Origin of the sequence: Streptomyces sp. NPDC001604, from assembly GCF_042893475.1 — a bacterium.
Lineage (GTDB): Bacteria > Actinomycetota > Actinomycetes > Streptomycetales > Streptomycetaceae > Streptomyces.
In genome coordinates this window covers 211,506-266,284 of the sequence record NZ_JBIAUY010000001.1, presented here as the reverse complement: position 1 = coordinate 266,284, position 54,779 = coordinate 211,506, and the positions used below count along the sequence as shown (strand labels likewise).

General features: G+C 69.9%; 52 protein-coding genes, 1 other RNA gene, 6 pseudogenes and 2 riboswitches (2 of these 61 cut by a window edge). Of the genes and pseudogenes, 29 read left to right on the top strand and 30 right to left on the bottom strand.

All coding sequences use genetic code 11. The features are described from left to right. From ACFY1E_RS01265 to ACFY1E_RS01235, 7 genes are all read right to left on the bottom strand, one after another. On the bottom strand, positions 1-271 hold the 5' end (the start) of the coding sequence (locus tag ACFY1E_RS01265; RefSeq protein ID WP_389069962.1) for an ECF transporter S component. The gene continues 542 nt to the left of window position 1, outside the view; 271 of the gene's 813 nt are visible here — the first part of the coding sequence; its start codon is at positions 269-271; its stop codon lies beyond the left edge, outside the window. Next, positions 268-2,004: an ABC transporter ATP-binding protein gene (locus ACFY1E_RS01260; RefSeq protein WP_389069959.1), complete on the bottom strand. Its 1,737-nt coding sequence runs from the start codon at positions 2,002-2,004 to the stop codon at positions 268-270. Before ACFY1E_RS01260 ends, ACFY1E_RS01265 begins: the two co-directional genes overlap by 4 nt. Continuing rightward, on the bottom strand, positions 2,001-3,146 hold the full coding sequence (locus tag ACFY1E_RS01255) for an energy-coupling factor transporter transmembrane component T (RefSeq protein ID WP_389069957.1): 1,146 nt from the start codon (positions 3,144-3,146) through the stop codon (positions 2,001-2,003). The genes ACFY1E_RS01260 and ACFY1E_RS01255 overlap by 4 nt, the downstream gene beginning before the upstream one ends. Next, positions 3,136-3,774 carry an SCO2322 family protein gene (locus ACFY1E_RS01250; RefSeq protein WP_389069954.1) on the bottom strand — a complete coding sequence of 213 codons (639 nt, stop codon included), beginning with the start codon at positions 3,772-3,774 and terminating at the stop codon, positions 3,136-3,138. Before ACFY1E_RS01250 ends, ACFY1E_RS01255 begins: the two co-directional genes overlap by 11 nt. Then, positions 3,771-4,964, bottom strand: a complete 1,194-nt coding sequence (locus ACFY1E_RS01245; protein ID WP_389069952.1) for a prenyltransferase/squalene oxidase repeat-containing protein — start codon at positions 4,962-4,964, stop codon at positions 3,771-3,773. The genes ACFY1E_RS01250 and ACFY1E_RS01245 overlap by 4 nt, the downstream gene beginning before the upstream one ends. 127 nt (positions 4,965-5,091) lie before the next feature. Further along, a riboswitch (cobalamin riboswitch) is annotated at positions 5,092-5,165 on the bottom strand. 125 nt (positions 5,166-5,290) lie between these two features. Further along, a complete protein-coding gene (locus ACFY1E_RS01240; RefSeq protein WP_389069950.1) occupies positions 5,291-5,782 on the bottom strand; it encodes a nuclear transport factor 2 family protein in 492 nt (163 codons plus the stop codon). 42 nt (positions 5,783-5,824) lie between these two features. Further along, complete coding sequence (locus tag ACFY1E_RS01235; protein WP_389069948.1) at positions 5,825-6,853, bottom strand: MBL fold metallo-hydrolase; 1,029 nt, start codon at positions 6,851-6,853, stop codon at positions 5,825-5,827. Between the two features lie 189 nt (positions 6,854-7,042). Here ACFY1E_RS01235 and ACFY1E_RS01230 point away from each other — a divergent pair, with 189 nt between their 5' ends. The 3 genes from ACFY1E_RS01230 (at position 7,043) to ACFY1E_RS01220 (ending at position 9,952) form a co-directional block, all read left to right on the top strand. Continuing rightward, positions 7,043-8,500: an aldehyde dehydrogenase gene (locus ACFY1E_RS01230; RefSeq protein WP_389069947.1), complete on the top strand. Its 1,458-nt coding sequence runs from the start codon at positions 7,043-7,045 to the stop codon at positions 8,498-8,500. A gap of 4 nt (positions 8,501-8,504) precedes the next feature. Beyond that, complete coding sequence (locus tag ACFY1E_RS01225) at positions 8,505-8,777, top strand: ferredoxin (protein WP_389069946.1); 273 nt, start codon at positions 8,505-8,507, stop codon at positions 8,775-8,777. A gap of 67 nt (positions 8,778-8,844) precedes the next feature. Beyond that, positions 8,845-9,032: riboswitch (TPP riboswitch) on the top strand. A 56-nt stretch (positions 9,033-9,088) separates the two neighbouring features. Continuing rightward, positions 9,089-9,952, top strand: coding sequence for a tetratricopeptide repeat protein (locus tag ACFY1E_RS01220; protein WP_389069944.1), 864 nt, complete (start codon positions 9,089-9,091; stop codon positions 9,950-9,952). A 19-nt stretch (positions 9,953-9,971) separates the two neighbouring features. Here ACFY1E_RS01220 and ACFY1E_RS01215 read toward each other — a convergent pair whose 3' ends face one another. Beyond that, positions 9,972-10,622 carry a TetR family transcriptional regulator gene (locus ACFY1E_RS01215; RefSeq protein WP_389069942.1) on the bottom strand — a complete coding sequence of 217 codons (651 nt, stop codon included), beginning with the start codon at positions 10,620-10,622 and terminating at the stop codon, positions 9,972-9,974. A 210-nt stretch (positions 10,623-10,832) separates the two neighbouring features. On the opposite strand from ACFY1E_RS01215, the gene ACFY1E_RS01210 reads away from it, so the two are divergent. Genes ACFY1E_RS01210 through ACFY1E_RS01200 form a run of 3 tightly spaced genes read left to right on the top strand, consistent with a single transcriptional unit; the run spans position 10,833 to position 14,034 of the window. Then, on the top strand, positions 10,833-12,239 hold the full coding sequence (locus ACFY1E_RS01210) for a glycosyltransferase family 4 protein (RefSeq protein WP_389069940.1): 1,407 nt from the start codon (positions 10,833-10,835) through the stop codon (positions 12,237-12,239). After that, positions 12,233-12,967 carry a class I SAM-dependent methyltransferase gene (locus ACFY1E_RS01205; RefSeq protein ID WP_115908450.1) on the top strand — a complete coding sequence of 245 codons (735 nt, stop codon included), beginning with the start codon at positions 12,233-12,235 and terminating at the stop codon, positions 12,965-12,967. The genes ACFY1E_RS01210 and ACFY1E_RS01205 overlap by 7 nt, the downstream gene beginning before the upstream one ends. Beyond that, positions 12,964-14,034 (top strand): prenyltransferase/squalene oxidase repeat-containing protein, encoded by a 1,071-nt coding sequence (locus tag ACFY1E_RS01200; RefSeq protein WP_389069937.1) that lies wholly within the window; start codon positions 12,964-12,966, stop codon positions 14,032-14,034. Before ACFY1E_RS01205 ends, ACFY1E_RS01200 begins: the two co-directional genes overlap by 4 nt. Positions 14,035-14,059: 25 nt before the next feature. Here the strand turns inward: ACFY1E_RS01200 and ACFY1E_RS01195 are convergent, their stop codons facing one another. The 6 genes from ACFY1E_RS01195 to ACFY1E_RS01170 form a co-directional block, all read right to left on the bottom strand. Further along, complete coding sequence (locus tag ACFY1E_RS01195; RefSeq protein WP_389069934.1) at positions 14,060-14,347, bottom strand: hypothetical protein; 288 nt, start codon at positions 14,345-14,347, stop codon at positions 14,060-14,062. 55 nt (positions 14,348-14,402) lie between these two features. After that, positions 14,403-15,413: an LLM class F420-dependent oxidoreductase gene (locus tag ACFY1E_RS01190; RefSeq protein WP_389069932.1), complete on the bottom strand. Its 1,011-nt coding sequence runs from the start codon at positions 15,411-15,413 to the stop codon at positions 14,403-14,405. Between the two features lie 117 nt (positions 15,414-15,530). Beyond that, positions 15,531-16,349, bottom strand: coding sequence for a hypothetical protein (locus ACFY1E_RS01185; protein ID WP_389069930.1), 819 nt, complete (start codon positions 16,347-16,349; stop codon positions 15,531-15,533). A gap of 86 nt (positions 16,350-16,435) precedes the next feature. Beyond that, entirely contained in the window at positions 16,436-17,407 is a 972-nt protein-coding gene (locus ACFY1E_RS01180; protein ID WP_389069928.1) for an N-acetylmuramoyl-L-alanine amidase, read from the bottom strand. A 22-nt stretch (positions 17,408-17,429) separates the two neighbouring features. Further along, positions 17,430-18,080, bottom strand: coding sequence for a class I SAM-dependent methyltransferase (locus ACFY1E_RS01175; protein WP_389069926.1), 651 nt, complete (start codon positions 18,078-18,080; stop codon positions 17,430-17,432). A gap of 187 nt (positions 18,081-18,267) precedes the next feature. After that, a complete protein-coding gene (locus ACFY1E_RS01170) occupies positions 18,268-20,001 on the bottom strand; it encodes an MFS transporter (RefSeq protein ID WP_389069923.1) in 1,734 nt (577 codons plus the stop codon). A gap of 215 nt (positions 20,002-20,216) precedes the next feature. Between ACFY1E_RS01170 and ACFY1E_RS01165 the strand changes: the two genes are divergently transcribed. The 4 genes from ACFY1E_RS01165 to ACFY1E_RS01150 all read left to right on the top strand — a co-directional run bounded on the left by ACFY1E_RS01165 (position 20,217) and on the right by ACFY1E_RS01150 (position 24,338). Further along, entirely contained in the window at positions 20,217-21,407 is a 1,191-nt protein-coding gene (locus tag ACFY1E_RS01165; protein ID WP_389069920.1) for a lipid-transfer protein, read from the top strand. Positions 21,408-21,480: 73 nt separating this feature from the next. After that, positions 21,481-22,914: an MFS transporter gene (locus tag ACFY1E_RS01160; protein ID WP_389069918.1), complete on the top strand. Its 1,434-nt coding sequence runs from the start codon at positions 21,481-21,483 to the stop codon at positions 22,912-22,914. Between the two features lie 63 nt (positions 22,915-22,977). Beyond that, on the top strand, positions 22,978-23,520 hold the full coding sequence (locus ACFY1E_RS01155) for a SigE family RNA polymerase sigma factor (RefSeq protein WP_389069916.1): 543 nt from the start codon (positions 22,978-22,980) through the stop codon (positions 23,518-23,520). Next, the gene (locus ACFY1E_RS01150) at positions 23,520-24,338 is read left to right on the top strand and encodes a hypothetical protein (protein ID WP_389069914.1); all 819 of its coding nucleotides are present in this window, start codon (positions 23,520-23,522) and stop codon (positions 24,336-24,338) included. Before ACFY1E_RS01155 ends, ACFY1E_RS01150 begins: the two co-directional genes overlap by 1 nt. 4 nt (positions 24,339-24,342) lie before the next feature. On the opposite strand, the gene ACFY1E_RS01145 is transcribed toward ACFY1E_RS01150, so the two are convergent. After that, positions 24,343-24,975, bottom strand: coding sequence for a response regulator (locus ACFY1E_RS01145; RefSeq protein ID WP_389071567.1), 633 nt, complete (start codon positions 24,973-24,975; stop codon positions 24,343-24,345). Between ACFY1E_RS01145 and ACFY1E_RS01140 the strand changes: the two are divergent. Then, positions 24,961-25,326 (top strand): annotated as a pseudogene (locus ACFY1E_RS01140) (AbfB domain-containing protein); the annotation flags it as partial. The gene ACFY1E_RS01145 and the pseudogene ACFY1E_RS01140 sit on opposite strands and share 15 nt — an antisense overlap. An 80-nt stretch (positions 25,327-25,406) precedes the next feature. On the opposite strand, the gene ACFY1E_RS01135 reads toward ACFY1E_RS01140, so the two are convergent. From ACFY1E_RS01135 to ACFY1E_RS01125, 3 genes are read right to left on the bottom strand one after another with little or no spacing between them, the layout of a single operon-like run. Further along, positions 25,407-26,687, bottom strand: coding sequence for a sensor histidine kinase (locus ACFY1E_RS01135; RefSeq protein ID WP_389069912.1), 1,281 nt, complete (start codon positions 26,685-26,687; stop codon positions 25,407-25,409). Between the two features lie 17 nt (positions 26,688-26,704). Then, entirely contained in the window at positions 26,705-27,421 is a 717-nt protein-coding gene (locus tag ACFY1E_RS01130; protein WP_389071565.1) for an ABC transporter permease, read from the bottom strand. Next, positions 27,421-28,302 (bottom strand): ATP-binding cassette domain-containing protein, encoded by an 882-nt coding sequence (locus ACFY1E_RS01125; RefSeq protein ID WP_389071562.1) that lies wholly within the window; start codon positions 28,300-28,302, stop codon positions 27,421-27,423. The genes ACFY1E_RS01130 and ACFY1E_RS01125 overlap by 1 nt, the downstream gene beginning before the upstream one ends. 321 nt (positions 28,303-28,623) lie before the next feature. On the opposite strand from ACFY1E_RS01125, the gene ACFY1E_RS01120 reads away from it, so the two are divergent. The 3 genes from ACFY1E_RS01120 (at position 28,624) to ACFY1E_RS01110 (ending at position 31,585) form a co-directional block, all read left to right on the top strand. Beyond that, complete coding sequence (locus tag ACFY1E_RS01120; RefSeq protein WP_389069909.1) at positions 28,624-29,481, top strand: MaoC/PaaZ C-terminal domain-containing protein; 858 nt, start codon at positions 28,624-28,626, stop codon at positions 29,479-29,481. A gap of 29 nt (positions 29,482-29,510) precedes the next feature. After that, positions 29,511-30,587, top strand: coding sequence for a Zn-dependent alcohol dehydrogenase (locus tag ACFY1E_RS01115; protein ID WP_389069906.1), 1,077 nt, complete (start codon positions 29,511-29,513; stop codon positions 30,585-30,587). A 92-nt stretch (positions 30,588-30,679) separates the two neighbouring features. Continuing rightward, a complete protein-coding gene (locus ACFY1E_RS01110) occupies positions 30,680-31,585 on the top strand; it encodes a 3-oxoacyl-ACP reductase (protein ID WP_389069904.1) in 906 nt (301 codons plus the stop codon). A gap of 88 nt (positions 31,586-31,673) precedes the next feature. Here ACFY1E_RS01110 and ACFY1E_RS01105 read toward each other — a convergent pair whose 3' ends face one another. Together ACFY1E_RS01105 and ACFY1E_RS01100 are read right to left on the bottom strand one after the other, a co-directional pair. Next, complete coding sequence (locus tag ACFY1E_RS01105; RefSeq protein WP_389069901.1) at positions 31,674-31,829, bottom strand: hypothetical protein; 156 nt, start codon at positions 31,827-31,829, stop codon at positions 31,674-31,676. Between the two features lie 96 nt (positions 31,830-31,925). After that, positions 31,926-33,104, bottom strand: a complete 1,179-nt coding sequence (locus ACFY1E_RS01100; RefSeq protein ID WP_389069899.1) for a hypothetical protein — start codon at positions 33,102-33,104, stop codon at positions 31,926-31,928. Between the two features lie 220 nt (positions 33,105-33,324). Between ACFY1E_RS01100 and ACFY1E_RS01095 the strand changes: the two genes are divergently transcribed. The 3 genes from ACFY1E_RS01095 to ACFY1E_RS01085 are packed head-to-tail and all read left to right on the top strand — an operon-like array spanning position 33,325 to position 36,118. Next, positions 33,325-34,176, top strand: a complete 852-nt coding sequence (locus ACFY1E_RS01095) for a Nif3-like dinuclear metal center hexameric protein (RefSeq protein WP_389069896.1) — start codon at positions 33,325-33,327, stop codon at positions 34,174-34,176. Beyond that, entirely contained in the window at positions 34,173-34,916 is a 744-nt protein-coding gene (locus ACFY1E_RS01090) for a zinc ribbon domain-containing protein (protein ID WP_389071560.1), read from the top strand. Before ACFY1E_RS01095 ends, ACFY1E_RS01090 begins: the two co-directional genes overlap by 4 nt. 11 nt (positions 34,917-34,927) lie before the next feature. Next, positions 34,928-36,118: a bifunctional RNase H/acid phosphatase gene (locus tag ACFY1E_RS01085; protein ID WP_389069893.1), complete on the top strand. Its 1,191-nt coding sequence runs from the start codon at positions 34,928-34,930 to the stop codon at positions 36,116-36,118. Here the strand turns inward: ACFY1E_RS01085 and eda are convergent. Both eda and yaaA read right to left on the bottom strand, forming a co-directional pair. Beyond that, positions 36,093-36,731, bottom strand: coding sequence for a bifunctional 4-hydroxy-2-oxoglutarate aldolase/2-dehydro-3-deoxy-phosphogluconate aldolase (gene eda, locus ACFY1E_RS01080; protein WP_389069891.1), 639 nt, complete (start codon positions 36,729-36,731; stop codon positions 36,093-36,095). The genes ACFY1E_RS01085 and eda overlap by 26 nt on opposite strands. 130 nt (positions 36,732-36,861) lie before the next feature. Continuing rightward, the gene (yaaA, locus tag ACFY1E_RS01075; RefSeq protein WP_389069888.1) at positions 36,862-37,644 is read right to left on the bottom strand and encodes a peroxide stress protein YaaA; all 783 of its coding nucleotides are present in this window, start codon (positions 37,642-37,644) and stop codon (positions 36,862-36,864) included. Positions 37,645-37,710: 66 nt separating this feature from the next. Between yaaA and ACFY1E_RS01070 the strand changes: the two genes are divergently transcribed. From ACFY1E_RS01070 to ACFY1E_RS01050, 5 genes and pseudogenes are all read left to right on the top strand, one after another. After that, positions 37,711-39,144: an RNB domain-containing ribonuclease gene (locus tag ACFY1E_RS01070; protein ID WP_389069886.1), complete on the top strand. Its 1,434-nt coding sequence runs from the start codon at positions 37,711-37,713 to the stop codon at positions 39,142-39,144. Positions 39,145-39,408: 264 nt separating this feature from the next. Further along, on the top strand, positions 39,409-39,987 hold the full coding sequence (locus ACFY1E_RS01065; protein WP_389069884.1) for a Uma2 family endonuclease: 579 nt from the start codon (positions 39,409-39,411) through the stop codon (positions 39,985-39,987). Between the two features lie 19 nt (positions 39,988-40,006). Beyond that, positions 40,007-40,123: pseudogene (locus tag ACFY1E_RS01060) on the top strand (AraC family ligand binding domain-containing protein); the annotation flags it as partial. Positions 40,124-40,320: 197 nt separating this feature from the next. Then, entirely contained in the window at positions 40,321-40,734 is a 414-nt protein-coding gene (locus ACFY1E_RS01055; protein ID WP_389069881.1) for a DUF4260 family protein, read from the top strand. Beyond that, positions 40,727-41,251, top strand: a complete 525-nt coding sequence (locus ACFY1E_RS01050; RefSeq protein ID WP_389069879.1) for a TetR/AcrR family transcriptional regulator — start codon at positions 40,727-40,729, stop codon at positions 41,249-41,251. Before ACFY1E_RS01055 ends, ACFY1E_RS01050 begins: the two co-directional genes overlap by 8 nt. Before the next feature lie 97 nt (positions 41,252-41,348). Here ACFY1E_RS01050 and ACFY1E_RS01045 read toward each other — a convergent pair whose 3' ends face one another. Further along, positions 41,349-42,923, bottom strand: a complete 1,575-nt coding sequence (locus tag ACFY1E_RS01045; RefSeq protein WP_389069876.1) for an FAD-dependent monooxygenase — start codon at positions 42,921-42,923, stop codon at positions 41,349-41,351. Between the two features lie 47 nt (positions 42,924-42,970). Here ACFY1E_RS01045 and ACFY1E_RS01040 point away from each other — a divergent pair, with 47 nt between their 5' ends. The 5 genes and pseudogenes from ACFY1E_RS01040 (at position 42,971) to ACFY1E_RS01020 (ending at position 47,020) form a co-directional block, all read left to right on the top strand. Next, entirely contained in the window at positions 42,971-43,600 is a 630-nt protein-coding gene (locus ACFY1E_RS01040) for a TetR/AcrR family transcriptional regulator (protein ID WP_389069874.1), read from the top strand. Between the two features lie 99 nt (positions 43,601-43,699). After that, on the top strand, positions 43,700-44,521 hold the full coding sequence (locus ACFY1E_RS01035; protein WP_389069871.1) for a helix-turn-helix domain-containing protein: 822 nt from the start codon (positions 43,700-43,702) through the stop codon (positions 44,519-44,521). Positions 44,522-44,543: 22 nt separating this feature from the next. After that, positions 44,544-45,326 (top strand): annotated as a pseudogene (locus tag ACFY1E_RS01030) (DMT family transporter); the annotation flags it as partial. 118 nt (positions 45,327-45,444) lie between these two features. Continuing rightward, positions 45,445-45,847: RNase P RNA component class A (gene rnpB, locus ACFY1E_RS01025), an RNA gene on the top strand. A 240-nt stretch (positions 45,848-46,087) separates the two neighbouring features. Then, positions 46,088-47,020, top strand: a complete 933-nt coding sequence (locus ACFY1E_RS01020; protein ID WP_389069869.1) for a MamI family restriction endonuclease — start codon at positions 46,088-46,090, stop codon at positions 47,018-47,020. Positions 47,021-47,126: 106 nt separating this feature from the next. Here ACFY1E_RS01020 and ACFY1E_RS01015 read toward each other — a convergent pair. Continuing rightward, a pseudogene (locus ACFY1E_RS01015) lies at positions 47,127-47,892 on the bottom strand (transposase); the annotation flags it as partial. Positions 47,893-48,037: 145 nt separating this feature from the next. On the opposite strand from ACFY1E_RS01015, the pseudogene ACFY1E_RS01010 reads away from it, so the two are divergent. Beyond that, a pseudogene (locus tag ACFY1E_RS01010) lies at positions 48,038-48,292 on the top strand (hypothetical protein); the annotation flags it as partial. 78 nt (positions 48,293-48,370) lie between these two features. Here ACFY1E_RS01010 and ACFY1E_RS01005 read toward each other — a convergent pair. From ACFY1E_RS01005 to ACFY1E_RS00985, 5 genes and pseudogenes are all read right to left on the bottom strand, one after another. After that, positions 48,371-50,380, bottom strand: coding sequence for a class I SAM-dependent DNA methyltransferase (locus tag ACFY1E_RS01005; RefSeq protein ID WP_389069866.1), 2,010 nt, complete (start codon positions 50,378-50,380; stop codon positions 48,371-48,373). Between the two features lie 257 nt (positions 50,381-50,637). After that, positions 50,638-50,948 (bottom strand): annotated as a pseudogene (locus tag ACFY1E_RS01000) (transposase); the annotation flags it as partial. 74 nt (positions 50,949-51,022) lie between these two features. Beyond that, positions 51,023-51,481 (bottom strand): hypothetical protein, encoded by a 459-nt coding sequence (locus ACFY1E_RS00995; RefSeq protein ID WP_389069864.1) that lies wholly within the window; start codon positions 51,479-51,481, stop codon positions 51,023-51,025. 62 nt (positions 51,482-51,543) lie between these two features. Next, positions 51,544-52,203, bottom strand: coding sequence for a type ISP restriction/modification enzyme (locus ACFY1E_RS00990; RefSeq protein ID WP_389069861.1), 660 nt, complete (start codon positions 52,201-52,203; stop codon positions 51,544-51,546). A gap of 15 nt (positions 52,204-52,218) precedes the next feature. Beyond that, on the bottom strand, positions 52,219-52,896 hold the full coding sequence (locus ACFY1E_RS00985; protein WP_389069859.1) for a hypothetical protein: 678 nt from the start codon (positions 52,894-52,896) through the stop codon (positions 52,219-52,221). A 185-nt stretch (positions 52,897-53,081) separates the two neighbouring features. Here ACFY1E_RS00985 and ACFY1E_RS00980 point away from each other — a divergent pair, with 185 nt between their 5' ends. Next, positions 53,082-54,131 (top strand): sulfotransferase, encoded by a 1,050-nt coding sequence (locus tag ACFY1E_RS00980; RefSeq protein WP_389069857.1) that lies wholly within the window; start codon positions 53,082-53,084, stop codon positions 54,129-54,131. Positions 54,132-54,161: 30 nt separating this feature from the next. On the opposite strand, the gene ACFY1E_RS00975 is transcribed toward ACFY1E_RS00980, so the two are convergent. Continuing rightward, positions 54,162-54,779 carry the 3' end of a LamG-like jellyroll fold domain-containing protein gene (locus ACFY1E_RS00975; RefSeq protein ID WP_389069855.1) on the bottom strand. Its footprint extends 2,001 nt past the window's final position, so 618 of the gene's 2,619 nt are visible here — the last part of the coding sequence; the start codon falls outside the window, past its right edge — the gene reads right to left on this strand; it ends in the stop codon at positions 54,162-54,164.

Genomic DNA, 54,779 nt, shown 5'->3' with positions numbered 1-54,779 from the left:
GCAGGGCCGCGCCGGTCGCCGCGAGCACCCCGAGCATGGCGACCGCCTTCGGGCCGAGCCCGGACTCCGCGATGGTCGCGGCCACTACGGCGACCAGCAGCACCAGCAGACCCGCGAAGAGCCAGGGGGCATCCTGGGCGTGGGCGCTCAGCTGTGAGCCGGGCGGGGCGAGGAAGGGCCAGCCGAAGGCCGCCACACCCACGGCGCTGACCAGGGCGAGGGCCGTGAGGGAGCCGGGGCCCAGGCGGATGGGGCGGGCCTGCGGTGTCATCCCAGGGCCTCCCGTACCTGCGCGACCGTGAGCCACTGCTGCGGGGCGAGGATCTTGGTGACCTGCGGGGCGAAGGACGGGGACGAGACGACGATCTCGGCCGTCGGACCGTCGGCGATCACCTCGCCGTCGGCGAGCAGGACCACTCGGTCGGCGAGTTCGGCGGCCAGTTCGACGTCGTGCGTGGCCAGGACGATCGCGTGTCCTTCGGCTGCGAGGTTTCGGAGCAGGGTGGCGAGGCGGGCCTTCGCCGCGTAGTCCAGGCCACGGGTGGGTTCGTCCAGGAGGAGCAGGGGTGGGCGGGCGGTGAGCACGACCGCCAGGGCGAGGGTGAGGCGTTGGCCCTCGGAGAGGTCGCGGGGGTGGGTGACGTCGGTGACGTCGGTGATCTCGGGGAGGAGGGTCGAGAGGAGGGTGCGGCAGGTGCCGGGGGTGGCGTCGGCGTCGCGGTCGGCTGCGGTGCACTCGGCTGCGACCGTGTCGGCGTAGAGGAGGTCTCGGGGTTCCTGGGGGACCAGGCCCACGTGGCGGATGAGGGTGGGGGGTGGTGTGCGGTGGGGAGTGAGGCCGCTGACGTTCACTGAGCCGGTGGTGGGGTGTGTCAGGCCTACGAGGGTGTTGAGGAGCGTGGATTTGCCGGCGCCGTTGCGGCCCATCAGGGCGAGGGTTTCGCCGGGGGTGAGGGTGAGGTCTATGTGGCGGAGGGCTTGGATGTTTGCGCGGCGGACGGAGAGGGCGTGGATTTCCGCGGTGGGTTGGACTGTGGCCGGGGGTGTGGGCTTGTGGTTGCGGAAGGTGGGCAGCCAGCGGTGGGTGGGGGCTGAGGTAGGGGCGGGTGCGCTTGCCCGCGCTTGCGGGGTGCCGCCTCTCTTTGGGTCGGGAGCCGCCCTAGCGGCACGACTGCCCGCAGGCTGCGGCTGTGACAGCTGCTCGCGGAGCGACCCCGCCCGACGGCGGGCGTCCCGTACCGTCAGGGGGAGTGGGGACCAACCCGCCAGGCGGCCCAGGGCCACGACTGGTGGGTATACCGGCGATACGGCCATCATGTCGGCCGGGGAGCCGAGTTGCAGGCGGGCTCCCGGGGCCGGCAGCACGGCGACCTGGTCCGCGTACTGGATGACCCGTTCCAGGCGGTGTTCTGCCATGAGGACCGTGGTGCCCAGGTCGTGGACCAGGCGTTGGAGGACCGCCAGGACCTCTTCCGCCGCCGCCGGGTCGAGGGCCGACGTCGGTTCGTCCAGGACCAGGACCCGGGGGTGCGGGGTGAGGACCGAGCCGATGGCGACGCGTTGCTGTTGACCGCCGGAGAGGGTGGCGATGGGGCGGTTGCGGAGGTCGGCCAGGCCGAGGAGGTCGAGGGTCTCCTCGACACGGCGGCGCATCACGTCGGGTGCGAGGCCCAACGACTCCATTCCGTAGGCGAGTTCGTCCTCGACGGTGTCCGTCACGAAGTGGGAGAGCGGGTCCTGACCCACCGTGCCCACCACGTCCGCGAGTTCGCGTGGCTTGTGCGTACGGGTGTCGCGGCCCGCCACCGTGACGCGTCCCCGCAGGGTGCCGCCCGTGAAGTGCGGGACGAGACCGCTGACCGCGCCGAGGATGGTCGACTTCCCCACTCCTGACGGGCCGACCAGGAGTACCAGTTCGCCTTCCGGGACCTCGAAGTCCACGCCGCGGACGGTGGGTTCGGCCGCCCCCTCGTACGTCACGGAGACATCCTCGAAGCGGATCACGACGGCTCCTTCGGGGCGATGAAGGCGGGCAGGAGAGCCAGGAGTACGGCCGCTGCGGGCCACAGGGGCAGGGTGGGGGCGACGAGCGGGACGACACCTGGGTGCAGGGCCGCCGGGTCGGCGTCCGCGGCGAGGGTGAGCAGCGCGGCGACCGCGGCGCCGGAGGCCGTGACCAGCCAGGCGCGGAGGTCCCACCGGTCGGGCCGGTACCGGGTCCGCAGGCTGCGCCGGCCGCCCAGCCGTAGACCGGCCAGTGCCGCGGCGACCCCGGCGAGCAGCAGGGGCAGGCCGTACGTGCCGCCTTCGGCGGTGAGCAGCCCGTACGTTCCCGCGCAGACGCCGAGCAGACCGCCGAGGGTGAGGGCGGCGGTGGTGCGGCGAACTGCGGGCGGCACCTCGGCGGTGCGGCCGTAGCCGCGGGCGTCCATCGCGGCGGCGAGCGCGACCGAACGCTCCAACGCACCCTCCAGGACCGGGAGTCCGACCTGCAGCAGACCGCGGATGCCGCTGTCCGGGCGGCCGCGCAGACGGCGGGCGGCACGCAGCCGCTGGACGTCGGCGATGAGGTTCGGCGCGAAGGTGAGGGCGACCACCACCGCCACGCCGGTCTCGTACAACGCGCCCGGCAGGGACTTGAGGAGGCGGGTCGGGTTGGCGAGGGCGTTCGCGGCGCCCACGCAGATGAGGAGGGTGGCCAGCTTCAGACCGTCGTAGAAGGCGAAGAGCAGTGACTCGGCGGTGACCCTGCCGCCCAGGCGGATGCCCTGCGCCCATCGGGGGAGCGGGAGTTCGGGGAGGGTGGCGATCACGTGGGTGCCGGGGACGGGGGAGCCGAGCGCCACCGCGAAGACGAGACGGATGAGGAGGACGGCGAAGGCGAGTTTGAGGAAGGCGGAGTAGGAGTGGGACCAGGGGGTTCGGGGTCGGCAGGTGGCTACGACGTAGGCGGACGCCGCGATGAGGAGGGCGAGGAGGAGGGGGTTGGTGGTGCGGGTGGCTGCGGTGCCCAGGGCCAGCGACCAGAGCCACCAGGCTCCGGGGTGGAGTTGGGCGGGACGGTGGGGGTGCGTGAGGGTGGGGTGCGCGACCCGGCGGGACGGGGTGCCGCTCTCTTGGCGCGGTTGCCCGGGCCTAGGACGCATTCCCTCTCCGCCTTGCCTGCCACACCGCTGCCGCGCCCAGCAGTGCAACCGCCCCCGCTCCCGCGAACAACCCGACCGACGGTCCCCCGTCCCCCTGCCCCTTCTTCGCCGCAGCCGTCGGCTTCCTCCCCGCCGAGACCTGCTCCCCGCACCCCTTCTCCGGATACCCGTCGATCGCACACAACAGCGCGTTCGTGTCGTACCGCAGCGGCTTCGCCACCGCCGCCAGCGCGTCCGCCGTCGTGCCGTCGGCGGACACCCGCGCGCAGACCGTGCGACGGGCCGGTGGTGTCTCGCCGGCCGGTGCGTCGGCCGCCGTACCGAAGTCGAGGACGAGCGCCACACGCTTCCTGCCGTCCTGCGCGGGCGTCCGCGCGCAGATCACCGGGAACGACACCGCCCCGCGCGGCTTCGCCGCATCGCCCGAGTCCTCGCTCACCGAGAACCGGAAGCCCTGGACGGCGCCGTCGGAGGGGCGGGCGGTGGCGGGGCCCTGGGTGGCGTACGTCCAGTGACCGGCGTCGTAGTCCCAGAAGGACCAGTAGCGGTAACCGGCGGCCTGCGCCTGGCCGCTGCCGGTCAGGGTCAGCAACAGGGCGGCGAGGAGCAGGACGAGGCGGCGTATCACGGCTGCGCCTTCTTCTTGCGGCCGCTGATCAGGAAGCCGACGCCGATGCCGCCGACGAGGCCGACGCCGACCATCCACCAGACGCTGACGCCGGAGTCGTCCCTGTGTGCTGCCTTGTGCGAGCGGCGGGCGGGCGCCGGACCCGTCGCGTTGAGGAGCTTGACCAGGTCCTGGCCGCCGAAGTCGTGGACGTCGAAGGTCTCCGCGTGCGCCGCCAGGATCAACTCGGCGTACGCGGCCGGTCCGGCCTGCCGGGCCCACGCCGCGGAGTTGGTCTCCAGCCAGCGCATGGCGTCGGCAGCCTTGTCGCCGTGGCCCGCGGTGGCGAGGGCGAGGACCGCGTCGGCCGTGTTGCCGTAGTCGGGCTGGGGCTTGGCGCCGGGCAGTGTCGACGTCAGGTGCTTGTCCTTGGCCAGGGCCTCGACGAGGTACGCGGCACCGTTCTGCGCGGCCTGCTCGCGGCCGGTGGCCTTCTTGCACGTCGGAGTGGTGCCGGTGGGTTTGGGGGAGTCCCCGGTCAGTCCCTTGCCGAGGGCGCCCACGACGGCGGCCGCGCTCGCGTCCGCGTTGGCGGACAGCTTGCCCTCCTTGTCCGGCTGGAAGGCGAAGGCGCCCGAGCCGTCCCCGCCGCAGGGGAGGGCGAGCTCCAGCAGGGCGTCGTAAGGGGACTTGCCGTCCTTCACGACCTGGTCCGGCTTCTCACCCACGGCGGTCAGCGCGCCGATGACGACGGACGTCGAGTTCGCGTCACTCGCTCCGCCCGGGGCGTAGCCCCAGCCGCCGTCCTTGTTCTGCACGGACTTCAGCCAGGAGACCGCCTTACGGGTGGCGCTCTCGTGTCCGCCGAGTGCGGCGAGGGCCTGGACGGCGGCGCCCGTACTGTTCGTGTCGACCATGAGCTTCGCGTCACAGGCCTTCGCCGTGTCCGCGCGGAACGGCGCGAACGCCCCGTTCGCACACTGCTGCCGCACCAGCCAGTCCACCGCCTTCGCCGCCGGCTTCACCCCCACGGTGTCCTGCGCGAGCAGCGCCAGCGACTGGCGCCAGACGCCGTCGTACTTCGGGTCGGACGTGCCGTACAGCCCGTCGGGCAGGGACGGGGAGGGGGACGCGGCGAAGGCGGGGACGGCTGCACCCAGTACGACGGTGGTGGCGGCCAGTACCGCGACGCTGCGGCGGACGACGTTCATGATCGGCGGGTGCCTCTCCCTGCGGGAGCGGGCAGCACGGGACGACCCCGGCGGCTCGGCTCCGTATGCCTCGACGGTGCCGCGCGCCGACGGGTGCCGACGCACGTGAGCCGGTCACAACCGCGCGGGGCAGTCCGGCTGGCCGCCCGGTGCGGGCGGTTCACGGTTGCGGGTCAGCGCCGGAATTGCACCGGCTTCCCCCCGTACGGCGTGATGACGACCCGGCCACTGTACCGGCCCGTAGGAACACGCTGAGAGCCGCCTGTGAGGCGCGCGGCGCCAGGTCCGGCCCATGGTGACGGGGAGGCCGCTCGGCGCGGGTCGGGTCAACGACGTGTATGTGCTGGAGGCGGGGTGGGGTGATGCTCTCGTCCGACGTGCGGGGTCGGGCCGCCGAAGGGGAGGTGCAGGGTGCGGGAGGCGAGCAGCCAGCGGCCGTCGACGCGGCGGAAGGTGTCCTCGTAGTTGCCCACTTGGACGGGCGGTCCGGCCGGGACCATGCCGCCCGTCCAGCCCTCGATGCGGTACGTCGTGAAGTACGAGGTGGCCTCGGCCGTGTCCGGCGAGGTCACCGTGGTGCGGATGTTGGACATGACCCGCCGCGAGAGCTTGTCGGCGGGCCGTGCGCCGAAGTACTTCCGCAGCGCCTCCCGCCCCTCCGACCGCCGGCCGTCCCCCGGAGGCGGCCACTCCCACCAGCCGTCCTCCGTGAACAGCTCGGCCACGGAGGCCGGTTCGCCGAGGTCCAGGCGGTGGACGAAGTCGAGGATCAGACGCTCGCAGGCGCGTTCGGCGAGGAGTTGCTGCAACGGGTCCATGGGACCGTTCGTACCAGCGGCGGATCACCGGACGCGACCGCTTTACACCGCCACGTACGTCATCGGATCGCTCCCCGCCACCGCCTCCGCCCGCCCCAGCTTCACCAGCCGCCGCAGATGCGCCTCGGCCTCCGAGACCGCGATGTTCCGCGAGCCGTACGGGATCTGGGCCCAGGGCCGGTTCCACTCCATCCGCTCGGCGAGCTGCCACGGGGTGAGCGGCTCCACCAGGAGGGACCGGAGGCCGGTGAGCCGCTCCTCGTGATGGTCCAGCAACTCCCGTACGCGGGCGGGCGCGTCGGCGAACACGTGCTGGTGGGCGGGGAGCACCTCGGCGGGGGCGAGACGGCCGACGCGTTCGAGGGAGTCGAGGTAGTCGCCGAGGGGGTCGGTGACCGTGGTGTCGTCGGGGTCCTCGTACAGACCGATGTGCGGGGTGATCTCGGGGAGCAGGTGATCGCCGGAGAACAGCCGCCCGTGGCCCGGGAGCCGGTCCGGGTGCTGCTCCTCCAGGTGCAGGCAGACGTGGCCGGGGGTGTGCCCCGGCGTCCAGATCGCGCGCAGCCGGCGGCCCGGGAGGTCGAGCAGCTCGCCGGGGACGATCTCCCGGTCGGGCAGGGCGGGGGAGAAGCCCGGCAGGGTGGTGCGGGGTGCTGCGTCGCGCAACGGCGCCACGTGCTCCTCGGGGGCGCCGGCGGCGACCAGCTTGGCGGTCATGTACGCGAACCAGCGGCCCGGCCGGGTGTCGCGGGTGCGCCGCACGATCGCCGTGTCCGCGGCATGCATGGCGATCCAGGCGCCGGACGCCTCACGCACCCTGCCGGAGAGGCCGTGGTGGTCGGGGTGGTGGTGGGTGATGACCACGCCGTGCACCTCGCCCACCGCCGTACCGCAGGCGGTCAGCCCCTCGACGAGCGTGTCCCAGGAGGCGGGGTCGTCCCAGCCCGTGTCGACCAGTACCGGCCCGCGGTCGGTGTCGACGACGTAGACCAGCGTATGGCCGAGCGGATTGTCCGGGATGGGGACCTGGATCGACCGGATGCCTCCGCCGTGGTCGTACACCTGCGTCATGGGCTCCCCAATCACCGCGAACCGGCCACGCTCCGGTCACTATAACTAGAACGCGTTTCGATGGGAGCCCAAGTCACCTGTCTGCGCGGTCAACTCGTGTGCGGCCCGTGGACTCCTCCGAGGGGAACTGGTATCAGTGCCGTATCTGATGAACCGTCAGAGACAGGCGCTCCGGGGAGGCAGTCGGCCATGACCGAGCTCGTGGAACACGGACAGCTGTTCATCGGCGGGGAGTTGACCGACCCCCTCGGCAAGGACGTCATCGAGGTGATCTCGCCGCACACCGAGGAGGTCATCGGGCGGGTGCCGCACGCCTCCCGGGAGGACGTCGACCGGGCCGTCGCCGTCGCGCGCCGTGCCTTCGACGAGGGGCCCTGGCCGCGGATGACCCTCGACGAACGGATCGAGGTCGTCACCCGCATCAAGGACGCGATCGCCGTACGGCACGAGGAGATCGCCCGCGTGATCTCCTCCGAGAACGGGTCCCCTTACTCCTGGAGCGTCCTCGCGCAGGCGCTCGGCGCGATGATGGTGTGGGACGCGGCCATCACCGTCGCCCGCGACTTCACCTACGAGGAGCGGCGCGACGGCGTGCTCGGGAAGATCCTGGTGCGGCGGGAGCCGGTCGGGGTCGTCGCTGCCGTGGTTCCCTGGAACGTCCCGCAGTTCGTCGCTGCCGCCAAGCTCGCGCCCGCGCTGCTCACCGGCTGCACGGTCGTGCTCAAGCCGTCGCCCGAGTCGCCGCTGGACGCCTACATCCTGGCCGACATCACCCGCGAGGCCGGCCTGCCCGAGGGCGTGCTGTCGATCCTGCCCGCCGACCGCGAGGTCAGCGAGTACCTGGTCGGCCACCCCGGGATCGACAAGGTCGCCTTCACCGGTTCGGTGGCGGCGGGCAGGCGCGTGATGGAGGTGGCGTCCCGCAACCTCACCCGCGTGACACTGGAGTTGGGCGGCAAGTCGGCGGCGGTCGTGCTGCCGGACGCGGACGTGGCCACCACCGTCGCGGGCGTGGTCCCGGCGGCCTGGATGAACAACGGCCAGGCCTGCGTGGCCCAGACCCGCATCCTGCTGCCGCGCTCGCGCTACGACGAGTTCGCGGAGGCCTTCGCGGCGGCGGCGAGCGCCCTGGTCGTCGGCGACCCGCTCGATGCGGCGACCCAGGTCGGCCCACTCGTCGCCAGGCGCCAGCAGCAGCGCAACCTCGACTACATCCGCATCGGCCAGGAGGAGGGCGCCAAGATCCTCACCGGCGGCGGCCGCCCGCCGGGCCTGGACCGCGGCTGGTACGTCGAGCCGACCCTCTTCGGCGACGTCGACAACTCGATGCGGATCGCCCGGGAGGAGATCTTCGGCCCGGTGATCTGTCTGCTCCCGTACGGCGACGAGTCCGAGGCCCTGAAGATCGCGAACGACTCCGACTACGGGCTCAGCGGCAGCGTGTGGACGGCGGACGTGGCACACGGCATCGAGGTCGCACGCCAGGTCCGCACCGGCACGTACTCGGTGAACACCTTCAGCCTCGACATGCTCGGCCCCTTCGGCGGCTACAAGAACTCGGGCCTGGGGCGGGAGTTCGGCCCCGAGGGCTATGGCGAGTACCTCGAACACAAGATGATCCACCTCCCGGCCGGCTGGGAGGGCTGAGCGGATGGGGACACCTCCCGCGAAAGCGGCTTCGAGCGTGCGGGCGGGCGACCGCTGGCACGTCGAGGTCGACCGCTCCCTCTGCATCGGCTCCGCCCAGTGCGTCCACCGCGCGACCGGGGCCTTCCGCCTCGACTCCGCCATGCAGTCGCACCCCGTCGAGCCGGAGACCGACGCCAACGAACGCGTCCTGGAGGCGGCGGAGAACTGCCCGGTGGAGGCGATCGTGATCACGTTGCTGGGGAGCGGTGAGCCGGTGTTTCCGCCGGAGGACTAGCGCCCGAAAAAGTACCATTTCAGGGGTTTCATTCCCGGTCTGATGTTCTATTCTGGGAATTGGCCTACGGGACGAGTGAGGGAGCCCGAACCGGAGTAGCCGATTCTGGCGTGAAGCAGTCAGTCCGCCGGGACCGACGTCGACGGTCCGGGCTGAGAGGCCGGAAGGCCGTGGATCGCGAGGTCCACGACTGAAAGGCGACCTCCACCACCTGAACCGGGTAACGCCGGCGAAGGGAACCCGTCTCGTAGGTCCTTTGTGTGCCCGCTACGCTCCTGCGGTCACCACAGGAGCGAGCAGGGCGGGGAAACGTGCGCAAGTCCGAGGCCGGACAGCTGATCAAGCAGGCCCGTGAGGCCTGGGGGGCCGAGGAGTGGCTGCGGGCCGCCGGCCTCTACGAGCAGGTGCTCGCCCATTTCCCGGACGAGAAACCGAGCGCCGACTGGTGGTACGACGCCGCGCTCGCCCACAAGTTCCTGCGGAACTGGGCGAAGGCGTACGAGCTCGGACGCGAGGCCGCCGCCCGGGCGCCGCGCGGCGAGGGCGACCCCGCGTACTGGAACCTGGGCATCGCCGCGACCAGCCAGCGCGACTGGGCGACGGCCCGCGACGCCTGGGCCGGCTTCGGCATCGACCTGCCCGACGGCGAGGGCGAGATCGTCGGCAGCTTCGGCAACGCCTGCGTGCGGCTCGACACCGGCGGCCGGCGCGAGGTCGTGTGGATCGAACGGCTGTGCCCGACGCGCGGGCGCGTGGTCAACGTACCCGTGACCGGAGGGCGGCGGTACGGCGAGATCGTCGTGCACGACGGCGAGCCGAAGGGAGAGCGGATCCTCGACGGCGTCACCTTCCCCGTCTTCGACGAACTGCTCCTCTTCGAGGCCTCCGAACTGCCCACCCTGGAAGTGACCGTGGCGGCCGGCGAGGCGGACGACCTGCGGGCCCTGCTCGACCTGTTCGGCGAGCACGACTACGGCGCCGAACCGGCCAGCAGCGTCCGCGTGCTCTGCGCCTGCTGCAGCGAGGGCACCCACCAGCAGGACCGCAGCCTGCCGGCGGGCGCCCAGACCGTGTCCCTCGCGGCCCCCGAGGAGGACGCCCGACGGCTGCTGACACAGTGGGCGGACGGCGCGGCGATAGGGCGGAGCTGGAGCGGGCTGGCGGCGGTCGGCTGAGACGGGCCGTTCGGTGCGGCTACGACGGCCTTTCGGACGCCGCCGGATCCGTCAGGTCGATCAGCCGGCACACCGTCTCGATGTCGATCTTGACCTGGGCGATGGAGGCGCGGCCCGAGAGCCAGGTGATCAGGGCCGAGTGCCAGGTGTGCTCGATGACCCGGACCGCGGAGAGCTGCTCGGGAGTCGGGTTCTCCAGGCCCATCGCGTCCAGGATGATCAGGGTGGTCTGGCGGGAGACCTGGTCCACCTCGGGCGACACGCTGCGGTCGGCGAAGGTCAGCGCACGCACCATCGCGTCGGCCAGATGCGGCTCGCGCTGCAGCGCACGGAACGCCCGCATCAGCGTCTCCGCGACCCGCTCGGCCGCCGTCTCGCCCTGCGGCGGCTTCTTCCGCAGCGTGCCGTGCATGTGCTCCAGCTGGTCCTGCATCGTGGCGACCAGCAGATGGATCTTGGACGGGAAGTAGCGGTAGAGAGTGCCCAGCGCCACCTGCGAGGACTCGGCCACCTCACGCATCTGCACCGCGTCGAAACCACCCCGGCTGGCCAGCTGCGCGCTCGCGTGCAGGATGCGCCGACGACGCGCCTCCTGCCGCTCCGTGAGGGGCGGGGAGGCCGGCTGCGAGGTACGTGCTTCCACCTTGGCCACCTTCGCTTGCGCAGGCATGGATCCCGTTCCGTGACAGTCGGTGAGGGCTGGTGATCGCACCGAGTTTGGCAGGGCCACCGCCGTGGCGCGAATCACCTGATCCACTGCTCACCGCGCCCCTACCTGCCGGTAGATTCAGAGCCTCCTGGACGATCAAGTCTGAAACTTGTTCTAGATTAGCGTCCCGGCGTAATCTCGCGGGACAGTGCAGGCAGAAGGGGGCCCAGAGTGACCGCTGAGGCCAGTCAGGCGGGTCCCCAGGAGGACCTCGCCGCCGACGGCGAGCGACCGCTCCACATCGCGCTCCTCACCTATAAAGGGAACCCGTTCTGCGGCGGCCAGGGCGTCTACGTCCGCCACCTCTCCCGCGAGCTGGCCCGCCTCGGCCACCACGTCGAGGTCATCGGCTCCCAGCCCTACCCCGTGCTCGACGAGGGCGAGGACTACGCCGGCCGCCTGAGCCTGACCGAGCTGCCGAGCCTCGACCTCTACCGCTCCCCGGACCCCTTCCGCACCCCGAAGCGCGACGAGTACCGCGACTGGATCGACGCGCTGGAGGTCGCGACCATGTGGACCGGCGGCTTCCCGGAGCCGCTGACCTTCTCCCTGCGCGCCCGCCGCCACCTCCGCGCCCGCCGCGGCCGTTTCGACGTCGTGCACGACAACCAGACGCTCGGATACGGACTGCTGGGCGATGTCGGCGCCCCCCTGGTGACCACCATCCACCACCCCATCACCGTCGACCGGCAGCTGGAGCTGGACGCCGCCGAGAACTGGCAGCAGCGCTGGGGCAAACGCCGCTGGTACGCCTTCACCCGCATGCAGAAGCGCGTCGCCCGCCGCCTGCCCTCGGTCCTCACTGTCTCCGGCACCTCGCGCGCCGAGATCATCGACCACCTCGGCGTACGGGACGACCGTATCCACGTCGTGCACATCGGCGCCGACACCGACCTCTTCTCGCCGGACCCGTCCGTCCCCGTGGTGCCCGGCCGGATCGTGACCACGTCCAGCGCCGACGTCCCGCTCAAGGGCCTGGTCTTCCTCGTCGAGGCACTCGCGAAGGTCCGCACCGAGCACCCGGACGCCCACCTCGTCGTCGTCGGCAAGCGCCCCACCGAGGGACCCGTCGCCCAGGCCATGGAGCGCTACGGCCTCGAAGGCGCCGTCGAGTTCGTCAAGGGCATCTCGGACGCCGAACTGGTCGACCTCGTCCGCTCGGCCGAGGTCGCCTGCGTACCGTCCCTGTACGAGGGCTTCTCCCTCCCGGCGGCCGAGGCGATGGCCACGGGGACGCCGCTCGTCGCGACGACCGGCGGCGCGATCCCGGAGGTCGCGGGCCGCGACGGCGAGACGTGTCTCGCGGTGCCGCCGGGTGACCCCGGCGCCCTGGCCGCGGGCCTCAGCCGCCTGCTCGGCGATCCGGAGCTGCGGCTACGGCTCGGCCGCGCCGGACGCGAGCGCGTCCTGCGGCACTTCACCTGGGCCCGCGCCGCCGAGGGAACGGTCGCCAGATACCGCGAGGCCATCACCGGCTCCCCGGCCCCGGCGCCCAGCGCGGCCCCACAGCCGAAAGCCGTCGTAGAAGCCGTAGAAGAACTAGCCGCCCCCCACCCCGAAAGCAGGGCCACGTGCTGACCGTCGACTTCTCCCGGTTCCCGCTCGCCCCGGGCGACCGCGTCCTGGACCTCGGCTGCGGGGCCGGCCGGCACGCGTTCGAGTGCTACCGGCGCGGCGCCCAGGTCGTGGCGCTCGACCAGAACGGCGAGGAGATCCGCGAGGTCGCGAAGTGGTTCGCCGCGATGAAGGAGGCGGGCGAGGCCCCGGCCGGCGCCACCGCCACGGCGATGGAGGGCGACGCCCTGGCGCTGCCCTTCCCCGACGAGTCCTTCGACGTCGTCATCATCTCCGAGGTCATGGAGCACATCCCGGACGACAAGGGCGTGCTCGCCGAGATGGTCCGGGTGCTCAAGCCCGGCGGCCGTATCGCCATCACTGTCCCGCGCTACGGCCCCGAGAAGGTCTGCTGGGCGCTGTCCGACGCCTACCACGAGGTCGAGGGCGGCCACATCCGCATCTACAAGGCGGACGAGCTGCTGGCCAAGATCCGCGAGGCGGGCCTCAAGCCCTACGGCACCCACCACGCGCACGCACTCCACTCCCCGTACTGGTGGCTGAAGTGCGCGTTCGGCGTCGACAACGACAAGGCGCTGCCGGTGAAGGCGTACCACAAGCTCCTGGTCTGGGACATCATGAAGAAGCCCCTGGCCACCAGAGTCGCCGAACAGGCCCTCAACCCCCTGATCGGCAAGAGCTTCGTGGCCTACGCGACCAAGCCCCACCTGCCCTCGGTGGACGCCCGGTGACCACTCCCCGGACAGAACACCTCGTCCTGCCCGGGGTCCTCACCGCCGAGCAGGCTGCCGCGACCGTCCGCGGCATCCTCGCCGTACAGCGGGAGGACGGCGCGATCCCGTGGTTTAGGGGACACCACCTGGACCCCTGGGATCACACCGAGGCCGCGATGGCCCTGGACACGGCGGGCGAGCACGAGGCCGCCGAGCGGGCCTACGAGTGGCTGGCACGGCACCAGAACACAGACGGTTCCTGGTACGCGGCCTACGCTGACGGCGACTTCGCGGACGTCACCGACCACGGCCGCGAGACCAACTTCGTCGCGTACATCGCGGTGGGCGTCTGGCACCACTACCTCTCCACGGGCGACGACACCTTCCTGGACCGCATGTGGCCGGCCGTCTACGCGGCCGTCGAATACGTGCTGCGGCTCCAGCAGCCCGGCGGACAGATCGGCTGGAAGGGCGAGGACGACGGGACCTTCACCACCGACGCCCTGCTGACCGGCTCCTCCTCCATCCACCACGCCCTGCGCTGCGCGCTCGCCGTCGCCGAACAGCGCGAAGAACCGCAGCCGGACTGGGAGCTGGCCGTCGGCGCCCTCCGCCATGCGATCCGCCGCCACCCGGAGCGGTTCCTCGACAAGGACCGCTACTCCATGGACTGGTACTACCCGGTGCTGGGCGGCGCGCTGACGGGTGCCGAGGCCAAGACCCGTGTGGAGGAGGGCTGGGACCGCTTCGTCGTCCCCGGCCTCGGGGTGCGCTGCGTCGTCCCCAACCCATGGGTGACCGGCGGCGAGTCGGCCGAACTCGCCCTCACCCTCTGGGCGATGGGCGAGTCCGACCGCGCGCTGGACATCCTCCAGTCGATCCAGCACCTGCGGGACCCCGAGACCGGCCTGTACTGGACGGGCTACGTCTTCGAGGACAAGGCGATCTGGCCCCGCGAGCTGACCACCTGGACGGCAGGCTCCCTGCTGCTCGCGGTCGCCGCCCTCGGCGGCCACGAGGCGACCTGCACGGTGTTCGGCGGGGAGCAGCTGCCGAGAGGGCTGGATCCGGACTGCTGCGCCTGATCCTCGGGCGCAGCCGGGTCGGTGGTCAGTGCCGCGTCATCCGTCCGGCGATCGCGTGGCCGATGAACAGGTAGACCACCGCTGCCAGGCCGTAACCCGCGACCACGCGGGCCCATGCCTTGTCGAAGGTGAACAGGTCACGCGACCAGCCGGCCAGCCAGTTGGCCACGTTGTGGACGAACTGCACCAGCTCGTTGGCACGGTTGGCGTCCAACAGGTACATCAAAATCCACAGGCCCAGGATGAGGGCCATGACGTCGGCGACGATCGCTATGACCGCCCCGGCTCGATTGCCGCTGCTGTATCGAGACATACTTTCCGGATTGCCGCCGATTCCTGTATGAAACCCGAACGGGTTTGTCCGACGGCTACGAGTTGAGCTCCGCCAGCACCCGCAGCGACTCCCAGTCGGGGGAGAGGGCCAGCAGGTCCGTCACGGGCCCCTTGCGCCACAACTCCAGGCGCTCGGCGATCCGTTCACGCGGTCCTACCAGGGAGATCTCGTCGGCGAAGGCGTCCGGTACGGCGAGTACGGCCTCCTCGCGGCGCCCCGAGAGGAACAGTTCCTGGATGCGCCGGGCCTCCTCCTCGTACCCCATCCTCGCCATAAGATCGGCGTGGAAATTGCGCGCCGCGTGCCCCATGCCGCCGATGTAGAAGCCGAGCATGGTCTTCACGGGCAGCAGGCCTTCGCGTACGTCGTCGCAGACCCGGACCTGTGCCATGGGTGCGACGAGGAAGCCCTCGGGGGCATCGGTGAGCGAGGCCTCGTAGACCTCGGGGCGGGTCGGCGACCAGTACAGGGGGAGCCAGCCGTCGGCGATACGGGTCGTCTGCGCGACGTTCTTCGGCCCTTCGGCACCGAGGAGGACGGGGAGGTCGGGACGCAAGGGGTGCGTGATGGATTTGAGGGCCTTGCCGAGGCCGGTGCCGTCCGCGCCGCTGTACGGATGCGAGTGGAACCGCCCGTCGAGCACGACCGGCCCCTCCCGCCGGAGCACCTGCCGTACGACGTCCACGTACTCCCTGGTCGCGGTCAGCGGCGACTTCGGGAACGGCCGTCCGTACCACCCCTCCACCACCTGCGGCCCCGACAGCCCGAGCCCGAGCAGCATGCGCCCGCCGGAGAGGTGGTCGAGGGTCAGCGCGTGCATGGCGGTGGTGGTCGGCGACCGGGCGGCCATCTGCGCAACGGCCGTACCGAGCTTGATCGTTGATGTCTGCGCCGCGATCCAGGTCAGCGGGGTGAAGACGTCGGACCCCCACGACTCGGCGGTCCACACGGAGTCGTATCCGAGCCGCTCGGCCTCCTGCGCGAGGGGCACGTGGTCGGGGGAGGGGCCGCGGCCCCAGTAGCCGAGGGCGAGACCGAGTCGCATGAGGCCTCCATCAGTTACCTGACGGTCAGTCAGTTACGGGGCTGGAAGCTGCGACTGTACGGCACCGGCCCCCCGCCCGGAAGGGCGAGGGGCCGGTGGTTGCTCGTTCGGCCGGCGTCAGCCGCGCTGGATGCCGGAGGTGTCCTGCAGTACACCGCGGCGGCCGTCCTGCGTCTGGGCGACCAGGGCCGGGCCGCGCTGCTCGACGGCCAGGTACCAGGTGCCCGGCGCGAGTTCGGCGATCGGCGTGGGCGAACCGTCCTCCGCGAACAGCGGCCGCGGCACCGGAACGGCGAACCAGAACGGCGAGAAGTCCCCGGCCGGCGGCTGCCCCTGCTGCGCCTGCGGCTGCTGGGCCCCGTAGGGCTGCCCGGGCTGCGGCTGACCGCCGTAGGGCTGCTGCTGGGCGGCACCGGGGTAGCCGTAACCGCCGGGGGGCTGGGCGCCGTAGGGCTGGGGAGCGGCGGGCTTGGGCGCGGGGATGAGGGCGGCCTGGAGGGCGGGGACCAGGGGGGTGGCGATGGCGGCGCCGGCCATGATCAGGGTGGCGATCAGGGCGAGGATCAGGCCGGTTCCGGCGCCGATGCGGTCGAACACGCTGGAGCTGCCGTTGTCCGTGCCGCCGAGCGGGTCGAAGACGTTCCCGAGCGCGGACCAGGCGGCGAATACGGTGAACGCCGTGCCGAACTGTCCGAGGTCGAGGCCGGCCACCTTGGGAACCTGCGGCAGGCCGTGGGAGACAACGACGAGTGCGGCGCCGATGATGCCCGCGAGGACAACGCTCATCAGGACCGGACCACTCCCCCAGGAGTTGGGGATACCGGAGCTGTCAGAGGCCCCATCGACAGAGTAGAGGTCGAGGAACGACGCGATGAACAGCAACACCGCTGCTCCGATCACCACGCCGTCGCCTCGTGTGAGGGAGCGGATATTCACTTCAGTCGGTCCTTCGTAAGTCGTCTCGTCGTCGGTAGACACTATCGTCCGTCCGAGCAAGGCGTCCGCCGGGATCAGCCCGCTGATCACGAACCGTGCAGGAAACTCACGATTCCATCAGAAATTCCTTGCGCGGCCTTCTGTCGCCACGCACCGCTGGTGAGCAGTGCCGCGTCCTTGCTATCGCGCATGTTCCCGCATTCGATGAACACCTTGGGAACCGTTGACAGATTGAGACCGCCCAGGTCCTTACGCGTGACGAGGCCGGTGCCGTCGCCGATGTAGTTGGAGGGCGGTTCACCCGTGACGCGGACGAAGTTGCCCGCGATGCGCTCGCCGAGGTCGGCGGAGGAGGCGACGATGGGGCGGGTGTCGGCGGCGCCCGCGTGGACGGAGCCGGGAAGGATGACGTGGAAGCCGCGGTTGCCGGCGGCGGAGCCGTCCGCGTGGATGGAGATGGCGGCGTCGGCGTGGGCCCGGTTGCCGATCCGCGCCCGCTGGTCGACGCAGGGGCCCCAGGCAGGGGAGTTGCCGTCGTGGGTCAGCTTCACCGTGGCGCCGAGCTTCTGCAGCAAGGCCTTCAGGCGATGGGACACGTCCAGGGTGAACTGGGCTTCCGTGTAGCCCGAGTTGGTGGACGTCCCCGTGGTGTCGCACTCCTTCTTGTTCGTGCCGATGTCCACCTTGCGGGCGATCTCGGTGGTGTGCCGGAAGTTGCCGGGGTTGTGGCCCGGGTCGATGACGACGACCTTGCCCTTGAGGGGGCCGGAGGCGGCGGGCGCCGACGAGGTGGCCGAGGCGAGGGTGGGCGCCGGGCTGTTCGGGTTCTTGTCGTCGCCGGCTGGGGAGGAGGCGGGCGCGCCGGAGGTCGCCGCTGCGGACGTCCGTACGGTCGCCTGAGCCGTCCCGCCACCGTCACCGCCGCTCCCGCCCACGGCTTCGTAGACAAGCCACCCGAGCAGGGCACCCGGCACGAGCGCGGCGACCGCCACGGCCAGGGGGCTGCGCCGGGGGCGGCGGGGCTGGGGAGGATCGAAGTCCGGGCCTACGTACGACACGTCAGCGACTCTAACCGGGCCCTCAGATCCCCGCTCCCGTTCGCCGCAGGACGCGCAGCGAGTCGGTCACCGAGACCTCCGTGAAGGCGCCGGACTCCAGCGCCCGCAGGTAGACCCGGTACGGCGCCTGACCCGTGAACTCGTCCTTCGGGTCCGGGAAGACGTCGTGGATCAGGAGCAGGCCGTCTTCGGCCACATGGGGGGCCCAGCCCTCGTAGTCGGCGGTGGCGTGCTCGTCGGTGTGGCCGCCGTCGATGAAGACCAGGCCGAGGGGGGTCCGCCAGAACTTCGCGATCTGCGGCGAGCGGCCGACCAGCGCCACCACGTGCTCCTCAAGACCGGCGCGGTGCAGGGTGCGGCGGAAGGTCGGCAGCGTGTCCATCAGGCCGATCTCCGGGTCGACCGTCTCCGGGTCGTGGTAGTCCCAGCCCGGCTGCTGCTCCTCGCTGCCGCGGTGGTGGTCGAGGGTCAACGCGGTGACCCCGGTCTCGCGGGCCGCGTCAGCGAGCAGGATCGCGGAGCGTCCGCAGTACGTACCGACCTCCAGCAGAGGCAGCCCGAGGCCGCCCGCCTCGACGGCGGCCGCGTAGAGCGCCAGTCCCTCATCGACGGGCATGAACCCCTTCGCCGCTTCGAACGCGGCCAGGATCTCGGGCTTGGGTGCCGCGGCCATGGGGTTCCTCCCGGTCGTACGTGGGTTCGGCCGCCAATGTTGCCGCACCCCCGGCCACTTATGTGACTGGGGGTGCGTACAAAAGGGGCGCGGGGCTGTGTCGATTTGCGGCTCCGCCGCGTGGGCGCGACAAGCCACGATGAAGCCGCACCACGCCAGACGACCTGTCGAGGCACCTCACTAGGCGCTATGCGCTGACAGCCTCACCGGGCAACGCCAGATCCAAGTCCACCGCAGCCTCACCCGGGTGCGTAGCCGAAGACGCAAGCGGCCCATGCCCCGCCGCCCGTGCGGCCAGCACATACGCCCCCTCGGCCGGCACGGCCAGTGCATAGCTGCCGTCCTCGTCGGAGACCGTCGCCCCGGCCTGCCGGCCCCGCCGGTCGATCAGCGTGACCTTCGCCCGGGCCACCGGAGAGCCGTCCGCACCGAGCACCCGGCCACGGAACCCGCGCAGCACTTCCTCCGCACGCTCCACGACGGCGTCGTCCTCCTCGCTGCTCGCAAGCAGTTGCGGCGCCCGGTTCGGCTTGGGCAGGAACAGGGCCATCAGCAGACCGACGGCGACGGCGGCGGTCGCGATCAGGAAGGAGACGCGGAAGCCGTGCATGGTCGGGATCTCGACGCCGCCGACGTTGTTCGCGGTGTTGGCCAGCACCATGCCGATGACGGCGCTGGACACGGACGTACCGATGGAGCGCATCAGGGTGTTCAGACCGTTCGCCGCGCCCGTCTCGGAGGCCGGGACCGCACCTACGATCAGCGCGGGGAGCGAGGAGTACGCGAGGCCGATGCCCGCGCCGAGCACCACCGCGATGACCAGGCTCTGCCACGGCGCGCTCATCAGGCCGAGCCCGGCGCCGTAGCCGATCGCGATGATCAGCAGGCCGAGGATCAGGGTGACCTTCGGGCCGTACTTCGCGGACAGGCGGGCGTAGACCGGCGCCGTGAACATCATCGTCAGGCCCAGCGGGGCCACCAGCAGGCCCGCGACGACCATCGACTGGCCGAGGCCGTAGCCGGTCGCCTTGGGGAGCTGGAGCAGCTGGGGAAGGACGAGGGAGACGACGTAGAAGGAGACACCGACCATGATCGATGCGAGGTTGGTGAAGAGGACGGCCGGGCGGGCCGTCGTCCGCAGGTCCACCAGCGGGGCCTTCATACGGAGTTCGAGAACGCCCCAGAGCACGAGTACGACGGCCGACGCACCGAACAGGCCGAGCGTCGTACCGGAGGTCCAGCCCCAGTCGCTGCCCTTGGTGATCGGCAGGAGGAAGAGGACCAGGCCCGCGGAGAGGCCGAGTGCGCCGAGCAGGTCGAAGGAGCCCTCTGCGCGCATCGGGGACTCCGGTACGACCAGGAGGGTGAGGAGGATGGAGAGGGCGCCGAGGCCCGCGGCGCCGTAGAAGAGGGCGTGCCAGTCGGCGTGCTGGGCGACCAGGGCCGCGAGCGGCAGGGCGAGGCCGCCGCCGACGCCTATGGAGGAGCTCATCAGGGCCATCGCCGAGCCGAGCTTCTCGCGGGGCAGCATGTCGCGCATCAGGCCGATGCCGAGCGGGATGGCGCCCATGGCGAAGCCCTGGAGCGTGCGGCCGGCGATCATGGTGAGCAGTTCGCTGGTGAGGGCGCTGATCAGGGCGCCGACCACCATCAGGGCGAGGCTGAGGATCAGCATGCGGCGCTTGCCGTAGAGGTCGCCGAGGCGGCCCATGATCGGGGTGGCGACGGCTCCCGAGAGGAGTGTCGAGGTCAGGACCCAGGTGGCGTTGCTGGGTGCGGTGTCCAGCAGTTGCGGCAGGTCCTTGATGACCGGGACGAGCAGGGTCTGCATCACCGCGACAACGATGCCCGCGAAGGCGAGTACCGGGACCACGGCCCCGCTCGCCCGCCGGGCGGGCGGTTCGGTCGTCGTGTGCGTCATGGGGTGAGGCCTCCAGGCCGAACGAGAGGAAGAGCTGTGCGAGATAAGTGCTGGGTAAACCTCGTATGCACAGGCAACTATTCCGTTGCTTCGGGTCTCTAATGAATTCTTGACCCGGCCATGGGAATCTGATCATTCGTCAGGCCTGGCGGGTTGGTGGAACGTGTTCTAGTCTCGCGCGCCATGAAGGCATACTGTGCAAGGCGTACCGCGCCATGAAGGCCTATGTCGTCGGGGTCGGGATGACCCGGTTCGAGAAGCCCGAGACCCGTGACTGGCAGTACTGGGACATGGTGCGGGAGGCCGGTGGTGCCGCCCTGGCCGATGCAGGGATCCCGTACGGCGATGTGGAACAGGTTCCCGTCGGCTACTGCTTCCAGCCCTCGACCGCCGGGCAGCGTGCCGCGTATGAGCTGGGCCTCACCGGCGTGCCCGTCTACAACGTCAACAACAACTGCGCGACCGGCTCGACCGCCCTGATGCTGGCCCGGCAGCTCGTGGAGGGCGGGGCCGCCGACTGCGTTCTGGCACTGGGCTTCGAGAAGATGAAGAAGGGCGCGCTGGGCGGGGGTGCCGACGGAGGGGACTTCTCCACGTCTCCGGTCGCGCGGCACTACGGCGTGATGGCCGCCCGCCACGGCTTCGAGATGACCCCGCCCACCGCCCAGATCTTCGGCGACGCGGCCCGTGAGCACATGGAGCGGTACGGCACGACCGAGGCGCAGCTCGCCGCCGTGGCCGCCAAGAACCACCGGCACTCGGCGCACAATCCGTATGCGCAGTTCCGGGACGTGTACGAGGTGGACGACATCCTCGCCGCGCGCACGGTCCACCGGCCGCTGACCAAGCTGCAGTGCTCGCCGACCTCGGACGGCGCGGCGGCCGCACTCGTCGTCTCCGAGCGGTTCGTGGAGCGGCGGGAGCTGGGCGGGAAGGCCGTCGAGATCGTCGCGCAGGCGATGACGACCGACACCGAGGAGTCCTTCGCGTCCGGGTCGTGCATCGACGTCGTGGGGCAGCCGATGTCGAGGGAGGCGGCCCGGCAGGTGTACGAGCGGGCCGGGCTCGGGATCGGCGACGTGGACGTCGTGGAGCTGCACGACTGCTTCTCCGTCAACGAGCTGCTGACGTACGAGGCGCTCGGGATGTGCGAGGAGGGGGAGTCCGGGAAGCTCGTCGAGTCCGGGGCGACGACGTACGGCGGGCGGTGGGTGGTGAATCCGTCCGGCGGGCTGATCTCCAAGGGGCATCCGCTGGGGGCGACCGGGATCGCCCAGGTGGCCGAGCTGGTGTGGCAGCTGAGGGGCGAGGCGGGGGCGCGGCAGGTGCCGGGGGCGCAGGTCGGGCTCGCGCACAACATCGGGCTGGGCGGGGCGGCGGTGGTGACGCTCCTGCGGGCGGTGTAGGTCCTGCGGAGGAGGACCGGGTGGGGCGAAATCCCGATGCAAGGGGCGTAACCCGGTTGAGAGCATGACAGGCATGTTGGAAGCCGCTGACGTCACCCGAAGCTCGTCCCGCCGTACCGTTCCTCCTCCCACCTGGCTGGTCGTGGCGCTCGCCTGCGCCGGGCAGTTCCTGGTGGTGCTCGATGTGTCGGTCGTCAATGTGGCGCTGCCGTCGATGCGGGCCGACCTGGGGCTGAGCCCGCAGGGGCTGCAGTGGGTGGTGAACGCGTACGCGATCGCCTTCGCCGGGTTCATGCTGCTCGGCGGGCGGGCCGGGGACCTGTACGGGCGCAAGCGGATGTTCCTGATCGGGCTCGCCCTGTTCACCGCCGCCTCGCTGGGCGGCGGGCTCGCGCAGGAGGGCGGTCAGCTGCTGGTCGCGCGGGCCGTGCAGGGGCTGGGGGCGGCGGTGCTCGCGCCCTCGACGCTGACCATTCTCACCTCGGCCGTTCCGGAGGGGGCCGCGCGGGCCCGGGCGATAGCGACCTGGACCGCGGTCGGCGCCGGCGGTGGAGCGGCGGGCGGGCTGGTCGGCGGGGCGCTGGTGGACGGGCTGTCATGGCGGTGGGTGCTGCTGATCAACGTGCCGGTCGGGGCGCTGGTGCTGGTCGGCTCGCTGCGGTGGCTGGCGGAGAGCCGCAACGGGGACGGGCGGCGGCTCGATCTGCCGGGCGCGCTCCTGGTGACGGCGGGGCTCGGGACGCTGGCGTACGGGATCTCGCAGACCGAGGCCGAGGGGTGGACGGCGGCGGCCACCCTCGTGCCGCTGGCCGCCGGGCTCGCGCTGATCGCGCTGTTCCTGGTCGTGGAGGCGCGTACGGCGGCGCCGTTGATGCCGCTCGGGCTGTTCCGGGTACGGGCCGTGTCCTCGGCGAACGCGGCGATGTTCGTGAACGGTTCCGCGATGTTCTGCATGTGGTTCTTCATGACGCTGTACGCGCAGAACGTGCTCGGCTACACGCCCCTCGAAGCCGGGCTGGCGCTGGTGCCCAGTTCCCTGGCGGTGCTGCTCGGCTCCAAGTCGGCGCCCCGGTTCATGCCGGTGCTCGGCGCGCGGAACGTGGCCGTGCTCGGGACTGTCCTGGCGGCGGTGGGCTTCGCCTGGCAGTCGATGATGACGCCGGAGGGCAACTATCTGACGGAGATCATGTTCCCGGGGATCCTGATGATGCTGGGGGCGGGTCTCACGGCGACCCCGCTGGCTGCGCTGGCGACCTCCGGGGCGGCTCCGGGGGAGGCCGGGCTGGTGTCGGGGCTGGTCAACACCTCGCGCACGATGGGCGGTTCGCTGGGGCTCGCGGTGATGTCGACGATCGCGGCGACACGCACGGCGGGCAGCGGTGCTCCCGGCGCGCTCACGGAGGGGTACGCGCTGGTGTTCCGGACGGGCACCGGGGTGCTGCTCGCGGGGGCGGTGCTGATGCTGGTGTGGCTGCCGCGCAGAATTTCCGCGAAGCCGGCGAAGTAGTCGGGGGAGCGAGGCAACGGTTCGGGCTGCCCATGGACTCCTTTACACATCTAGGAGGTGCCCATGGGGGATCGCAAGGAAGCTCGGGACAAGGAGTTCCAGAGCTTTGTCACCGGCCGCTGGCCGCGGCTGCTGCGCACGGCATTTCTCCTCACGGGGGAGCAGCACGCCGCGGAGGACCTGGTCCAGTCGACGCTCGAGCAGGTCTACGTGGCCTGGCGCCGGGTCGGCTCGGCGGACGACCCGGAGGCGTATGTACGGCGCGTGATGATCAACGCGCATGCGCGCAAACACCGCAGAAAACTGCGGGAGTTCCTGGCGCCGAAGGACGACTCGGGGCTGGTGCGCGAGATCGCCGACACGGGTGACCGCATTGCCCAGGCCGTCGACCGGGGCGTCCTGCTGAAGGCGCTCGCCCAACTGCCGGTGCGGCAGCGGGAGGCGGTGGTCCTGCGGTACTGGGAGGACCTCACCGAGACCCAGACGGCGGAGGCGATGGGCTGCAGCGTCGGCGCGGTGAAGAGCAACGCGGCCAAGGGGATCGCGAAGCTGCGCGCCATACCGGGACTGGCGGACATGGTGACAAGTGGGGGAGGGCGTAAGTGATGAACGCGGACCGGGAGACGAACCACGACATGACGAACAGCGACATCGCTCTCCTGCTGGCCGAAGCCGCGGACGGGGTCGAGATCGGTATAGCCCCCACCCAGGCGGTGATCCGCGGTGGCCGGCGACGCAGGGCGCGGCGCTGGGCGGTGGCCACGGTGGCGGCACTGGCGATCGTCGGCTCGACGGGGACGCTGGCGCTCGCGGGGCTGTCGGGTCACGGGGACGGGCACCGGGGGGCGCAGGTGGCCACGCACCCGCCGACGAGCGTGACGCCGCGGCTCAGCGAGCCGCTGTCTACGCTGCTGGCGAGCGGGACCGAGAACGGCAAGCACTGGGAGGTCTCCGTCGACGTGTGGGCCGCGCCGCGCAACGCGGCGGAGGCGCAGACCCAGTTGACCGCCATGACCGCTGTCGGCGAGTTCCCCGGAGACCTCCGCCAGGCATCCGACCTGATCGGCAAAAGCGCCTACTTCGTGCACATGCTCTACGGGGACAGGAACTCGTTGGTGATCCACCAGATGCTCCCCAAGGGGGAGAAGCAGACAGGCACGGACCTGGTTTCCGGGGCGAGCGGGTTGAAGTCCAGCTCCGAGCCCGCGCGTCTCGTGATCGGCCGGATCGCCAAGACGGCCCAGCAGGTCACCTGCACCTGGAAGGATGGTACGAGCACGGTCCTGCACAGGGTTTCGGCGGACGCCTACGTCAACAACGTCCTCCCACAGGGCATCCGCTCCGTTGAAGGTTCCTCCGACAACTGGTTCGTGTGCCTGGCGCCGAAGGGCACGAGCTACGACAAGGCGGAGGTGACCGGGTAAGGGGTCACAGCCACCCCTGCTGCCGGGCCTCCCGCATCGCCTCCATCCGGTTGCGGGTGCCCGTCTTGCCGATGGCGGACGAGAGGTAGTTGCGGACCGTCGACTCCGACAGATGCAGCTTGCCGGCGATGTCGGCGACCGTCGCACCGTCCACGGACGCCTTGAGGACATCGCACTCGCGGGCGGTCAGGGGGCTCGGCCCGGCGCTGAGCGCGGCGGCCGCGAGCGCGGGGTCGATCACGGTCTCGCCGGTCAGCACCCGGCGGATCGCTGCGGCCAACTCCTCTACAGGGCCGTCCTTCACGAGGAAGCCGGCCGCTCCGGCCTCCATCGCGCGGCGCAGATAGCCGGGCCGCCCGAAGGTGGTGAGGATCAGCACCCGGCAGTCGGGGACCTGCTCGCGCAGCTCGGCCGCCGCGTCCAGGCCGCTCATGCCCGGCAGTTCGATGTCCAGCAGGGCCACGTCGGGCCGGTGGGTCAGCGCGGCGTCCACGATCGCGTCGCCCGCCGCGACCTGGGCGACGACCTCCAGGTCCGCCTCCATGCCGAGCAGCAGGGCGAGCGCGCCCCGCATCATTCCCTGGTCCTCGGCGAGCAGGACCCGCACGTTCTTCGACGGCCGGTGATCCCGGGGCATCTCGTTCACGGTCCAAGAGTAGGGCGGGGACGGGAGCGCGGCCCGACCAGGAAGGCGCGATCGTCCTCGGCACCGGCGGCGACAACAGCAACGGCGGCACTCGACAAGAGCGACGCCACCTGGATCGTCCGTCGCGGGCTGGCGAGCAGTTCCTGCGTCTCCTTCGAGTCGCGCAACTACCCCGGTCACTTCCTGCGCCACTGCAACTACCAGCTCCTGCGCCGGCCCATGGACGGCAGCGCGCAGTTCAGATCCGACGCCACCTTCTGCCCGACGACCGGCAAGAGCGGCACGGGGACCTCGTTCGCCTCGTACAACTACCCGGCCAAGTTCCTCCGCCACTACGACGTCAACGTCTGCACAGCGAGCAACGGCGGCTCCAACACCTGGGACAGCGTCACGTCCTGGGCGGACGACGTGAAGCTGGGCCGTCAGCTCGCCGTGGGCGCCGTAGCCCCCACCGGTTCGGACACGTCGTCGGCCTCCACCGGGAGTTCGGCGGTGACGGTGAAACCGCCTCGCGGCGACGGACCGGCCTGCAAGGAGCCGCCGGCCGCTGCGAGGCGCTCCGTCAGCCCCTTCAGGCCGGTACCGCCGATGCCCGGCAAGGGCGGGGAGGAGGGCGTGGACGGCACGCCCTCCCCGTTGTCCGCGACCGTGAGGCTGACGCGCTCGGGGCTGCTGTGCACGGTGATCTCGCAGCGCGTGGCACCGGCGTGCCGCACGACGTTCGTGACCGCCTCCCGCACCACCCAGCCCAACAGCGCCTCGGTCTGCGGGGCGAGGGGCGCGCCGGTGCGGCGGACCACTGGTTCGACGGCCGCCGCGGACAGGGCCGAGCGGGCCCGGTCCAGTTCGGTGGCGAGGCTGCCCTCGCGGTAGCCGGTCACGGCCTCGCGGATCTCGGTGAGCGCCTGGCGGCCGACGGACTCGATGTCGCCGATCTGGGTGAGCGCCGCGTCCAGGTTCCCCGGGGCGAGCCTCCGGGCCGCCTCCGACTTCACCACGATCACCGACAGGGTGTGCCCGAGCAGGTCGTGCAGATCGCGGGAGAAGCGCAGGCGCTCCTTCTCCACCGCCTGGTGCGCCAGCTTCTCGCGGGCGGCGCGCAGTTCCCGTACCGCCTCGGACAGGGACAGGATCGCCGCCGTCACCATCGTCGAGATCCAGGCGGCGTAGGCGATGTTCAGGCCGTTCCAGCCCTCGTGGATTGCGGAGACGGCGGCGGCGAGCGCCGTGACGGCCAGACCGGCCCAGCGCAGGTGCTCGCCCCGCAGCGCCGCGCCCGTCGCCAGGCCCAGCAGGGGGAAGAACAGCAGCCAGCTGCCGCCGTAGCCGCCGGCGAGGCCGCAGGTGATCGCGGCCATCAGGGCCAGAGCCACCCGTGTGGAGGTCGCCTTCCGCTTCTCCTTCACGAAGGAGCGGGTCGCCACGTAGATGTAGAGGGAGTTGAAGGCGAGCAGTCCCAGGCCGCCGATCCACGGGTTGGGGGTCTTGCCCTGGAAGAGGTTGGAGAACGCGCCCATCCCCATCAGCAGCCAGGGCAGCAGAGAGAAGGCGGTCGGCGGTGGCCCGGGGTCCTCGGGGACCTCGGCGCCGGTGCGGCGCGCCTGTCTCTGAGCGACCTTGAAAGCCTGCATGTCCGCCTGCCATCGCGCCCGCACGGCCCGCCACTCACGCAGCTGACAGGCGACCCCTCGTATCCAGGACATGTCTCCGCTCCCCCCGTTCAGGCGGTCCGTCCGGACCGCCGGTACGACAGCACAGCGTACGAACCGAAGGCCAGCAGCCAGAGGGTCAGCACCGCGATCGCGCCAAGGGCCGGGGCGCGGCCCTCCGCCGCAGAGGTGCCCAGCTGGGCGAAACGGTAGGTGGGCGTGTACGCCGACAGCGTGCGCAGCCAGTGCGGGAACAGGGTGACCGGGAACCACAGGCCGCCGAGGACCGCGAGGCCCAGGTTGCAGGCCATGTTCGTCACGCCGGTGGTCTGCCCGGTCAGCCGGTAGCCGTTGCCCAGGCCCAGCAGGGTGAAGGGCAGCGAGCCCAGCCACAGCAGCGCCGCGACCGCCGCCCACTGCCAGGCCTCCAGCCGTACGCCGTTGAGCAGACCGCCCGCGGCGAGCACCGCGAGGATGGCGGGCAGCACCGTCACCGAGCCGGTCAGCGTGCGGCCGACGACGACCTGGCGGGGGGTCATCGGGGTCACGCGCAGCTGCCGCAGCCAGCCGATCGCCCGGTCCTCGGCGACCCCGCCGCCGGTGTTGAGGGCGCAGCCGACGGCGCCGTAGCCCGCCATGCCCACCATCGCGCCGGTCTTCCAACTCCCGTCGTCCGTACCGAGGTTGGTGAACAGCAGATACATCAGCACCGGCATCGCGATCCCGCCGATCACAAAACCCGCGTCGCGCAGGGTCCGGCGTACTTCGAGCCGCAGATAGTCCAGCATCACGCCGCCTCCGTCACCCGTGCGGTCAGAGCCAGGAACGCGTCGTCGAGCGAGGCGGGCGCGACCTCCAGGCGGCGTATCGCGCCCAGTTCGGCCAGTGCGACCACCGTCGCGTCCGGGTCGTCGGTGCGCAACCGTGCCCGCTCCCCGCGCACCTCCACCGACCGCACCCCCGGCAGCATTTCCAGGCCCTCCGTGCCCCGCCCCGCGAGGTCGAAGGCGACCAGGCTGCCGCCCACCGACCGCTTGAGCTGCTCGCCGGTGCCGTCCGCGACGATCCGGCCCCCGTCGATGACGAGGATGCGGTCGGCATACGCGTCCGCCTCCTCCAGATGGTGGGTGGAGAACAGCACGGTGTGACCGAGCCGGGCGTAGGACCGCATCGACGCCCAGAAGGCGAGCCGCGCCTCCACGTCCAGGGCGGCGGTCGGCTCGTCCAGGACGATCAGCGAGGGGTTCCCGGCGAGTGCCACGGCGAATCGCACGCGCTGCGTCTGACCGCCGGACAGCCGGTCCACCCGCCGCCCCGCCAGCTCGGTGATCCCGGCCAGTTGCAGGGCCCGCGCGACGGGCATCGGGTCCGGGTAGCGGCCGGCCACGAAGGTCACCAGTTCCCGCACGGTGACCCGGGGCACCGCGCGCCCCTCCTGCAGCATCGCGCCGATCCGCCCGGCGCGCACCGACTGCTCGGGAGGAGCGCCGAAGACCCGTACCGTGCCCTCGTCGGGGTCGTTCAGGCCGAGCAGCAGCGAGATGGTCGTCGACTTGCCGGCGCCGTTGCGGCCGAGCAGCGCCACCGTCTCGCCCTGCGATATCTCCAGGTCCACGCCCCGCAGGGCGCGCACGCCGCCGAAGGTCTTGACCGCCCCCGTGAAGGACACGGCGGGCGGCGCCCCAGTCGTCACCTCGACCGTCGTGCCTGTCGTCGTCCCCGTCGTCTTCGTCATGCCTACGACGCTACGGAGAACAGGTGCCCGCCCGGCAGATGCGCTTGTACGCACTCCGGCAGGACAAATGTCACGGCCGGTCGCACGCTCAGCTGACACAGTGTCAGGAGCCTTCACAAGTGCGGAGCGCTGGGCTATACAGAGGGCGCCGGACTGGAACGCGTTCTAGATCGGCACTCGTGACGACCTCGGTCGCGGCCGACGGTGCGGACGGCCGCGCCGAGGTCTTGAACCATCCGAGCCACCAGGAGCCGTATGCCCATCGACGCAGCGAAGGCCCTCGCCGCCGAGCCCCGTTCCGGCGAGATCACCTGGGACCGCAAGGACGTCCAGCTGTACCACCTCGGCATCGGGGCAGGCATCCCGGCGACCGATCCCGACGAGCTGCGCTACACCCTGGAGTCCCGGCTGCACGTCCTGCCGAGCTTCGCCACCGTCGCGGGCAACGGCTCGCCCGGGGTGATCAGCGGCCTGTCCATGCCCGGCGTCGACGTGGACCTGGCCCGCGTCCTGCACGGCGGCCAGTCCCTCACCCTGCACCGCCCGATCCCCGTCGAGGGCACCGCGACCGCCACCGGCCGTATCGCCGCCGTCCACGACAAGGGCAAGGCGGCCGTCCTCGTCATGCGCACCGAGGTGGCCGACGCCGACGGCCCGCTGTGGACCAACGACGCCCAGATCTTCGTACGAGGGGAAGGCGGCTGGGGCGGAGACCGCGGGCCCTCGAGCCGCCTGGAGCCGCCCGCCGGGGAACCCGACCGCACCGTCGAGCGCCCGATCCGCGAGGACCAGGCCCTGCTCTACCGCCTCTCCGGCGACTGGAACCCGCTGCACGCCGACCCGGACTTCGCCAAGACCGCCGGGTTCGAAAAGCCCATCCTGCACGGGCTGTGCACCTACGGCATGACGCTCAAGGCGGTCGTCGACACGCTGCTCGGCGGGGACGTGACGCGGGTGCGGTCGTACGCCACCCGGTTCGCGGGTGTCGTGTATCCCGGCGAGACCCTGCGCATCCGCATGTGGCGGGGGGACTCGCAGGTCCGCGTGGCCGTGAGCGCCGTGGAGCGGGACGACGCGCCCGTCCTCGCCGACACGATCGTCGAACACTCTTGATCCAGCAGGCAGTTGAGGGGAGCCGCACCATGCGCGCAGCCGTACTGCACGAGATCGGCCAGGACAAACTCGAGGTCTTCGAGGACGTCGAGGCGACGGGCTTCGGGCCCGGCAAGGTGAGGATCCGGGTGCGGGCCACCGGGCTGTGCCACTCGGACCTGTCCGCGATGAGCGGGGTGCTGCCGCAGCCGGCGCCGTTCGTGCCCGGGCACGAGGGGGCGGGTGAGATCGTCGAGGTCGGCGAAGGCGTCAGCCACCTGAAGGCGGGCGACCGGGTCGTGGTCTGCTGGCTGCCGGCCTGTGGCGCGTGTCCGGCGTGCAAGCGCGGGCAGACCGAGCTGTGCCTGGCCGGGTTCATGAACGCGGGCACCCCCAACTTCCGCCGCCCCGGCGGTGACGTCTTCGGCTTCGCGGGCACCGGCACCTTCGCCGAAGAGGTCGTCGTGGACGCGGGCTGCGCGGTGCCGATCCCGGACGACGTGCCCTTCGACATCGCCGCGTTGATCGGCTGCGGCGTCACGACCGGGCTAGGCGCCGCGCTCAACACGGCAGACGTGGAGGCCGGTTCGTCGGTCGCCGTCATCGGTTGCGGCGGGGTCGGGATCTCCGCGATCCAGGGGGCGCGGCTCAAGGGCGCCGCCGAGATCGTCGCCGTCGACCCGGTCGCCTCGCGCCGTGAGTCCGCCCTCAGGTTCGGCGCCACGAAGGCGGTCTCGCCGGACGAGCTGGCCGACGCCAAGCAGAACGTCACCGGCGGCGAGGGCTTCGACTACGTCTTCGAGGTCGTCGGCAAGTCGGCCACCGCCCGCACCGCCTACGACAACACGCGGCGCGGCGGCACCCTCGTCGTCGTCGGCGCGGGCGCCATGGACGACTTCCTCCAGCTCAACATGTTCGAGCTGTTCTTCGACGAGAAGCGGATCCTGCCGTCGATGTACGGCGGCGGTGACGTCCTGCGCTCCTACGAGCGGACCATCGCGCTGTGGCGGGCGGGCCGCGTGGACCTGGCGGGCCTGATCACGCACCGGGTGCCGTTGAGCGAGATCAACGAGGCGCTGGACCAGATGCGGACGGGCACGGCGCTGCGCACGTGCATCGAGATCTGACGGGGGTGCCTGTGTCGTTGCCGCAGCAGGGACCGCAGCAGGGACCGCAGCAAGGACCGCAGCAAGGGCCGCTGGAGGGGTTGTCCGCCGTCGTGACCGGGGCCGGTCGCGGTCTGGGCCGGGCCGAGGCGCTCGAACTCGCCCGGCTCGGCGCCGCCGTCGTCGTCAACGACTTCGGGCAGCCGGGCCGGGACGGCTCGGGGGAGGCCTCGGCGGGCCCCGCCGAAGAGGTCGCCGCCGAGATCCGCGCCGCGGGCGGCAAGGCGCTCGCTCACACCGGGGACGTGGCCGACTTCCAACAGGCCCAAGACCTGGTGGAGTTGGCGATCGGCGAGTTCGGCAAGCTGGACATCCTGGTCAACAACGCGGGCATCCTGCGCGACCGCATGGTCTTCTCCATGACCGAGGACGAGTGGGACGCGGTGATCCGGGTCCACCTCAAGGGCCACTTCAACACGACCCACTTCGCTGCCGCGCACTGGCGCGAGCGCTCCAAGGCCGCGGGAGCGCCGGTCTACGGGCGGATCGTGAACACCTCGTCCGAGGCCTTCCTGGCGGGCTCGGCCGGGCAGCCCAACTATGCGGCCGCGAAGGGCGGAATCGTGGGCCTCACCACCTCCACGGCCCTCGCGCTCGCCAAGTACGGCGTCACGGCCAACGCGATCTGCCCGCGCGCCCGCACCCGGATGACCGAGGACGTCTTCGCCGGGTTCGAGCAGCCGACCGACGGCCTCGACCCGCTCGCCCCCGAGCATGTCGCCCCGCTCGTCGGCTACCTGGCCTCGCCCGCCGCGGCCCGCGTCAACGGCCAGCTGCTCGTCGTGCACGGCGGCATGGTGGCCGTGGTCGAACGGCCGCGGGTGCAGGCGAAGTTCGACAGCAAGCAGGACACCTTCACCTACGACGAGCTGGACGCCGTCCTCACTCCGCACTACGCGGCCCGGCCGCCGGGCGAGACCTTCGCGGCGGCGGAAGTACTGGGCCTCAAGCGGGCGTAGACACAAGCGGGCCTAGACACAAGCGGGCGTAGACATACGGAAGGGGCTCGCACACCGGCCGGTGTGCGAGCCCCTTCCCTGCGTACCCTCAGGCAGCCGCTTCGCTGTCCTCGGCCGGCTTGCGGTGGCGGCCGTGAGGGGCCGTGTCACCGTCCTGGGCCGAACTCGGACCCCGGTGCCGGCCGTGACCGGCGTCTTCCCGGGACTCGGCGGACAGCGGCTGCATGGTGCTTGTGTCGCTCATCGGAAGGATTCACCCCGTCAACATGATCTTTCAAACAGCCGGGCGAGTTTAACCGGCCACCCTCCTCGCGACTCCAGACGGGCACGCCCATCGGCACTATTTCGTTACAAGACGTCCCAAGGGCGCTTGCTGCAAGGGCACGGGACGCGGTGCGACGGGCTCCGGAGGATCCGGCTGTGCCGGCTCACCCCGTGCCGGATCCTCCGGGCCCGCGCCCCCCGATCCCCCTGCATCCCCCGATCCCCCCGTCTCCCCCGAGGGCGCCGCCACCTGCGCCACGCCGCACGGCACCTCGGCCGTGGCGTACGGCAGTTGGAGCACCCCGTCCCTGGTCCACATCCCCGCGCCCGCCAACCACCCGTACGGCGCGGCGAGATGATGCACCTGCCGACGGTCCGGCCGCCACAGGCCCACCCAGCTGCCGACGGGCCCGTCGATGCGCAGCGCCACCCCGCAGCTCTCCGGCAGCAGCACCTGCCCCGGCTGGATGGCGAAGGGCGTCACGACACACTCGGGCAGCCGCAGACACTCCGGGAAGCGCACCGGCAGGGTGCTGCCCAGCACCCCCCAGCCCAGCCGCTCCTCACCCGGCGAGGGCGCGTCGGAGCGGATCAGCAGCAGCCCGCTGTCCGGGTCGGCGAGCAGCAGCCGGTCGTCGCTCCCCTCGGCGATCTGCAGCAGCGGCGAGACCTCACCGGCCCGCTCCAGGTCGACCACGACCGCCTTGGTCCGGCCGCCGGTCTCCCGGTCGAGCGCCAGCAGCCGCCCCGCCCGGTCCAGCCACACCCCGCCCGAGCAGCGGCCCGGGACCTCCGCCAGCTGCTCAGGACCGAAGGCGCCGCCCGCCACCAGCCACACCGTGCTGGAGCGCCGGCCCACGGCAAGGGCGTACGCCTTCTCCCCGCCCGGCGCGGGCGGCAGCAGCCGTAGCCGGGCGCCCTCCTCCGGGCACTCCACCGCGCCGAGCAGCACCTCGCCGGTGCCCGGTCCGGTCGGGTACAGCAGTGAGAACAGGTGCCGCCCCTCCGCCCGCCGGTGGATGAGGACCCGCCCGTCGCCCATCGGCTGCACCTCGGTGCCGGGCTCCTCGGGCTGGTTGCCGGGCAGCGGCACGGCGTACGGCTCGGGGCCGTCCAGCGTCCAGCGCTCCGGGAACCAGGAGCCGCCGGCCGGCGCGAGGCGGGCGGCGTAGGCGCCGTCCACGGTGATGGTGCAGCCGGATTGCGGGGCGCCGTCCTCGGGAGCAGCCTCGGGCTCGATCGCACACGCCGTCATGGTCTGGTCACCTCCGGCGACGAAGCTAGTTTTCGCACGCACACGCGTGGGACCACGAGGCTCCTGCTTCACACATAAGGGTGGCGGGGGAACGATTCGCCTGAGGAAACGGGGGCGGGTGTGCTGAAGGAGCCGGGGGTGAGCGCCGGGGCACCGGTCCCGGTCCATCCGAGTACGGGCACAGGTACAGCGGCACAGATCAGCCAGGTAGCCTTTCAGCGTGCCCCGTCTGTCTGAAGTCATCGCCGCGCTGGAGAACCTGTGGCCCGCTGAGCGGGCCGAGTCCTGGGACGCGGTCGGCACGGTCGTGGGCGACCCCGACCAGGAGGTCACCCGGGTCCTGTTCGCGGTCGACCCCGTGCAGGAGATCGTCGACGAGGCGGTGAAGCTGGGCGCCGACCTGCTGGTCACCCACCACCCGCTCTACCTGCGCGGTACGACGACGGTCGCGGCGAGCCACTTCAAGGGCCGCGTCGTGCACACCCTGATCAAGAACGACATCGCGCTGCACGTCGCCCACACCAACGCGGACACGGCCGACCCCGGTGTCAGCGATGCGTTGGCCGGCGCGCTGGACCTGCGTGTCGTACGTCCCCTGGTGCCGGACCCGGCCGATCCGTCCGGCCGCCGGGGCCTCGGCCGCATCTGCGAGCTGGACCACCCGCTGCCGCTGCGCGAGTTCGCGAAGAAGGCCGCCGCCCGGCTGCCCGCCACCGCGCAGGGCATCCGCGTCGCCGGCGACCCCGAGGCCATCGTCCGCACGGTCGCCGTCAGCGGCGGCTCCGGCGACAGCCTCTTCGACCAGGTGCGCGCGGCCGGTGTCGACGCCTTCCTCACCGCCGACCTGCGCCACCACCCGGCCTCCGAAGCCATCGCCCAAAGCCCCCTCGCGCTGCTCGACGCGGCGCACTGGGCCACCGAATGGCCCTGGTGCGAGCTGGCCGCCACCCAGCTCGACGAGATCTCCGACCGTCACGGATGGGACCTCAGGGTCCATGTCTCCAAGACGGTCACCGACCCCTGGACGGCCCACGCGGCCTCCCCCGATCCCACTGCAGGAGCCCCCAACTGAACGCCGCGCCCGCCGACCAGATCCGACTCCTCGACGTCCAGGCCCTCGACGTACGCCTGCAGCAGCTCGCGCACAAGCGGAAGTCGCTGCCCGAGCACGCCGAGATCGAGTCGCTGACCAAGGACCTCACCCAGCTGCGCGACCTGCTGGTGGCCGCGCAGACCGAGGAGAGCGACACCGCCCGCGAGCAGACCAAGGCCGAGCAGGACGTGGACCAGGTGCGCCAGCGCGCCGCCCGCGACCAGAAGCGCCTGGACTCCGGCGCCGTCACCTCCCCCAAGGACCTGGAGAACCTCCAGCGCGAGATCGCCTCCCTCGCCAAGCGGCAGAGCGACCTCGAGGACGTCGTCCTGGAGGTCATGGAGCGCATCGAGTCCGTGCAGGAGCGGGTCGCCGAGCTCACCGAGCGGGTCTCCTCCGTCCAGTCGAAGATCGACGACGCGACCGCGCGCCGTGACGCCGCCTTCGAGGAGATCGACGGCGAGGTGGCGACGGTGACCAAGGAGCGCGAGGTCATCGCGGGCACCATCCCCGCCGACCTGCTCAAGCTCTACGACAAGCTGCGCGAGCAGCAGGGCGGCATCGGCGCGGCCAAGCTGTACCAGCGCACCTGTCAGGGCTGCCGCCAGGAGCTGGCGATCACCGACATCAACGACATCCGCGCGGCCGCCCCCGACACGGTGGTGCGCTGCGAGAACTGCCGTCGCATCCTGGTGCGCACGGCCGAGTCCGGCCTCTAGGAGCCTTTAGCGTGCGGGAGTTCATCGTCGAGGCCGACGGCGGTTCGCGGGGCAACCCGGGACCCGCGGGCTACGGATCCGTGGTGCTCGACGCGGCGACGGGGGAGACCCTGGTCGAGGCCGCGGAGTACATCGGCGTCGCCACCAACAACGTCGCCGAGTACCGGGGCCTGCTGGCGGGCCTGCGCGCAGCCCACGAACTCGACCCCTCGGCCAAGGTCCGCGTCCGCATGGACTCCAAGCTGGTCGTCGAGCAGATGTCGGGCCGCTGGAAGATCAAGCACCCCGACATGAAGCCGCTGGCGACGGTGGCTGCCCGCGTGTTCCCGCCGGACCAGGTGACGTACGAGTGGATCCCGCGGGAGCAGAACAAGCACGCGGACCGGCTGGCGAACGAGGCGATGGACGCGGGCAAGCGCGGCGAGCAGTGGTCGCCGTCGGCGTCGACGGCGGAGCTGGAGGCGGCCGCCGCGAGGACCGCGGTCGCCGAGCCGCCCGCCGCCGACGTCCCGAAGGCCGAGGCCGATGTGCGGGCCGCGACAGCCGTCGCCTCCCCTGGCTGGGCCCCCGCCGACCTGGGCGCGCCCGCGACCTTCGTCCTGCTGCGGCACGGTGAGACCCCGCTGACCCCGCAGAAGCGTTTCTCGGGCAGCGGCGGCACCAACCCCTCCCTGTCCGACGTCGGCCGGGAGCAGGCCGAGCGCGCCGGGGCCGCACTGGCCCGGCGCGGCACGATCCAGGCGATCGTCGCGTCACCTCTCGCCCGCACCCGCGAGACGGCGGGCATTGTCGCCTCCCACCTCGGCCTCGAGGTGACCATCGACGACGGACTCATCGAGACCAACTTCGGCGCCTGGGAAGGGCTGACGTTCGCCGAGGTCCGCGAACGCTACCCCGACGACCTGAACGCCTGGCTCGCCGACCCGCACGCCCAGCCCTCGGGCGGCGGCGAGAGCTTCGCGGCGACCGCGACCCGTATCGAGGCCACCCGGGACAAGCTGGTGGCGGCGTACGCGGGCCGCACGGTCCTGCTGGTCTCCCACGTCACGCCGATCAAGACGTTCGTACGCCTGGCTCTGGGCGCCCCGCCCGAGTCCCTGTTCCGCATGGAGCTGTCGGCGGCCGCACTGTCCGCGGTGGCGTACTACGCGGACGGCAACGCGAGCGTACGGCTCTTCAACGACACGTCCCACCTGCGCTGAGGCCCGCTGCCTCGCGGGCAAGGCCTTCGATCCGCCCCCAGTCGCGGGCGGTGAGGGCATCCGCGGGGAGCATCCAAGTGCCGCCCACACAGCCGACGTTGGGCAGCGACAGGTAGTCGGGGGCGTTGGCAGGACCGATGCCCCCGGTAGGACAGAACCGCGCCTGCGGCAGCGGTCCGGCGAGCGACTTCAGATACGCCGTGCCGCCTGCCGCCTGCGCCGGGAAGAACTTCATCTCCCGCACCCCGCGCTCCAGCAGCGCCACCACCTCCGAGGTGGTGGACACCCCCGGCAGGAACGGCACCCCGGACGCCTTCATGGCCTCCAGCAGTACGTCCGTCCAACCCGGGCTGACCAGGAAGCGCGCCCCGGCGGCCACCGAGTCCTTCACCTGCTCCGGAGTGATCACGGTTCCGGCCCCGACCACCGCTTCGGGCACCGCTTCGGCGATCGCCCGGATGGCGTCCAGCGCGGCCGGCGTCCGCAGCGTCACCTCGATGGCGGGCAGACCGCCGGCCACCAGCGCCCGCGCCAGCGGAACGGCGTCGCCGGCGTCATCGAGGACGACGACAGGCACGACGGGGGCAAGGTCGAGGAGCGATGAGGCGGCCATGCCGACATCGTGCCCGCGTCATGCAGCATGCGCAAAGGTCATTGCGCATGCTGCAACGCAAGAGGGAAGGGCTGGTGGATCGAGGGGGTTGGTCAGTGGATCGGGGTGGGTCAGCGGATCGAGGGGTGAGTCAGTGGATCTCGTCCACCAACACGTCCAGCATCCACGCCTTCCCGGCCCCCGTCGGAGGTTCCACCTCCACCACATAACCGAGCTCGCGCAGCGTCTCCACAAGCTCCGCCGGGCCCTTGGGCGCCGCGCCCGCCGTCAGCAGGCTCCGTACGATCCGCCCCTTGGTCGCCTTGTTGAAGTGGCTGACCACCTTCCGCGTGGGCGCGTGCAGCACCCGTACGCTCGCCGTCCGCCCGGCGACCTCGCCCTTAGGCTTCCACGCGGCCGCGTACGCAGAGGACCGCAGGTCCAGCACCAGCCCGTCCCCGGCGGCCTCGGGCAGCACGGCCGCCATCGGCGTCCGCCAGTACGCGCCCAGCGCCCCGATCCCCGGCAGCTTCACGCCCATCGAGCAGCGGTAGGAGGGGATGCGGTCGTTGACGCGCACCGCACCCCACAGACCGGAGAAGACGAGCAGGGAGCGGGTGGCGCGCTTCTTGGCGGCGGCGTCCAGGGAGGCCAGGTCGAGGGCGTCGTACAGCACACCCGTGTAGATCTCCCCGGCGGGCCGCGCCCCGGCGGTCCGCAGCTCGGCGTTCTTCGCGATCTCGCCCCGCAGCCCCTCGCTCAGCCCGAGCACCTCGCGCGCCTTCTCCTCGTCCCCGGCGCACAGCTCGACCAGTTCGCCGAGTACGGCCTCGCGGGCGGGCGTGAGCCCCGGCAGCGACAGCGACTCCGTCTTCAGCGGGGCGCCACGGCCGGAGGACGCCTTGCCTTCGGAGGGAGGCAGCAGGACAAGCACGGAAGGTCTCCTTCTGTTTGAGCTCCCGGACAGCGTACGGGCCCCGCTGTGCTTACCCTCGGCTGTATGCCCCGCCGCCACATCCGAGTGACCGGCGCCCCCGAAGCCCCCCTCCGGGCCGCCCTCACCGCGCTGCGCACCGAACTCGGCGTCCCCGAGAGCTATCCGCCGGAGGCGCTGGCAGAGGCCGAGCGGGCGGCGAAGACCCCCGCGGTCCCTTCGTACGACGCCACGGACATCCCCCTGTTCACCATCGACCCGCCCGCCTCCACCGACCTCGACCAGGCGATGCACCTGTCCCGGCAGGGCACCGGATACCGGGTGCGGTACGCCATCGCGGACGTGGCCGCATTCGTCGTACCCGGGTCGGCGCTGGACGCGGAGACCCACCGGCGGGTGACCACCCTGTACTTCCCGGACGAGCGGATCCCGCTGCACCCGGCGCTGCTCAGCGAGGGCGCCGCGAGTCTGCTGCCCGGCCAGGTCCGCCCGGCCGCCCTGTGGACGATCGATCTCGACGCGGACGCCCGTACCCTCGCCGTCGACGTCCGCCGCGCCCTCGTCCGCAGCAGCGCCAGGCTGGACTACGCCGCCGTACAGAAGCAGATCGACGACAAGACGGCGGAGGAGCCGCTGGCGCTGCTCAAGGAGATCGGGGAGGCGCGGGAGCGGCTGGAGGTGGAACGGGGCGGGATCTCGCTCAACGTCCCTGAACAGGAGATAGTCGAGCGCGACCACGCCTACGAGCTCAGCTACCGCGCCCCACTCCCGGCCGACGGCTGGAACGCCCAGATCTCCCTGCTGACCGGGATGGCGGCGGCAGATCTCATGCTGGCGGCGGGCACCGGCATCCTGCGCACCCTGCCCGCCGCCCCTGACGGCGCCGTCGGCCGTCTGCGCCGTACCGCGCACGCCCTGCACATCGACTGGCCGCACCACGTCTCGTACGCCCAGCTCATCCGCTCCCTCGACCCGCACCGCCCGCACCACGCGGCCTTCCTCCAGGAGTGCACGACACTGCTGCGCGGCGCCGGCTACACCGTCTTCCGGGACGGCGCCCTCCCGCCCATCACCACACACGCCGCCGTGGCCGCCCCGTACGCCCACTGCACGGCACCGCTACGGCGATTGGCGGACCGGTACGCCTCCGAGCTCTGCCTCGCGGCCGCGGCGGGTGAGCCGCCGCCCGACTGGGTACTGGCAGCCCTGGATGCGCTGCCGCACCAGATGGCCGACGGCAGCCGCCGCGCGGGCACGATCGAGCGCGAGTGCGTCGACATCGTGGAGGCGGCGCTGCTGGCGGGCCGGGTGGGTGAGGTGTTCGACGGCTGCGTGGTGGACGTGGAGGAGCGTCAACCGGGCGTCGGCACCGTCCAGTTGGAGTCCCCGGCGGTCATCGGCCGCATCGAGGGCGAGCACCTGCCGCTGGGGGAGCGGCTGCGGGTACGCCTCACCCAGGCCGATCCGGCATCGGCGAAGGTGCGCTTCACGCCTGCGTGATCGCCCGTACGAGGGCCTCTACGAGGGTGTCGGCATCGTCGACGTGGGAGCGGACGAGGCGGATGCCGACGGGGGCGGCGGGTTCCCCGATCCGCATGGGGTCAGTGGAGAGGCTGACGTCGCGACAGGGGCAAGCGGACGGGCGGGTCGGCTCCTGACGACCATGGCGATCGTGTGCCACGATCGAGGGAACGGTTCCCGATCTCTCGGACAGGAGATCTTCCGATGTCCCAGTCTGGCGAGCGACCGAAGGAGGGGCGTGACATGACTGCCATGGCCCACGAGCCGCTCACGCAGGAAGAGGTCCTGCTGGAGGGCTTTCTCGCCCTGGACACACCGGAGGGTTTCCGGGCCGAGTTGATCGAGGGGGAGATCGTTGTGACGCCGCCGCCGGACGGGGACCACGAGGACTACATCGAGCTGATTGTGAACCAGGTGTACAGGCGGTCCCGGACCGACATGCAGTTCTCCGGCAACAAGGGGCTGAAGCTGCAGGGCGGGGGAGGCTGCCCGAAGGACCACGTGATCCCGGACGGCACGTTCGCCCCCAGGAAGCTGCGGCTTTACCGGGGCGCCGACTCCTGGATGCCCTGCGAGGGCGTCACCATGGTCCTGGAGGTGACCTCGACCAAGCCGAAGGCCGACCGAGAGGCCAAGCGGCGCTGCTACGCCCGTGGGGGGATCCCTCTCCACTTGCTCGTCGACCGGGACGCCTCCTCGATCACGCTGTTCAGCGACCCCGAGAAGGACGACTACCGCGAGCAGTGCACTCGTCCCCTCGGCAAGCCGCTCACCCTCCCCGCCCCCTTCGCCTTCGACCTGGAAACCACGGACTTTCTCTGAGTCGCCCACGTCTCGGCCGCTGCGGGCTGCCCGCTTCCAGCGGCACGTCTACGCCCCGCACGCGCCCGCCGAGTACAGCATCGGCGTCTGTGTCGGCGGCTTGGAGGTCATCGACTACCGCGGCGGCCACGTCCGTCCGCGTGGTGACGCCGACGGTCGCGGCGGGTTCTCCGATCCACATGGAGCCAGCACAGAGGCTGACGTCGCGGCAGGGTCAAGCGGCGGCCGGCCGTCGTACATCGGGCACCCCCTTGACGGCTAACGCCGTTAGCCATACCGTCACGGGTATCAGGCTAACGGTGTTAGCCACTCGCTCCCCGCCCGGAGGCAGCCATGAACACGGTCACGACCACCACGCACCGCTCGGTCCTCCCTCTCGCCCGACGCACGGCCTGGCTCGCGAACGCCCTGTTCTGGTCCGCCTTCGCGGTGCTGGAAGCCGTCAACCACGGCTGGCTCGCCGGCTCCCTCGCCCTCGCCTTCCTCGTCCTGCCGGACCTGACCTTCCTGGTCGCCCTGGACGAGGCGCCCAGGATGGCAAAGGGGCAGTTGGCCCCGCGCGCGGTGCCGTACTACAACGCGATGCACCGGGCCCTGGTCCCGCTGGCGCTGCTCGTTGCCTACGCAGTCGGGCCGGTCAGCTGGGCCCCCGCCTTCGCGGCCCTGTGCGGCTGGCTCGCCCACATCTCGTACGATCGCGCCTTCGGCTACGGACTGCGCACCAAGGAGGGCTTCCAGCGTGGCTGACCGCCTCACCCCTCGCGCCCGCGAGATCGCGACGGAGGCCAGGATCCTCCTGGAGGAGTCCGGGCCGGCCGCGCTCACCCTGCGGGCCCTCGCCGACCGCCTCGGCATCAAGGCCCCGTCCCTCTACAAGCACTTCCCCGACAAGCACGCCGTGGAGGTCGAGCTGATCGCGCAGATGCTGGAGGAGTCGGCGGCGGCCATGGAGTCCGCGGGGAAGCATGAGCCCGGCTCACTCCCCGCACTGGCGGAGGCGTACCGCACGTATGCGCTCGCCCACCCCCACCTCTACTGCCTCGCCACCGAACGCCCCCTGCCCCGCGCCGCCCTCCCCACCGGTCTGGAGGACCGGGCCGCGCTGCCGCTGATGCGGGCCTGCGGTGGCGATCTGGACATGGCACGTTCCGTGTGGGCGTTCGCCCACGGGATGGTGATCCTGGAGATCCACGGCAGGTTTCCGGACGACGCGGATCTGGCCGCGGCGTGGAAACGGGGCCTGAAGGCGTTCCAACCTCAGTAAGGCGCAAGGGGGTTGAAGAGGTGCGCCCACGCCCCGCACGCGCAGGCCGAGTCGAGTACATGATCGACGTCCGGAGCCGCCGCATTCGGCGGCAGGGTCACGCTCCGGCAGCAGCACCGAACCAGAGCTCCAGTGCCCGGTCCAGCGCCTCCCCGCCCTCGTCGTCCTCGTCCGCCGCCCAGGCGACGAAACCGTCCGGGCGCACCAGGAGCCCGGCGAGCCCTGGCCGGTCGGCGCATGTGACGGTGCGGACGTCCACCCGGTCGCCGTATCCCTCGGCGCGGGCGCGGAGCTTGGGGTCGTCGGCGAGGTCCAGTAGCAGGGCGTGCCCGGTGTGCAGGTGGTCGGCGAGGCGGGTGCCGTCGGAGAGTTCCAGGTCGGGGGCGCTGCGGCCGACGAGCGGGTGGTCGCCGGGCAGGTCGTAGCGCTGCCAGACGCCGGAGATCTTCTTGGCGAAGAACGTGGTGCCGGTGACCGTCCGCGACAGCTCGGTGATCACGTCGCGCAGGGCCCGCGCATGCGACTCGGGCCGCATCAGGGCGATCTGGGCCCGCGTCCAGTCGAGCACCCAGGCGCCGATCGGATGCCGTTCGGCGGTGTACGAGTCGAGCAGTCCCTCGGGCGCCCGCCCCCGCACCACTGCCGCGAGCTTCCAGCCCAGGTTCATCGCGTCCCCGATGCCGAGGTTCAGCCCCTGCCCGCCGAACGGCGAGTGCACATGCGCCGCATCGCCCGCAAGCAGCACGCGCCCCTTGCGATAGCTGCTCGCCTGACGGCAGTTGTCGGTGAACCGGGTCGCCGAGTGCACCGCGGTCACAGTGACCTCCACCCCGGTCACCCGGCGCAGGCTGCCCTCCAACTCCCGTGCGGTGATGGGTGCTTCACGGTCGGCCGGGGGCCCGTCGAACTCGACGGTGAGGATCCGCCCCGGCATCGGCCCGTGCACGTACGTCCCCACGTCCGTCGTGTTCCACCCGGTCTTCAGCCCCTCCGCGCCGGTCATCTCCACCAGCGCCTGATATCCGGTGATCTCCGGGTCCGTCCCGGGAAAGTCGAACCCGGCCAGCTTGCGCACCCGGCTGCGCCCGCCGTCACAGCCGACCAGCCAGCCGGCGCGGATCTCCTCCGCCGAGCCCGTCGCGGCGTCGACCACGCCGACGACCACCTGGTCGTCGTACATCTCGAACCCGGTCAGCTCGACCCCCCGACGCACCTCCACCCCGAGCTCCTCGGCCTGCCCGGCAAGGATCCGCTCCAGCGTGGCCTGCGGGACGAAACCGACCCGCTCGGCGGGGCCCGCTCCGCCGAAGTCGGGGTCGCTCTCGTCCAGCAGCTCGCCGTGCAGCCAGATCCCGGCGAAGTGCCCGGCGAACCGAGGTGGCGGCGGTGCATCCTCGTCCTCGCCCCGCGCCCGCCGGAACTTCCGGAAGCCTTTCATCGCCTCCTCCTGCACCGCGGCCAGCGCGGGCAGTAACCCGCGGCGGTACAGCGCCTCGGCGGACGGCAGGTTGATCGCCCCCGCCTTGATCGTCTCGTCCACCTCGGCCAGCCGCTCCACGACGAGCACCCGGGCCCCGCCCAGCCGCAGCTCACAGCCGAGCAGCAGGCCTACGGGCCCGGCACCGGCCACCACGACGTCGTACGTCGTCTTCATGTCCATGGTCTTGTTCATGAGCCAGAGTGTAGTCACTAAAACTTTTTGTTCGCTATAATTTTTGCATGCCAGTTGAAGACGAACGCATGGGCACGGAGCTGCCGCTGCGCGAACGCAAGAAGAGGGAGACCCGGCAGCGGATCTCCGACATCGCGACGGGACTGTTCCAGGAGCGCGGCTTCGACGCGGTGACCGTGGCGGAGGTCGCCCGGGCCGCGGACGTGTCCACCATGACCGTCTTCAACTACTTTCCGCGCAAGGAGGACCTCTACCTCGACCGCATCCCCGAGGCCGCAGCGACCTTCGCCGGCGCCGTCCGCGACCGCCGCCCCGGCGAGACCCCGCTGGCCGCCCTGCGCCGCCTGGCACTCGGCCTCCTCGACCAGGGCCACCCGCTGGCCGGGGTCAACGACCGCTTCCCGACCTACTGGCGAGTCGTCATGGAGTCGCCCAGCCTGCGGGCCCGCGCCCGTGAAGGCCTGGAGGAGGTGGAGACGGCCCTGACAGAGGCGCTGGCGGAAGCATCCGTCGCCGACCCGCACCTGCTCGCGGCCCTGACCGTCGCCGCCTACCGCTCGGTCTACGTCACCACCGCCCGCCGCCTGCTCGCCGGAGAACCGGCGGCCGAACTGATCGCGGACCACCGCACACGCATTGAGGCGGTCTTCGACGTACTGGAGCGGATGGATCCATAACGCCCTGTGCGGTGCCGGGGCATGGAACAGGCCCGGAGTTTGTTGCACCCCGTACGACGACGGAGACGTAGGACGTCGACCGAATGATGGGGGCGCACGGTGAGCGAGCAGGCACTGTGGACCCGCGCGCGCCTAGGCCGCTGCGGCCCGCCCCTCGACCTGCTCACCGCCCGTTTCCAGCGGCACGTCTACGCCCCGCACGCGCACGCCGAGTACACCATCGGCGTCTGCGTCGGCGGCTCCGAGGTCATCGACTACCGCGGCGGCCACATCCGCACCGGCCCCGGCTCGATCATCGTCCTCGACCCCGGCGAGATGCACACCGGCGGCCCCGACACCACCACCGACGGCTACGCCTACCGCGCCCTGTACGCCGACCCCGCCCTCCTCGCCGACGGCACCCTCGGCAACCTCCCGCACTTCCGCGAACCAGTGATCGACGACCCCGAGCTGGTCACCGCACTCCGCGTTGCCCACACCGAACTCAGTGCCTGCCCGGACCCGTTGGAGACGGAATCCCGCCTCCCATGGCTGCTGACGGCCCTGGCCCGCCGCCACTCCACGGCCCGCTCGGCCCCGGACGCGGTGCCGGGCGCCGACCACATCGCTCTAGTAGTCCGCGACCGCCTGGCCGACGAACTCCTGGACCCCCCGTCCCTGGCCGACCTCGCGGCGGAACTGGACTTGTCCCGCTACCAACTCCTCAGAGCCTTCCGTACGACGATGGGGATACCGCCGTACGCCTGGCTGGCCCAGCACCGGGTGAGCCGGGCGCGCACGCTGCTGGAGTCGGGCCTGCGCCCGGCCGAGGTGGCCACCCTGGTCGGCTTCGCGGACCAGGCCCACCTGACGCGCTGGTTCCGCCGGGTGCTGGGGGTGACCCCGGCGGCGTACCGCAACAGCGTTCAAGACGCCAGGTAGGGCCCGGGCCGATTCTGTCTTCATGACTGCACGCGGCTGGTTCCTGTTCTCCCTGATGGGAGTGGTCTGGGGCATCCCCTACCTGATGATCAAGGTGGCGGTGGACGCCCCGCTTTCCCCAGCGATGGTGGTCTTCACGCGCTGCGCCATCGGCGCACTCCTCCTGCTCCCCTTCGCGATACGACAGGGCGGCCTGATCCGCACGGTCCGCACCCACTGGCTGCCGATGCTGGCCTTCGCGTGCATAGAGATCATCGGCCCGTGGTTCACGCTCACGGACGCGGAACGCCACCTGTCGAGCTCGACGGCGGGCCTGCTGATCGCAGGCGTGCCGATCGTGGGCGTGGTGCTGGCGCGTTTCTTCGGCGACACGGAGAGGCTGGGGCTACGGCGGATGACGGGCCTCGGCCTGGGCCTGGCGGGCGTAGCCGTCCTGACCGTCCCGCACCTGACCGGCGGCGACGCGCGCTCGTTGGGGGAGGTCATGCTGACGGTGCTGGGTTACGCGACGGCACCGCTGATCGCGGCACGCTGGCTGAAGGACGTCCCGACCCTGCAACTGACGGCACCGTGCCTGGCACTGGCGGCGGTCGTCTACGCAACGCCGGCGGCGGCGACCTGGCCGTCGTCCATCCCCTCCGCCTCGGTCCTGACAGCCCTGATCGGCCTGGGAGCAATCTGCACGGCACTCGCATTCGTGGGCTTCCTGGAACTGATCAAGGAGGTGGGCCCGACCCGGGCGACGGTGTTCACGTACGTCAACCCGGCGGTAGCGGTAGCAGCAGGAGCGCTCTTCCTGGACGAGCCCTTCACTCTCGGCATAGCGATCGCCTTCACCCTCATCCTGGCGGGCTCGGTCCTGGCGACGGCGGCCTCCGGTCCGGCGAAGGGCGGACGCCCGGTAGCATGGTCCACACGGCAGACGAGCCGGGCGGACGGCCGCGTGGAGTCCCCTTGAGGGGCTCCCCGAGGAACGTCCGGGCTCCACAGGGCAGGGTGGTGGCTAACGGCCACCCGGGGTGACCCGCGGGACAGTGCCACAGAAAACAAACCGCCCAGCACTCAGGTGCTGGGTAAGGGTGAAACGGCGGTGTAAGAGACCACCAGTGCCCAGGGTGACCTGGGCAGCTAGGTAAACCCCACCCGGAGCAAGGTCAAAAGGGAGCGCCCCGGCGCTCCTGCGGAGGCGTTCGAGGGCTGCCCGCCCAAGCCCCCGGGTAGACCGCACGAGGCCGGTGGCAACACCGGTCCTAGATGGATGGCCGTCGCCGGGGGGTTCGTGAGAACCCCTCGGAACAGAACCCGGCGTACAGCCCGACTCGTCTGCCGCTGAAGCTCTGACCCGGTTTTCCGGAAGGTCCCGAGGACTGGATGCCTGCGACTCGAGCCAGCGCGCACGGCTCCGGAGGCTGTTGGGACTCAGTTCGTTCATCCAGGTCACTAGCCTTCGACAGGCAGTTAGAGTGGCGCTCGTCCGCTCATGGTCCACAGCGAACTTCTGGCTGTACGGCGTTGGTTGCCAGCTTCGCCCGTGTGCTATCCGTGTGAGCTGAGGTTGGAGCACTAGTGAAAAATGAGACTGCTGCTGCTATCGCACAAGGAATTACGAAGAGGAGAGAGCTTCTCAGGAAACTCACGCATGACCAGCGAAAGAAGCTCCTGGAAGAACTTTTCATTGACTTTTTCGCTAACCAGCATCTAACGCTGCAGAAATGGGCAGCATTGACTGGCCAGACCGCTCAGGTTGATACAGGATATATAGCTCAGTTTGTTGCTTCTATCGTTCTCCAGGAACCGGGGCAAGGCTTTCGGGGAAAGGGGGACGATTTGACTGATGGCAGCGAGGTTAAGAGTGCAGCGAATATTTCCGGGGTGGACAGGCCGAGATGGAATCATAATCTCGGTTCGGTGGCGGACGACGCAGTGCAGATAAAAAAAGGAAGGGAGGAGCGTTGGAGGAAGTATCTGAACTCCCCCTATCTATTCTATGTGCTTGTAGACAGGCCTTTTACTGCAAGTGGAAAATCTGTAGGTGCGCCGATCAGGATAAGGGCTTGGTGTATTGACGGTCAGGAAGACGAAAGCTGGCGGTCGCTGATCCTTAAATTCGTTGAGAGTCGTAGGGGTAGTACCTGCAATTTCCAGCTTCATCCGCCAGTAGGGCATGACGATGATCTGGTGGTTAATATGCTGGGCAACCTGGACTTTCGAGATGTCTTGGTATTTGATGCTCGCCTGCATGTGAGGCCGGACGGCCAGCATAAGCTCGAATGGCATAAAGAACTTCCACCCAAGGTTCTGGGAAATAGGGGAAGGACCGTCGCCATGGAATACGAACGCCAGCCAAGTCGGGCCACAAGGCTAACGGAAACCTCCGATGTTGTTGCGGATGTAGCAATGGTCCCGCAACTCTTCGCATCTGTCTTCGCTGAGGATGAGATCGAGGCAGTCGAAGAGGCCCTTAAGGCGGATATGGGGTCGTCGTCCGGCCAGGAGTAAGCACAGTTGCCCACCCAGTACGTTCGCAAGTGGCTAAGGGCTGTCCCGCAAATGATCTCCTGGTTGCCTCGGGCATGCTGGGCCGCTGTTCGGCCTGTTTTGCCGATCCGGTGAGGGCGAGGTTGTGCATCCAGGCGATGCCGAGCATGGCGTGGTGGACGCCGTCGCCTTTGAGGCGGCCGCGGAGGATTTTCCAGGTCTTCATGCGGGCGAAGGCGTGCTCGACGCGGGCTCGGACCTGCTTGTGGGACTTGGTGTGTTCCTCTTCCCAGGCCGGCAGTTCGGTCTGGCCGCGCTCTCGGCGGTGCGGGATGACGAGTCCGGTGCCCGGGTAGCCGCCGTCGGCGATGGTGAGGGTGCGGCCGACGGCGGCCTTGGCGCCGGATTCCTCCCATGCCTTGCAGTCGTTGCGGTTCCCGGCGAGCGGCCGGCCGACCACGACGACCAGCCTGGTGTCGGCGTCGATGACGACCTGGTGGTTGGTGGAGTACCGGTAGTTCTTCGACCGCTCGGCGATCGTGTGGTCGCGGGTGGGCACCAGGGTGCCGTCCACGATGAGCACGGTGTCCTTGGCGAACCGCTTGCGGGGCCGGAGCGCGAGCAGGGGACCGAGGTGGTTGATGACTCGGCCGGCCGTCGACTTCGAGACGCCGAACAACAGAGCGAGCTGCCGCAACGTCAGATTGTTGCGCCAGTAGGCCGTGACTAGTAACACCCGGTCCTCCAGCGGCAGGCTCCACGGCCGACCTCGGTGGAGCCCATCGGCTCCACCGCGCCGCAGCGTGGTCAGCAGCTTGCCGAAACAGCGCGGCCTCAGCCCCGCAAACGGGGGTAATCCAGGCCGGCTCCGATGCCGTGATCACACTCGCCACATCATGATCATCACTCAGGCAGCCCAATGCCGAGACCATCCCACAGTTACGCTGATCAGCGCAGTCCACAGTGCGCAAGACCGGGGGAGACCGTGAACCGACCGCTGCTGTTCCTTGACGTGGACGGGCCGCTCAACCCTTACGCGGCGACGTCCTCCTACAAGAGCGCCCTGATGGAGTCCACTGGAAGACCAGACCGCTGGTGGACTACGCAGGCGGCCGTCCCTTCGCCTGGGTGGACGACGAGCAGAGCGAGCTGGATCAGACCTACGTGACCGCCCACCACCATGGGCCCGGGCTTCTCCACCACGTCAACCCGCGGATCGGCCTACGGGAGAACGACTTCCGCACACTCGCCGACTTCGCCCGGTCCCTGAACACCTCACGAACCGCCGGCTGAGGGTCTTCAGGCTGCCCCGTACTCGGAGCCGAGATCTTTGCGGGACAGCCCTTATAGGGTGGGTAACTCCACGTGGGTCTAGCTCGCTCCGATATTTCCAAATTCGCTGCTCAGCGTGGCGCGGGCCCGGCTAATAGACTCCAGGGATTCCTTCACCTTTGCATCCAACAGCGACATTTCCTGTTCGTCCAGCATGGGGACGATGAGAGAAAGTACATCCGCTTCGTTAATCCGCCTGCGAGAGCTGGACGTTCCTCGACCCAGCGGGCGCAGTTGCGCTTTAACGCTCTCGGAGTACAGCAGTCCCAGAATTGCATAGGGATGCTGATGGGGCTTGAAGACTCCAAACTCGGCGGATACCTGTACAGTCTTCAATTCTTCGGGGATGATCGAGGCTCGTAGTTTTGAAGGATTGAGCAGGGAAATAATCAGATCCCCACCAGATGCAAGGATTCCCGGAGTAGTCGGCTGGTACCTCTCGGCTTCATGCCATGCGATAGTTCCCAGATCGTCGATGTGAAGCACGGAGATGAAGGGAACATTGGGGAGAAGCCGCGAACGGCGGGCGCGTACCTCCTGCATTAGAGCTTGGAGCTCCATGCCTCCGCGCTCCTTGATGGAGGCTCGCGCCTGGAAGGCTGCCGGGTCTACGCGCGAGGGGTCGAAGGACTGCAACGCTCCTGGTTGCGCGATAGCAACTAGTGGCTCCTGGCTTTCAATGAATACCGGTGCGTTGCCAGCGGCTGATAGGCCGCTGCGCATCAGCTTCGGAATGCGAGGGAGATCGTTTCCGTGCGGGTCCCTTGCCGCCTTTCCAGCCTGGCGAAGATAGCCGACATGTTGGACGCGAGCCAGTGCGACCTGTGTACGCCTACTTTCCTTCTTAAGGAAAATTGCGCTTGTCTTTGCAACGGTGCCACTTAGAGAGAAAGTCGCTGTCGGGAGACTGATGTTTGCTGCTACAGAAATGTCTCCCCCAAGGATTCCGTTTCGTCCAGATGTCAGATCATCGAACGCACGAGACTCGATAACCCCGTCAGGCAGGACGATACCAAGGACCCCGCCCGGCTTCAGTAGCAGGAGTGATTGCACGAGGCCTGCTAGTGCAGGGTCGATCTTTTTCTTACCTGTTACCCGCGGGATGACGTATGCAGTTTGGGAGATGCCTGCCAGACTGTCATACTTACCCTCGCCGAAAGGAGGGTTGGTGAGGATAATTTGAATTTTCCCGTGCAGCTTTGACAGATCTTTGTCGACGATGGAGTCAGGAGTGGTCCATACAAGAGGATGCTCAACGCCATAAAGCATCATGTTGATTCGGGCCTTGGCCACAGAAGAAGTTGATTGGTCGGACCCGAACAATCCCGTCGATATGGCTTTCGCTGCTTCCGGCGTCCCAATTTCCTTTAGGATTTCAGCTGCTGCAACGAGGAATCGTCCAGTTCCGCAGAAGGGGTCACCCAAAAGTAGATTTTCGGGCGTGTCGAAGCACGGTTCCTCTAGGAGATCGAAGGCGATCTCTGCCATCATTCGTGCGACACTGCTGGGTGTAAGATAGGTTCCCAAACCGCCGCTGTGGTCGTAACGGCCGCTAAGTAGCGCATCGAATGCTGTGCCTAGAGGATCTGAAACAGCTGGTGTGTGATCCTGAATCAGGTCTGAGACCAGCTTCACTGCTGAATCTAGTACATCCGGATTGCTCAGACGAAATGGCTCGTCTACGGGCCATAGAGATTCTTTGACGCCGCTGGGAGTGAGGGCGGACAACTCATCCGCGTCCAAAGCAAGCTTGAATGCTTGCTTGAAGCTCTCAACCAGTCGCTGGCCGTTTTTGTGGGGTGAGAAGAGAGTGTCGAGGGTAAATCCTGACGGCAGTGACGTGTCGGGCTTTTTAAGCCACCAAAGGCGAAGGAAGATGAGTTTGGCTACTTCTTCAACTGCAGCATTAGTAGGGCGGACGCCGCCCTGTCGGTAAATCAATTGATGCAGGTCATCGAAACGTCGCGCAAATTCAATCTCTGCAGATCCGAATGAGCCGGAGACCCCCAGCAGTGGGCTCTCCGCTGTCGAATCATCTGAAATGCTCATTGGATCTTCCCTCTCGTCTGCGTTCTGCGACATCTTAGCGGTCCTGCTAGTGATCAAGTTAAGTGCAAGCAAGGTCAGACGGTCTAGCTATGACCCGGAAGCTCCACGGCACCCGGAGGGGTCTTGGTCACAGGGTCGGTTGAGCGGGGCGGGGTGGGCTTCTCGTCAGTCGGGCAGCTCTGCCGGGTCAGGGTTCTCCAGGGGGCACATCCGCCGATGTGGTGTATCGACGGCCACTTGGTGATCTCGTTTTGAGGCTATGCGGTGAGTTCCGCCGGGAGGACGGACTCGTCGGTTTCTGACTCGATCGGGTGGAGGCGAGCCTTGGCCAGGAGCTCGATGCCCGTGTAGCGGCGGCCCTCGGTCCATTCGTCGTTCTGGTCGGCCAGCACCGCGCCAACGAGGCGGATCAAGGCGGTGGGTCGGGGAAGATGCCGACCACGTCGGTGCGGTGGCGGATCTCCTTGTTCAGCCGTTCCTGCGGGTTGAGGCGGTGAATGCCAGGACGTCGCGTGGGGGGGGCGTCCAAGTGCGCTGCGGCTTTGGGGAACTTGGCCTTCAGGGCGTCACACGACTACGCCGAAGCCCTGGCCTACGTTGCGAGTTCTCGGAGCCTGGACGACGTGGGAGTCTGCTCCTTTTTCACTCATCGCTGTGGCTTTGCGCCTGGGTTCGGGTTGTGTGCGCGTGAAGCGTTACGGTTTTCGTCGTCTCGTCTGAAGCAAGCTGAAGAGGGCGCACAGGCGAGGCCTCCTGACCATCGATGTCGGCCATGCCGGGCAGCGCCTCCTCGGCAGGGGCGGCGGGCCGGGGCGAGGCGGCGTGAGAAGGCGGCTCCAAGACGCCTCTCCGGGCCAGTTCCGCCACGTTGATGAGCGGGCCGGCGAGCACCTGGTGGAGGAGGCCCGTCTGCTCTGCTTCGAGGCTTGTCAGATGGTGTAACACGCTCAGGATGTCGACCAGTTCAGTGCTCCACTCGGGACGCCATCGTTCGCTGCGCATGAGGTCCAGAGGGCTGCCGATGCGGCCGGTCGGCTTGCTGCTCCGGGCGGCGAACCAAGGGTCGAGCACTTTGCGGTGCCCGACTTCGCAGTTCCTCATGCGGGAGCTGACCCCAGTAATATGCCGGTGCCGATGATCAGGGCTTGGCGTTGCTCGTCGTACTATAGAAAGTCGGGTAACGGAGTTGGTGAGATGCGAGTCTTGTAGGTGATCCTGGGCTGGGCCGCTCGCCTAATCCCGAAGGGGCCTGGCGGCCGACCGTCCGCGGCATCGGAGTATCGGTCGCCGAAGGTGGATGCCCACAGGATGCGGCGGCCGAGCCGGACGCCTTCATGCCAGAGGCTGCGGTCCGCAGCGAGGGGCAGTCGCACACCAAGGGAGTTGAGGTCTTCCGCGAAAGTTTCGGTGAAGGCCGGATGGGCGGTGATTCCGGCTATGTAGGCGGCGAGATCCTCCACGGCCACCGCTGGCATCCCAAAGGAATTGGCGAGGTGCTCCAAGAGGCCAGGCGCGGTGTTCGATAAGCCGTCTGCATGTTTCAGTGGCAGGACGCGGCATCCGTTGTTGTTGAAGTAGTGCATGTCTGGCATGAGTGCGCTGAACACCAGAGCCGGCCCTGTAGAGATGGGCTGCGTGTCCTGCTCGACGATGAATAACTGATCGTCACGTTGGCAGTGCCAGAGTTCTGGCCGGGGACGGTCGATGACACGGCCGCAGGGGATCAACCACTGGCGGTCGAAGCTCCAGCGTGCGATGCGTACGGGTTCAGGGCATGCGGCTCGCTCGGCGCTGAGCGGCGTCGGTCCTTGGGAACAGGACATTCTCCCAGGTCTTGGCTAATTCGGTGAACGGCCGCTCGCGACGCCCCGCAGGACCCCGTGCCTCATCCTCCAGACGGTCAACGACCTGGCCCTCAGTAATCCATAGAGCGGTGCCACCGACCCCACCAACTGCCTTATGAAGCAGAGCGGTTCGGGATGCCAGCTCAGGAACTCCCGAAGTAGCCACTCAAACGCGGCGGATGATGTCCCGGCAGCCTGGAGGCGTGAACCGGCGCGATACAGATCGCCCGTCAAATGCACGGTCTCTCCGTGCTGCTGGCCCAGCCGGTAGAGCGTCCAGCTCTGCCCGTTCGTGTAGATCAAATTGGGTAACTTGGACATGCCCTCCCACTGCTTGCGGTCGTTCCCGCGCAGCGCTCCGGGGCTGATGTCGGCCTTGCTCGGGCTCTTCAGTTCGACGTAACCGACGATCCGTTGCCGGCCTTGTCCGACGCGGACTGCGAGATCCGGGCGGATTCCGAGGTCGGGGCGTCTGGCCTCGGGATGGAGATGCAGCTCAAGGCCCAGTTGGGTGGCCGCGGCTAGTAGAAGGTTCTCCACAGGCCGCCGGATCGCTGCCTCGTCCTCCGCTACGTACCCGAGGATCTGCCTGCACTCGGATCCGAACTCAGCGACGATCCGTTCGATCCAGCCGTTGCCCGCTATCCGCGCCGCCCCCGTAGGCTTGCTCATCGAAATCCTCGGACTACTCAGGGTAAGCGTGGATCAGTGAGTCGTCGAGGGTGCGGGCGGCAGGTACGGGCACAAGTGCCTCAACGCTGTCCTGGCGGGCAGACACCCTGCCGCCCCCTAAGGTGGCCCCGTTACCGAGTTGGACGGCACGCACACACGTGAACGGCCCCCGAGGATCGGCGGCCATGCGGAAGGTGACCATGCGCTCCCTGACCTTCGTCATCGGTACCGGACGCAGCGGATCGACCGTGTTGTCGCGCATCCTCAATGCTCACCCGGACGTACTGAGCCTCAACGAGTTCATGGCCTCGGTGGGTGATGCCGCCTTTCCCGACGGGGAGTTGAGTGGCGAGGAGTTCTGGCAGGCCCTCTTCCGGCCTGCCCCGCACTTCGAGCGGATGATTCGCAGTGGGCTGCCGTTGCCGGAGTTTCTCTATACGCGTCGGCCCGGGCGGTATGCGGCGGAGACCACCGGGATCCCGGCGCTCTCCCTCATGGTGTTGCCCCATCTCACGGACGACCCGGACGGGCTTCTCGACGAACTCGGTGCGGCGGTGGTTCGCTGGCCCGAACGCGGGGCCGCCGAGCACCATCGGGCACTGTTCGGTCTGCTGTGTGCGCGGTTCGGGCGGACTGCGGTCGTGGAGAGGTCCGGGTACTCGACCGGCTGGGCGCCAGGGCTGCGGGGCGCGTTTCCGGACGCGAGGTTCGTGCACATGTTCCGGGACGGACCCGACTGCGCCCTGTCCATGAGCCGCCATCCCGGATACCGCACGATCTCACTGCTGCGCGAGATCAAGGCACAAGCCCGCGTCGACAGTCTGGGTGACCTGACGCCCGAGCTGGTGCGTGCGCTGCCCGCGGATCTGGCTCCGCTGCTCGACGAGCGCTTCGATCCGGCCCTCGTACGCGACCGGGACATCCCTCTGCGGACGTTCGGCGCCCTGTGGTCGGAGCTCGTCACCGAGGGCACGCGGTTCCTCGGTGAGTTGCCGGCCGAGCAGCGCAGCACGCTCTCGTACGAGAACCTCCTGGACCGTACTGACGAAGAGCTGACCCGTCTCGCCGACTTCATCGGCGTCGCCCCTTTGCCGGAGTGGCTGCTCGCCGCATCCGAACTGCTCGACCACAGCCGTCGCGGGTCCGCCCGGAGGCTGCCCGCGGCCGCATTCGACGAACTCAGCGAGAGCTGCGCCCCGGGCACCCGCGTGCTGCAGGGGTGGCCGGGGCGCTGACCGGCATACGCGTAAGACGTCCGCGCGGTATCAGGTCAGGGTCAGTTCCAGGACCGTCACGGAGAGCGGCGGCACGGTGCTCGTGAAGGTCGCCGCGGCGCCCGTGACCGTGCTGGTGGTGGGGACGAGGGTGTTGGGGGACGTCAGGGTGTTGGTCGTGGTGCGTGAAGGACCCGTCAGGACGGTTGCCTTGGCAGTTTTCCTGACGCCCTTCTGCAAACCCTTCAGTTCGACCGGCACATCCACCTTCTCCGTACCGGAGTTGACCACCGCGAGGTAGAGACGGTTCCCGGCGCGGGTGGCGACGGTGGCGACGGCGGGCAGCGCTCGTGCGGTGGCCGGGAGCACCTTGTTGCCCAGCTTGCTCGTCAGCATGTGCTGGGCCCAGTAGCTGGGTGAGACGTAGCTGGTGAGGTTGTCGTAGGCGATCAGGTTGGTCGCCCACACGTTGTTCTTCACGTGGGAGAACAGCGGGGCGTAACACTCCATCAGGACCTGGTCCGAGTTGCGGATCAGGCCGGCCAGCCATGCGGCGTCGCCGAGCGCGGCGTTGAGGTCGGGGGTGGGTCGGCCCTCCTGCGCGGCCCATTCCCCGACGAAGACCTTCGTCGAAGCGCGGTCCCGGTTGTCGTACTTGTGGGTGGCCGA

Excerpts from the sequence above, each read along its gene's own strand:
- ACFY1E_RS01100 (WP_389069899.1), bottom strand. The coding sequence starts at position 33,104 with ATGACGGCGTGTGCGATCGAGCCCGAGGCTGCTCCCGAGGACGGCGCC.
- ACFY1E_RS01195 (WP_389069934.1), bottom strand. The coding sequence starts at position 14,347 with ATGTCTCGATACAGCAGCGGCAATCGAGCCGGGGCGGTCATAGCGATC.
- ACFY1E_RS01115 (WP_389069906.1), top strand. The coding sequence starts at position 29,511 with ATGCGCGCAGCCGTACTGCACGAGATCGGCCAGGACAAACTCGAGGTC.
- ACFY1E_RS01105 (WP_389069901.1), bottom strand. The coding sequence starts at position 31,829 with ATGAGCGACACAAGCACCATGCAGCCGCTGTCCGCCGAGTCCCGGGAA.
- ACFY1E_RS01130 (WP_389071565.1), bottom strand. The coding sequence starts at position 27,421 with ATGCTGGACTATCTGCGGCTCGAAGTACGCCGGACCCTGCGCGACGCG.
- ACFY1E_RS01005 (WP_389069866.1), bottom strand. The coding sequence starts at position 50,380 with ATGAGCATTTCAGATGATTCGACAGCGGAGAGCCCACTGCTGGGGGTC.
- eda (WP_389069891.1), bottom strand. The coding sequence starts at position 36,731 with ATGGCCGCCTCATCGCTCCTCGACCTTGCCCCCGTCGTGCCTGTCGTC.
- ACFY1E_RS01160 (WP_389069918.1), top strand. The coding sequence starts at position 21,481 with ATGTTGGAAGCCGCTGACGTCACCCGAAGCTCGTCCCGCCGTACCGTT.
- ACFY1E_RS01215 (WP_389069942.1), bottom strand. The coding sequence starts at position 10,622 with ATGCCTGCGCAAGCGAAGGTGGCCAAGGTGGAAGCACGTACCTCGCAG.
- ACFY1E_RS00990 (WP_389069861.1), bottom strand. The coding sequence starts at position 52,203 with ATGTCCTGTTCCCAAGGACCGACGCCGCTCAGCGCCGAGCGAGCCGCA.
- ACFY1E_RS01150 (WP_389069914.1), top strand. The coding sequence starts at position 23,520 with ATGAACGCGGACCGGGAGACGAACCACGACATGACGAACAGCGACATC.
- ACFY1E_RS01170 (WP_389069923.1), bottom strand. The coding sequence starts at position 20,001 with ATGACGCACACGACGACCGAACCGCCCGCCCGGCGGGCGAGCGGGGCC.
- ACFY1E_RS01175 (WP_389069926.1), bottom strand. The coding sequence starts at position 18,080 with ATGGCCGCGGCACCCAAGCCCGAGATCCTGGCCGCGTTCGAAGCGGCG.
- ACFY1E_RS01155 (WP_389069916.1), top strand. The coding sequence starts at position 22,978 with ATGGGGGATCGCAAGGAAGCTCGGGACAAGGAGTTCCAGAGCTTTGTC.
- ACFY1E_RS01230 (WP_389069947.1), top strand. The coding sequence starts at position 7,043 with ATGACCGAGCTCGTGGAACACGGACAGCTGTTCATCGGCGGGGAGTTG.
- ACFY1E_RS01070 (WP_389069886.1), top strand. The coding sequence starts at position 37,711 with ATGCCCCGCCGCCACATCCGAGTGACCGGCGCCCCCGAAGCCCCCCTC.
- ACFY1E_RS01240 (WP_389069950.1), bottom strand. The coding sequence starts at position 5,782 with ATGGACCCGTTGCAGCAACTCCTCGCCGAACGCGCCTGCGAGCGTCTG.
- ACFY1E_RS01235 (WP_389069948.1), bottom strand. The coding sequence starts at position 6,853 with ATGACGCAGGTGTACGACCACGGCGGAGGCATCCGGTCGATCCAGGTC.
- ACFY1E_RS00985 (WP_389069859.1), bottom strand. The coding sequence starts at position 52,896 with ATGAGCAAGCCTACGGGGGCGGCGCGGATAGCGGGCAACGGCTGGATC.
- ACFY1E_RS01165 (WP_389069920.1), top strand. The coding sequence starts at position 20,217 with ATGAAGGCCTATGTCGTCGGGGTCGGGATGACCCGGTTCGAGAAGCCC.
- ACFY1E_RS01225 (WP_389069946.1), top strand. The coding sequence starts at position 8,505 with ATGGGGACACCTCCCGCGAAAGCGGCTTCGAGCGTGCGGGCGGGCGAC.
- ACFY1E_RS01145 (WP_389071567.1), bottom strand. The coding sequence starts at position 24,975 with ATGCCCCGGGATCACCGGCCGTCGAAGAACGTGCGGGTCCTGCTCGCC.
- ACFY1E_RS01040 (WP_389069874.1), top strand. The coding sequence starts at position 42,971 with ATGCCAGTTGAAGACGAACGCATGGGCACGGAGCTGCCGCTGCGCGAA.
- ACFY1E_RS01055 (WP_389069881.1), top strand. The coding sequence starts at position 40,321 with ATGAACACGGTCACGACCACCACGCACCGCTCGGTCCTCCCTCTCGCC.
- ACFY1E_RS01255 (WP_389069957.1), bottom strand. The coding sequence starts at position 3,146 with ATGCGTCCTAGGCCCGGGCAACCGCGCCAAGAGAGCGGCACCCCGTCC.
- ACFY1E_RS01190 (WP_389069932.1), bottom strand. The coding sequence starts at position 15,413 with ATGCGACTCGGTCTCGCCCTCGGCTACTGGGGCCGCGGCCCCTCCCCC.
- ACFY1E_RS01045 (WP_389069876.1), bottom strand. The coding sequence starts at position 42,923 with ATGAACAAGACCATGGACATGAAGACGACGTACGACGTCGTGGTGGCC.
- ACFY1E_RS01135 (WP_389069912.1), bottom strand. The coding sequence starts at position 26,687 with ATGTCCTGGATACGAGGGGTCGCCTGTCAGCTGCGTGAGTGGCGGGCC.
- ACFY1E_RS01065 (WP_389069884.1), top strand. The coding sequence starts at position 39,409 with ATGACTGCCATGGCCCACGAGCCGCTCACGCAGGAAGAGGTCCTGCTG.
- ACFY1E_RS00980 (WP_389069857.1), top strand. The coding sequence starts at position 53,082 with ATGCGGAAGGTGACCATGCGCTCCCTGACCTTCGTCATCGGTACCGGA.
- ACFY1E_RS01245 (WP_389069952.1), bottom strand. The coding sequence starts at position 4,964 with ATGAACGTCGTCCGCCGCAGCGTCGCGGTACTGGCCGCCACCACCGTC.
- ACFY1E_RS01120 (WP_389069909.1), top strand. The coding sequence starts at position 28,624 with ATGCCCATCGACGCAGCGAAGGCCCTCGCCGCCGAGCCCCGTTCCGGC.
- ACFY1E_RS00995 (WP_389069864.1), bottom strand. The coding sequence starts at position 51,481 with ATGAGGAACTGCGAAGTCGGGCACCGCAAAGTGCTCGACCCTTGGTTC.